The organism is Aliarcobacter faecis (assembly GCF_013201705.1).
Lineage (GTDB): Bacteria > Campylobacterota > Campylobacteria > Campylobacterales > Arcobacteraceae > Aliarcobacter > Aliarcobacter faecis.
In genome coordinates this window covers 1,960,833-2,018,503 of sequence record NZ_CP053837.1, presented here as the reverse complement: position 1 = coordinate 2,018,503, position 57,671 = coordinate 1,960,833, and the positions used below count along the sequence as shown (strand labels likewise).

Below are 57,671 nucleotides of genomic sequence, written 5' to 3'. Positions count from 1 at the left end.
TGCTGATAACTCATCTCTTATTTTATCTGCTTTTGTGAAATCTTTATTCTTTTTAGCTTCAGTTCGTTGTAAAATAAGCTCTTCAATTTTACTTTTACTTATTTCATCTATTCCAAACTGAAAATATGAGTAAGCATCACTTCCACCAAAACCTAGTGTTTTTTCAATAAATTCAATATTTGCAAATATCTCTTGTTTTTGAGCTTTATCTTTTGGATTTTTATCTAAAGCATCGTTTGAAATATTTATAAATTCATCAATAATAGATAGAGCTAAAGAGGTATTTAAATCATCATTTAAAGCTTCTAAAATAGAGTCTTCAAATTTTTTATTTACAAGTGAACTAGAACTTCCATAAACTCTTTTTTTAACTCTATAAAGCTTATCAAGCCTTTTTTTAGCTGATATCAAATCTTCTTCATTGAAGTTTATATTTGCTCTATATGAGGTACTTAAAAGATAGAATCTTACAACTTCTCCACTATAAGATTTTAAGACATCTTTTAAGAAAAAAGAGTTTCCTAAAGATTTACTCATCTTTTCACCATTTATATTTACAAAACCGTTGTGCATCCAGTATTTTGCTAGGTTTTGACCAGTAGAACATCTTGTTTGACTAGCTTCATTTTCGTGATGTGGAAATAATAAATCAGCTCCACCACAATGAATATCTATTTGATATGGTAAATTTGTATAGGCTAAATGTTTTTTAATCATTGCACTACATTCAATATGCCATCCTGGTCGTCCTCTTCCAAAACTAGTAATATATGATACATCATTTTCTTTCTCAAATTTCCAAAGAGCGAAATCTGAACTATTTCTTTTTTCTTTGTTTATTTCAACTCTTGCTATGGATTTTTCATCACTTGCTTGATTTGATAAAGAACCGTATAAATTATCTTTTGATACATCAAAATATACACTATCTTCTGTTTTATATGCAATATCTTTTTTTAGTAAATCCTCTATCATCTCTTGCATAGCTTCAAGATTAGCAGTTGCTTTTGGTTCAATACTATTTGGTAAAATATTTAGAGTTTCCATATCATTTTTATAAGTTTTTATATAAAAATTTGTAATCTCTTCTAAAGATTTATTCTCTTCTTTCATCTTTTTAATAATTTTATCATCAATATCAGTAAAATTTTTTGCAAAAATTACCTCATATCCATTTGCTTTTAAAACTCTATGTAATAAATCAAAAGCAATTGCACTTCTAGCATGTCCTAAATGAGAGTTGTCATAAACAGTTGGTCCACATACATAAATTTTTACTTTATTCTCAACTAAAGAGATAAACTCTACTTTAGATTTTTTTGATGAATCATAAAAATATATCTTTTTCATATTATTTAAATAGTGCCTCAAGAGTTGATGTATCCATTGTTTTTTCTTCATTTTCACTATTTTGTTTATCAAGTGTTGAGATACTTTGTGAAGATGTAGCAACTTCAATTAATTCAATTTCATATTTTGTAAGCATTGATGCTAATCTAATATTTAAACCATCTTTCCCTATTGCTTTTGATTTTTGATCACTATTTATTGTAACAATAGCTTTCCCTTTTTCCCCATTTTTTGGCTCAATATCTATTTTTACACTATTTACTAAAGCAGGACTTAATGCTCTTGCTACAAACATTTCAGGAATAGTTGAAAACTCAATACAATCTATGCTTTCTTTATTAAGTTGTGAAGAAACAGCATTTATTCTAACACCTTTTACTCCAACAATGGCTCCAATTGGATCTATTTGCTCATTTGTTGTTGATAATGCAATTTTAGATCTAGTACCTGGAATTCTAGCACTTGCTTCAATAGTTATTTTTCCATCTTTAAGCTCTGGAACTTCAAGTGCAAGTAAATTTTCTAAGAATTTTGGGCTTGTTCTTGATAATTCTACAATAAGCCCTAAATTTTTATCAATATTAACGCCTTTTACAACTGCTTTTAAAGTATCTCCAATTTTAAATTTCTCACCTTTAATTCTATTCTTTCGTAATAGAACTCCTTTAATTTCACCAATTTCAATAAAAGTGCTTTCATTTTTATCAACTCTTGAAACAACTCCAGATACAGTTTTCCCAATTTTCTCTTTATATTTTGAAAGAATATTCTCTTCCACAAATCTTTGAAGTCTAAATTCAAAATTACTTGAAAGAATAGTCGCTGCATTTCTTCCCATGTTTTCAAACTCTAATTCATAACTTAAAAAATCACCAATTTCTAAATCTTTGTTTATATCTTTTGCAGCATCTATACTAATATAATTTTCGCTATTTATTGTATTTCCATCTTCATCTTTAGAATCACCAAAAAGTCTTCTATCTTCATCTGCTATAACTTCTATTTTTTGAAGAAGAACTAATTTTTTATTTGTTCTATCAATTTTTGCATCAAAAATTAAAGTATGGTCTACCATCTTTTGTGCAGTTTTAATTAAAGCCTCTTTTAGTGCATTTTCAACATCATCAATTTTTAAACCTTTTTCATAGGCAATTGAATCTAAAATATCTATTATTTTATCCATAATTATCCTTAGTCTTTTGACATTGAAATGTAAAATTCTGATTTTCAATGTAAGTGTAGATAGGGATTTTATCTAAAGTTGCCTTTTATAGAAATTAAAGCAATTTTTAAATAAAATGTATGATTAATTATCAAAAAAAAGGTTTAATAAATGGAATTATTATTTGCAAGAAAAGAGTTAAATGAGAAGCCAAAAAAGGCTCAATTAGAGAAAATAAAAGAGGATTTAGTAAAAGATAAACAAAAAATATTCTATTTTGATAGAGATAACTCTCACAAAGATATGATGGCTTTAGTTGATACTTTAGAAAAAGATGGATTTAATGTCTATTTTAGAGAGATAAAATATGGTTTAGCTGATGATGAGTATATGTATGAGGTTCATGCACTTTAAAATTCAAGTGTTAGAAAGTTTATGAGTAAAAAATTATTTATACAAACATTAGGGTGTCAAATGAATGACACTGATAGTAAACATATTCAAGCAGAGCTAGAAAAACATAAAGGTTATACAGCTACACAAAACATTGAAGATGCAGATTTAATTATTATTAATACTTGTTCTGTTAGAGAGAAACCTGTACAAAAACTATTTTCTGAAATTGGACAATTTAATAAAAAGAAAAAAGATGGTGCAAAAATTGGAGTTTGTGGTTGTACAGCTTCTCATTTAGGAAAAGATATTATAAAAAGAGCACCATATGTAGATTTTGTTTTAGGAGCTAGAAATATCTCAAAAATTAAAGATGTTGTTGATGTAAAAGGTTCTGTTGAAGTGTCAATTTCAAATGATGATTCACAATATGAGTTTGCAATAGCAAAAAATAATAGTTTTAGAACAAGTGTTAATATCTCTGTTGGTTGTGATAAAGAGTGTACATATTGCATAGTTCCAAGTACAAGAGGGGAAGAGATTTCAATTCCACCAGAGATGATAGTTTCTCAAGTACAAAAAGCAGTTGATAATGGAGCAGTTGAAGTTGCACTTTTAGGACAAAATGTAAACTCTTATGGGAAAAGATTTAGTGATAAAAGAGAGAAATATAGTTTTACTAAACTTCTTCAAGATGTTTCAAAAATAGAAGGGCTTAAAAGAATAAGGTTTACTTCTCCTCATCCATTACATATGGATGATGAGTTTATAGAAGAGTTTGCAAGAAATCCTAAAATCTCAAAATGTATACATATGCCACTTCAAAGTGGATCAACAAAAATTTTAAAAGCTATGAAAAGAGGATATACAAAAGAGTGGTTTTTAAATAGAGCAACAAAAATGAGAGAGTTGATTCCAGATTTAAGAATTACAACAGATATTATTGTAGCTTTCCCTGGAGAAACTAATGAAGATTTTTTAGATACTTTAGATGTTGTAAATAAAGTAAAATTTGACCAGATTTTTAATTTTAAATACTCTGCTAGACCAGGAACTAAAGCTTTAGAGTTAAAAGATCAAGAGATAGATGATGAGATTGGAAGTGCAAGATTAACAGAACTTATAGAACTTCATAAAAAATATTTAGAGGATAGTATGCCATCAATGCTTGGAAAAACTGTAAATGTTTTAATAGAGAGTTTAAAACCAAATGGTGAAGTAAGTGGATATACAGATAACTATTTTCTAGTTTTTACAAAAGGGAGTGATGAACTTTTAGGAAAATTTGTTGATGTTAAAATTACAGAAGTTACAAGAACCTCTTTAAAAGGTGAAGTGGTAAATAGCTAATGTGGAAAAAATTTAAAAGAAATTTTGCACCATATTTTTTATACTTTGTTGTAAAATTTATATATATGACAAATAAAAAAGTTTATCATCACCCAAGAAATAATGACAAAGAGCCTTTTATAGTTTGTATGTGGCATGGAGATTTACTTTCTCAAATCTTTAATTATCATACTTTTAGAGATAGAGGTATTGTAAAAGCAATGGTTAGTGAAAATAGAGATGGTGAGACTATTACTAAATTAGCTTCTATGTTTAAAATTGGGGCAATTAGAGGCTCTAGTTCTAAAGGTGCTACAAAAGTTTTAATAAATGCTTTAAAAGAGCTAAAAACTGGAAATGATATTGCGATAACTCCAGATGGTCCAAGAGGTCCACGACATAGTATCGCAGATGGGATAGTTGTAATTGCACAAAAGAGTGGTAAAAATATTAGATGTTTTAATTCAGTTCCAACAAAATATTGGCAGTTTAAATCTTGGGATAAATTTATACTTCCAAAACCTTTTGGTAAAATAGATTTTTATATTAGTGAGCCATTTAGTGTTCAAGATATTGATTTGGAAGAGGCAAAAACTTTGATAAAAGATAAAATGTTAGTCCACACAATAAAGTAGGAAAAAATGTTTAAAAAAGAGTCTTTATATATAAATGTTTTGAAAAATGATAATCAACTAAAAATTGATCATAGAAAATTTAGTAATAATCTAATTTTAGAGACAAATAGCTCAAATTTTATTTGTGAAGATGATATTTTACCTGCAGATATTGCACAAAAATTAAATAGCTCTCAAGAAGATACAGATTTTACATATATTTCAACTTTACTTTTGAGTGATACAACATCTTTAGTTCCAAAAGAGTTATCAAGTAAAATAAAAGATTGTGAAATTGCAAAATTTAATCTTGAATATGATATTGCAGTTTTGAAAACAACACTTTTTGAGACAAAAAATTTCTTTGTAAAAACGGGAATAGACTTTATATATTCAGCTTTTCATATAATGAATTTATATGTTGAAAAGAATATTTGTAGAAATGAGTTTTTAGCTTTAATTTATAATGATAAAGCATATATTTTAATTTTAAATAGTGCTGGAATTATTATAGATAATAAAATTATGGATTTACCCACATATCAATCTGTAAAAGGTACACATTTTTATGAAGATGATTTAGAAGCACAAAAACTCTTTAATGAAATTTACTATTTTGAACTAAATACAATAATACAAAATTGCTTAAGTGATTTTTACTCTAATCATAAAAATACATTTGTAGAGAAAGTAACACTTTTATATAGCCTAAAACAGTTAGATAGTAGTGATATAGAAAAACTCTCAACAGAACTATTTTTAAAAGTTGATTATCTTCCAATAAATATTGATGAAGAGATTTTTGAATTAGCAAAAGATATAAGAAATCAAAAAAGTTTTATAAGTCCAAGAAAAAAACGAAAAAAACGAGATTTTAAATATCTATATTTCATAATTTTTTTAATAGTTTTAATTGCTGGTTTATATAAGTTTTATACACTTCTCGATATTGAAGTATTAAAAGAGAAATTTTCTACTAAACAAGAGGATTTTATAGCTACAAATAACTCTTTGTTACTTCCTGATCATGTTAATTTAAATGATAGAATAGAAAAAGAGATAAAAGCAATATTTAATACAATTGCAGATGGTATTTCAATAGATAGATTTAAATTAAATAAAAATAGCCTTGAAATGGAACTATTTTCAAAAGATGAAGAGAATTTGGCTTTAATGAGACCTTTATTAATATCAGTATTTGAAAATAGTAAAGTAGAAAGTGTAGAAAAAGGTAAAAAACAAGATTTTAAAGCCCTTGTTTTAGCAAAAGATTTTAAAAATTTTAATACAAATTATAGAAACTTTGATAAAGAGTATTTAAATGATGAGATGATGTCAAATGAGAGAGTTTTAGAACAACTTAAGATATTTTTACCAGAAAATGCAATTATTAGATATTTAGGTGAACAACAAAAGGATTTTTTACAATATAACTATATTGTCAATATTTTAGTAAAAGAGCCAAAAGAGTTTTTTACTTTAATTGAGAATTTAAATAGTGAGCTTTATTCAATAAACATAAATTATCCAATAAATATGATAAAAAAAGAGAATATTATTGAAATAGAGTTCAATTTAGATTTTAACCAAGAAAAACAAGAAAAATAGTTTATTTAGCTATTTTTCTTTTTAAAAAAACTATTTTTTCATCTCCTAAATAGTTTTCGTGAAGTATCTCAAAATCAATATCTAAACTATTTAAAGCATTTATTCCAGTTCTAATTTTTGGAGATATTATTAATATAAAAAAATCAATTTTATCTTTCAAGATATTAAGAAGATTATAAACTCCTTCAACCATTACAAATTTATAGTTTAAGATTTTAAAGAGATCATCACTTATAATAACTTTTCTATTTGGAACAGAAAATAGTGGTATATTTGGTGAGAAAACCTTACTTCTACTATATATAAAAATATCTGGTTCTTTCCCTTTTACATATCTAGTATTAAGTATTGGTTTATCTACTCTTACACTGTTTCCACCAATAATAAGTAAATCTATCTTATCTCTTAGTGTATGTACATAAAGTTTTGCTCTTTGACTACTTATTTTACCATCTATCGCCCCATTTATGGTTTGTGCCATTTTAAAAAATATACACGTTTTACTTTGCCAAGAGTTAAATGGAAGTAGAAGATTCTCACACTCTTTTTCTAAAACTTTTGTAACAACATTTATATTACTAGCTTGTAGAGTTTTTATTCCACCACTTGCAATTTTATTTGTATCAAATGAACCAATAATGACTCTTTTAGGTTTTAGAACTGATAAAAGTTTTGCACAAGATGGAGTTTTTCCTTCATGATTACAAGGTTCTAAAGTTGTATAAATATCACAATCGTTAAAAAAGTTATTATGATGTTTAGTTAAATATTCATGAATTTCATGACTACTATTTTTTACTTTTAAAAGAGAGTTTGAATCTTGAGTTAAAAAAGCTGTTTTAAGAGCGTTTATTTCAGCATGTGGAGTTCCTGCTTCTTTATGGGCTTCTATTGCTAGAAGTTTTCCATTTTTCACAATTACACATCCAACAGCAGGATTTGGATAAGTTAAAAGTTGATATTTCCAAGCCTCATCAATGGCTAATTTCATATAGAAATTATCATCAATTTTCATAAAAAGTTACTCTTTACCACTCAAAATATGTTGCAGCACTTAAAATATCATCATAAGTAATCTCTTCTTGACCAATCTCTGTCTTTATAGTGATTTTTTCATTATCTGCATCTAAAAGTTCACCTTTAAAGGATTTTGTTGCAAAATTTTTAACTTTTATAAGTTCTCCAATACTAGCAATAAAATGCTCTTTTTTCTTTAATTTTCTTTCTATTCCAGGAGAACTTACTTCAAGATTATAAACTCCATTCATAGGTTCATCAATATCTAATAGTGGAGATATAAGTCTTGAAATTTCTGCACACTTATCTAAATTTACCCCATCTTTTGATGTTACAACAACTCTAAAAATATTTCTATCATGCTCTTTTGTTGTAATAATATCATAAAGTTTAAGACCACTATTTTCAACTATTAGTTTAATTTGTTCTTCTAAATTCATTCTTTATCACTTTTCATTTTATCTTTTTTGATTTTTGCAAATAGATCTTCTATATGTTTAGATTTATCTAGTGAAGTATCAAGTTCAAACTTAAAGTTTGGGCATTTATACCAACCTGTACTTGCTAGAACATCACTTTTTATTCTTCCATTTGCTTTATTTAGTGTTGCTATTATGCTTTTAACTTCTTCTTTATTATAATCACTTCCATCAAAGTAAACAATAGCATCATATTTCCCATTTTTACAGTTTACACCTGTAATTGGTAAAGAGTTGATTCTAGTATCAGCAAGAGTTGATAGAGCCATTGGAATCAGCTCCATCAATAAAGATTCAGTTCTTTGTAGGTTTATACTTTTCATTAGTTATTAATAGTTACTTTCTCTTCAATTTGAATAAATGTTTCAATAAAATCTCCAACTTTTATATCATTGAATTTTTCAAAAATAATTCCACACTCATAACCATTTGCAACCTCTTTAACATCATCTTTAAATCGTTTTAATGATGATATTTTTCCTGTATATGTTACAACCCCATCTCTAATAATTCTTGCATGACCACCACGAATAACTTTTCCATCTGTTACTAGGCATCCTGCAACTGTTCCAACTTTTGGAACAACAAATGTATCTCTAACTTCTGCTTGACCAGTATTCTCTTCTCTAATAACAGCACTCATCATTCCTGAAAGAGCATCTCTTACATCATCAAGTAAATCATAAATAATAGAGTAAGTATTAATTTCAACACCATCAGCTTTTGCTTTTGCTTTTACAGTTCCTGTTGGTCTTACATTGAATCCTAAAATAATACAACCACTACTTGCACTTGCTAATACAATATCAGATTCAGTAATTCCACCAACTGCAGCATGAATAACTTTTACTTTTACTTCATCATTTGCAATTTTTTCTAATGAACCTTTAATAGCTTCTAATGAACCACCTACATCAGCTTTTATAATAACTGGTAATTGTTTCATTTTCCCTTCAGCAATTAATCCACTCATCTCTTCTAAAGATACTTTTGTAGATTTTGATAGTTCTTTTGCACGTGCGTGTTCAGCTCTAGTATTTGCAATTTCACGAACCTCTTTTTCACTATCCATTGAGATAAGACTTGAACCAGTACTAGGGACATCATTTAATCCTAAAACAGTTCCTGTTTCACTAAGCCCTAGCTCTTTTACAATTTGACCCATATCATTTGTAATAGCTTTTACTCTTCCAAAAGTTGTATCACAAACAATATTGTCTCCAACTTTTAAAGTTCCATTTTGAACTATTACATTTGCAACAGGACCTCTCCCTTTTTCTAGACTAGCCTCTATAACAGTAGCTTTTGCTTTTGCAGTTGGGTCAGCTTTTAACTCTAAAAGTTCAGCTTGGATTAGAATATTTTCAAGTAAATCTTCAACTCCATCACCAGTTCTAGCTGAAACCCCAATAAATTCAATATCTCCACCCCAATCAACAGGTGTTAGATTTTTTTCAGCCATTTGAGCTTTTACCATATCAGGATTTGCACTCTCTTTATCCATTTTATTCATAGCTACAATAATTGGACAACCACTTGCTTTAGCATGAGAGATTACCTCTTCTGTTTGAGCTTTTACTCCATCATCAGCAGCAACAACGATTATAATAATATCTGTAACATTTGCACCTCTTGTTCTCATGGCAGAAAATGCTTCATGTCCTGGAGTATCTACAAAAGTTATTTTTTGACCATTTTTTGTAACTGTATATGAAGAGATATGTTGTGTAATTCCACCAGCTTCACCTGAAGCTACTTTTGAACTTCTAATTTTATCAAGAAGTGAAGTTTTACCATGATCAACATGTCCCATAATTGTAACAACAGGAGGTCTTGTTACAAATGTGCTACTATCAACCTCTTCTCCTTCATAAGACTCAACATAGTTTACATCTTCTAAAGCATCTTTTACAGTTACTTCAATTCCAAACTCTTCACCTAATATTTCTAATTCGTCTTGTTTTAAGAAGTCATTTTTTGTAACCATCATTCCTAAACTAAATAGAACTTTTATAACTTCAGCTGGAGATTTTCCACAAGCTTCTGCAAATTCATAAACTCTAATATCCTCAGGAATAGTAACAGAGTTTATTTCTGCTTTTTCTTGAGCTCTTACAACTCTTTTCTTTCTTTTTCCTCTTTGAAGACCAATTGGTACATTACCAAATGCTGCTGGTTTTGAGCTTCTTGAATGATTTGCAGTATTTATTGGTTTTGGTTCATCAAAGATTTTAAAGTTATCTTGTAAATCCATATCAAGAAGAACTATCTCTTCTCCTAATAATGAATCATCACTACTCCTAAATTCATCATCTCTTTTTAGTACTTCAAGTTTTTTACCATGTTCTTGTGCTTTGATAGGAGTTTTCTTTTTCTCTTTTTTTACTTTTTGGGCAAAAATTTCACTTGCAGGTTTTGATTTTACTTGCTCTTTTATTGAATCATCTGGACCAAAAATATCGCTTAAAGATTTTGTAGGTTTTTTATCTTGTTGATTATCAAAACTATTTGTTGTAACACTCTCTTCTTTTGGAGTCTTCTTTTTAATGATAACTAAACCTTTTCTTTTAGGAATAATTTTATTACTATTATCCTCTTTTATTTCAGGTTTAGTCTCTTCAATATTTGAAACAGGAGATTTTTGTATAGGTTTTGAAATTACAACTTTTTTAACTTCAGGTTTTTTTGCTTCAATAGTAGGAATTTCCTCTTTTTCAACTGGTTTTTCTATCTCTTTTTCAATTTCTTGTGGTTTTACCACTTTTTTTGGTTTTGCAGTAGTAGGTTCTTTTATCCTTTTACTTTTTCCTGTAAGAATATAGTTTGTAATCTCTTCTGCATCTTCATATGAAACTGCTGTTTGTGCTGATTTTAAATCTATTCCTAAATCCTTCGCCTTTGTAATTACATCTTGGCTACTAGCACCTGCTTCTTCTGCAATTTCATAAACTCTTACTGTATCTGACATCTGTTAGAATCTCCTTAAGTTGTATAACGTATTTATCGCTATTTTTACACTCTTTACAGAGTGCTTTTTCATATTTTTTATAAGTTTTTTCATTTGTATTCTCGTTTAGTGTGGAAAGACATGAGTTACAAATATAAAAGCTTCTCCCAAAATTATCATAAATTGATAATTGTTTATCGAAACATTTTAATCTAAGTAGTACTTTTTGTTCATATTTCCCTCTACAAAAAATACAAGTTCTTAGGATTATTTTTAAACTAGGCAAACATTATACCTAAATTTTTCTTAATCACAAAGATTTTATCAAAGTTCAATTTTTACACCTTGATTATCAAAATCTATTGTAAATACTTTAAAGTGAGGAAATTTATTTTTTAAAGCTTGTTCAATTTTATTACTATCTTGATTATAAGCTATTGAAAATAGTGTTGAACCTGAACCTGATAGTGTACTCATTAAAGCACCACTTTTTAAAGCAGTTTTTTGTACATCAAAAAGTTCTGGCATATGTTTCATTCTATATTTTTGATGAACCATATCTTGTGAAGCATATTTTAGCATTTCCCAATTTTCACTCATAAATGCTGCTGTTAAAAGTGAGGAGTGCGAAATATTGAAAACTGTATCCTCTTTTGAGTATTTAAATGGCAAAGTTTTTCTTGAAAGAGCAGTCGAAATCGCTCTATTTGGTACAACAATTACTGCTTTTAAGCTTTTTGGCATAGGTTTATTTATATATTTTACTTCATTGTCTTGAACAGTTGCTGCATTAAAACCACCCATTACAGCAGGTGTAATATTATCTGGATGGCTTTCGTAAGCAAGAGCTAAATTTAAAAGTTTATCTCTTTCTAGCTCTATTCCTTCAATAGCATAAGCACTAGCAATTGCTGAGACAATAACTGCTGATGAACTTCCTAATCCTCTTGAAAGAGGAATTTCATTAAAAAACTCAAATCTAAAAAATCGTTTTTTATTTGATAAATTATGATAAAAATCATTAAAAATAGAGATAAACATATTATTATCTTTTAAAGCAGGATTATTTGAACCTTCTCCTTTTAATGATACACTATGAAATTTAGATGGTCTTATTATTACTTGATTTTTTAGTGCTACTGCTAAACCTAAACAATCAAATCCAGGACCTAAATTGGCACTTGTAGCTGGAACGCTTACTCTCAAATATTCTCCTTTTTATACTGCTGGTAAATTATATATTGGTAAAGTATCTTTTGAAAAATTTAGTTTTTCTATACTTTGTGGTAATTCAAAATCTTGGATTTTACAAAGATTTGGCAAAAAATCTACTTTAATAATTCCATTTTCATTTATAAAGTATTTTTTTCCTAAAGCTTTTATTGGTGAATTTTGATTAAAAGTGAAGCCATCTATAGCTAAAAACTCTATATTTTTTATTTGAGTAAGAGTTTTTAAAAAAATATATGCAATTTTTATAGACATAAAAGATCCTGGAGTATTTACATAAATAATAGTTTTTATCTCAAACTCTTTTAATAAATTTTCAAAAAGAAGTGGTAACTTATCAGATGTAAGTCCTTCTAATTGAATCTCTTTTAAAAGTTTTTTATTTTTGTAAATTCCAATTAAAAGAGGATTTGAAATTGTAATTACTAAAACTTCTATCACTATTTATTGCTCTGAATTTAGTTGTTTCGCAAAAGCAAATTCAAACATTTCAGCCTCATGTTTAGCCTCTTCTAAATCAATAATCTCATAATTCTCTTTATCTTCATAAAGTTTTTTTGTTAAAAGATGATTTAGATGATGACTTCCTGCAATGGCATCATATTCACCAATCATAGTATATTCTAAAAGTGCCATATCTCCAATTGCATCAAGGATTTTATGTCTAACAAATTCATCATCATATCTAAGCCCTTCTGGGTTTAAAATTTTTGTTTCATCTAAAACTATTGCATTTTCCATACTTCCACCAAGAGCAAGACCAATACTTCTTAGGTATTGAACTTCATGTAAAAAACCAAATGTTCTAGCTTTTGCAATACTCTCTTTATACTCTTCAATTGAATAATCAAAATGATATTTTTGGCTTCCAATTGCAGGATGATTAAACTTGATTTCAAAATCATAAATAATTCTATTTGAAGGTTTAAGAGCAACTTTTTTACCATCTTCTGTTGTTATTACAACCTCTTTTTTTATTTTTATTACCTTTTTACTCTCTTCTTGCTCTTTAATACCTGCTTCTTCAATTAGCATACAATATCCAGAAGCGCTTCCATCAAGTATTGGTATCTCATCATTGTCTAAAACAATTCTTAAATTATCAATTCCATAAGCATAAATTGCACTTAATAGATGTTCAATAGTTGAAACTATAACTCCATCTTTTCCTAAAACTGTTGCCATTTTTGTATCAACAACAAACTCTTTTTTTAAAGGAATTGTAACAGCTGCATCACTTCTATAAATAATGATTCCACTATTTTCTGGAAGTGGTTCTAATCTCATTTTTACAGGAACTCCTTTATGAAGTCCAACTCCTATAATTTCAACGCTCTTATTTAGTGTTCTTTGTTTCATTTTTATTTCCATCTATAATTTTTATTGCACTATTTATTGTATTTGTAAGATTTAGTTTTATCCAATTATAATCTAACCATTCATTTGGATTTGCTTCAATTCCTTGAATTAATATTCCAAAATGTAAGTGATCTCCAAATACTGCACCAGTTGATCCTGTGTTTGCTATATGTGTTCCAGCATTTACAAAATCTCCAACTTCAACATTTTGTGTACTTGTATGAGCATAAAGTGAAGCTACTCCAAAACCGTGATCAATTATTATACTATTACCGTAAATTCCTAAATAATCTTTAAATATAACTTTTCCTGCATTTGTTGTATATACATTTGCTTGTTTTGTACTTGCCCAATCCATTCCTAAGTGCCAAGCTTCATCAATTTTCTCTTCATTATAAAAATAGTGTCGTCTCTCTCCAAACATTGCAAAAGTTGCAGCATTTGTCATTCTTACAAAAGTTTTTAACTCAAAAGGAATTTCACTAGAGTTTACAAAGTTTTTTCTAGTAACATCTCGCATTGTTTTAAGGTTTTTTGCTCTTAAATCTCTATTTGCTTTTACGAAGGCTTCAACAATTGAATCAGGAACAGTTTCATTACTTAATTCCAAAACATTTTTACTAACACTATTTACGAACTCATCACTAATTTTTAAGTTGTCAATTTTTACTTTAAAGCTTTGGATATAAAAAGGAACTCTCATACTTGATTTATTTCCTGCACTATCTTTTGCAATGATATTTACACCTTTAAACTCATTTATATCAATAGGCCAAGTGATAATTGAGATAAAGAAGTTCTTTTTATGGAATGGAAACATTTCAAAAATTTCTTGATCATTAAAAGATACATAATAATCTTTTAGGTTCTCATCATTGATTTCTACAATTAAAACTCCACTTCCACCTTGTTTTATCATATATGAATTTGAAACTACATTTATAATAGGGCTTCTTTTATCAACAATTAAATTTGTAGTTTTTAAAGTTTTATTTCCTCTAAAAAAGTTCCATTTACTATTATCATAAACTTCAATACTTATTGTTCCAATTGTTGATTTTATCTGCTCAGCTATTTTAGGAGCTTTTAATTCAACACTATAAATACCTTTTTCTAAATCTTCAGGTTCTATTTTACTTTCAAGCTCTAAATTTGTAGTTCCATCATTAAAAACTGCTTTGAATGATTGAATTCCACTTTTCTCTGCAATTAATACTTTTATTGGAGTTTTGAAGTTCCAATAGATCTCTTTTCCTTCTATCTCATTTTCAAATTTTACAACTGGTGTATTTCTTTCAAAAGTTGGAGATAAAAATATAAAACCTACTACTATTAAAACTATTAATAAAGAGGCATAAATTGCCAACTGATTTAGACTAAATCTATTTAAATTAATTTTATTTGTAAATTTCAAGAATTTCCTTTAATATTAAATTTTTTGCTTCTAATACATCTTTTGTCTCTATTGTACAACCAGCAGCATTAAAATGTCCACCACCACCAAAAATAGAAGCTATTTTTGATACATTAACTTCATCTTTAGACCTTAAAGAGACTCTGCAAGTATCATTTATAAATCTTACAAAAAATGCAATTCTCACAATACTCATGCTCATAATCATATCTAGGGCATCTTCACAATCTCTAATATGTGCACCTGTACTTTTAAACCATTCAGGAAGGGCAATAATAGAAGCTAATTCACCCTCTTTATATAGTTCAAGGCTCTCTAAAACTTTCGGAATTATTCTATATTTTGCCAAAGAATCTCTTCTTAATAGCTTATTTGCTATAAAAGAGGGACTAGCTCCACACTCTACTAAAAAATTTACTTTTTTGAAAGTCTCTTCATCACATCTTCCTAAAGAAAATGCTAAAGTATCATCATAAATACCTGTATATAGAGCGCTTGCACTATTTTTTGTAATATATAGACCATTATGTTTAAAGAATTCAAATACTATTTCTGCTGTACTACTTTTATATGGATCAACTAAATTTATAGCTCCAAAATTTTCGTTTGAAGCATGATGGTCAAAGTTTATAAGAGGTATATCTTTAGGTACTTCAAAACCTAATCTTTTATAAGTTCCACAATCAACACTAATTGCTAAATCATAAAAGGGTGGTAAAACATCTGTTATTTTTTCAAATCTATTTAAAAAATTAAGATTTTGTGGTAAATCACTGCTTATATTAAAAACTTTATGTTTAATCTTATTTTCAAAAAATAGATTTGATAAAGCTAGTGCTGAACCAATAGAATCTGGATCAGGATTTACATGAGTTATTATTAAAATATACCTACTTTTTTCTATTAACTCTAAAGCTTTTGAGTATAAACTCATATCTATTTTATTATTTAAGATGAAATCTTTTTTCAAATTTAATCAACTCTCATAGAAAAATCAAGCCAAGTTGCTTGATGTATAATACTTCCACTACTAACAGCATCAACACCTGTAAGTGCATACTCTCTAATAGTTTTTAAACTAACATTTCCACTAGCTTCAAGCATAATATATGGATAGTTTTTATTTCTAAATTCTACAACTTCTTTAATTTGAGAAGGTGTCATATTATCACACATAATAATATCAGCTCCCGCATCCATAGCAACTTTTACTTGTTCAAATGTTTCACATTCTATTTCTATTTTTGTAACCCAAGAGATTCTTTTTCTAGCTTTTTTTACAAACTCTTTTAAATTATCTATTGTTCTTAAGTGAGTATCTTTTAACATCAAACAGTCATCAAGCCCAAGTCTATGATTTATTGCTCCACCAATTCTTGAAGCATATTTTTCAAAGTCTCTTAAATGAGGTCTTGTTTTTCTAGTATCAAGTAAAATCACATTTAAATCTTCAATTTGGCTTGAAAATTTATTTGCCATTGTTGCTATTCCACTAGCATGTTGAAGCATATTTAAAAAAGTTCTTTCTGTTGAAAGTAGTTTTGAAGCTCTTCCTTCAAGTTTTGCTAGAATATCTCCTGCTTTTATAACATCTCCATCTTTTTTTAAAAATTCAACATCTATTTTTTCTGTTCTTGCAAGAATTTCAGCATACATAACACCAGCAAGTATTCCATCACTTTTTGAAATAATTTTTGCTGTAAAATTTCCATCTGGAGCAATATCGTAAAATAGATCTCCCCTACCATTATCTTCTGTAATTGCCTGTTTTACAAATCTTTTTATATGTATCATATCTCAAACATCCTCTCTAGTGCTATTTTCGCCCAATATCTTGTTTTTTCATCTACTTTTATCTCTGTTAATTCACTAATTTTATTATCTTTTATAGATTTTAAAGTTAAATAAACATGTTCTAAAGTTGTTTCATTCATAGTTGGACACTCTGGTTTTGTTGAACTTAAGATATATGTATTTTTTTCTCGAAGTCTATTTACCATATTAAATTCTGTTCCAACAACAACTTTTTGATCTTCAGGAAGCTCTTTTATAAATTTTATTAGTTGTGAAGTTGAACCAACAAAATCAGCTTTATCACAAACTGCTGGGTCACACTCTGGATGAACAGCTACAATAATATTTGGATATTTTTCTCTATAAAAATCTATATCATCAATATTAAATTGTTGATGTACACTACAAAATCCATTGTAGCAAATAATGTCAGCCTCTTTTAAATCTGTTCCATCTCCAATAACTGCTGATTTTAGTCCTAAACTTTTTGCAAAGTTTTGTCCTAAACAGCGATCAGGAACGAAGAAGATTTTTTTACCACTTTCTAAACCTTTTTCAATTATTTTATAAGCATTTGAAGATGTACAAACTACTCCACCCATTTCTCCAACTCTTGCTTTTACACTGGCACTAGAGTTTATATAGGTAATTGGAAGAATATCATCATTTGAAATTCCAGCTTCATTCATCTTTTTTAAATTCTCTAAAAAATACCCTTCATCTATCATTCTAGCCATTGCACAACAAGCAATTCTTGGCATTAAAACTCTTTTTTGTGGATTTAAAATTTTTGCACTCTCTCCCATAAATCCAACTCCACAAAATACAACAAACTCTTTATCGCTTTGCATAACTTTTTTTGCTAATTCAAGACTATCCCCTGTTATATCAGCTAGTTCAAATACTTCATCTCTTTGGTAAAAGTGTGCTACTAAAACTACATCTAACTCTTTTTTTAGTTTTAAAATCTCTTCTTTATAATTCAAAATAAAACCTTTTCAAATTTTTATTAAGTGGGAATATAGCAAAATTTTGGTTATAATCCCATTTAATTTTAATAAATAACAAAGGTTATTGATGGATTTTTTTACAAATCAAAATATAATTTTTTATCTTTTAGCTTATTTGGTTGGGTCTATTCCTTTTGGACTTATTTTGGCAAAAACTTTTGCAGGAGTTAATATAAAAACTCAAGGAAGTAAAAGTATAGGTGCTACAAATGTTCTAAGAGTTGTGAAGCAAACAAATCCTACTTTAGCAAAAAAACTTGGTATAGCAACAGTTATTTTAGATGCTTTAAAAGGGACAATTCTTCTACTTATAGGACTTAGCCTTAATTTAAGTTATGAGACGCTTTGGGCAATGGCAGTTTTAAGTGTATTAGGACACTGTTACTCAATATATTTAGGACTTGAAGGTGGAAAAGGGGTAGCAACTGGACTTGGAGTTTATATAGTTTTAATTCCAATTTCAACACTAATTGGTGCTGTTGTTTGGCTTGTTTTTGCAAAAGTTTTAAAAATATCATCACTTTCTAGTCTTTTAGGGCTTGTTGCAGTTGTAATTAGTGCAATTTTTATAAATAATGGTTTAAATATTGGTTCAAATGCTCCTATGTATTTAATAGCCTTTATTATTTTATATAAACATATACCAAATATTATAAGACTTATAAAAGGTGAAGAGAAAAAAGTAATATGAGAGTACATATAGAGAATTTAACTTTTAAATGTATTATTGGAATTCTTGATTTTGAAAGAAAAAAGAGGCAAAGAGTTATTGTAAATATTAGCTTTGATTATGAGTTTAAAAATAAATCTTTTATTGATTATACAGAGGTTAGTAATCTTGTAAAAAGGACAATGAAAGAGAGGAAATTTGAGCTTTTAGAAGATGCTGTTGAAACTTTGGCAAGAATTATAAAACAAAATTATGAGATAGAAAATTTAAAACTAAAAATTTCTAAACCAGATATTTTAAAAGATTGTATAGTAAGCCTTAGTTTATAAAAATAATTTATAAAAAATTAGGAAAGAATTATGAAAGATATAGAAAAATTAGATAAAGAGTATGTACTTCATACATATGCTAGAAATTATATAAATTTTAAAAAAGGTTTGAATGCAACACTTTTTGATGATGAAAACAGAGATTATGTAGATTTTACTTCAGGAATTGGGGTAACAAGTGTAGGGCATGGTAATGCTAGAGTTGCTAAAAAGATATTTGAGCAAGCTTCAAATTTACTACATACTTCAAACCTTTATGTAATAGAACCACAAGCACTTTTAGCAAAAAAAATTAAAGAGTTAAGTGGTTATGATGTAAGAACATTTTTTGCAAATAGTGGAGCTGAAGCAAATGAAGGAGCTATAAAAATAGCAAGAACTTATGGTGAGATAAAGTTTGAGAAGAAAAGATATAAAATCATTACTTTAGAGAACTCTTTTCATGGAAGAACTATAACAACTGTAAAAGCGACAGGTCAGAGTTCATTTCATCAAAGTAAATTTGCTCCATATCCAGATGGTTTTTCATTTAATGCAATAGATGATGTTTATAATGCAATAGATGATGAAACAGTTGCAGTTATGATTGAACTAGTTCAAGGAGAGGGTGGAATTTTACCATTTCCTAAAGATAAAATTCAAGAGTTAGCAAAATTTTTAAAAGATAATAATATTTTATTAATAATTGATGAGGTTCAAACAGGAGTTTATAGAACTGGAGAGTTTTTAGCTTCAAATTTATATGAAATTGAACCAGATATTATAACTTTAGCAAAAGGTCTTGGTGGGGGAGTTCCTATTGGTGCAGTTATTACAAAACATAAAGATATTTGGGGTGCTGGAGATCATGGAAGCACTTTTGGTGGGAACTACCTTGTAACATCTACTGGTTTGGAAGTTTTAGATATATTAGAAGAGTTAAAAGATAGTGGAAAATTAGATGAAACTATTATCTACTTTACAAAAAAATTAGATGAACTTTATGAAAACAATAGAGATATTTTTATAACTCATGTTGGTTTAGGATTAATGAGAGGATTAAGAGTAAAAGATGGTGATACTTTAGCTCTTTTAATTAAAACTGCCTTTGAGTGTGGAGTTATGGTTTTAAAATCGGGAAATAATACTTTAAGATTTTTACCTGCTCTTACTATCTCAAAATTTGAAATTGATGAGGGATTTAAAAGACTTCAAGCTACTTTAAATAAAATAAAATAAATATAAGAGATAATTCTCTTATATTTCGAATTTAAAATTATTTGTCAAATGACAAATTGATTATATGAAAAAATAGTATCAATTTGGTATCAAAATCAAGAAAGATAAAATTTTATTCACCTACATTAATAGAAATACCATTTTTTATAAGTTCATCTTGTCTTACTCTTAAATAGTCTAAATAACTATTTGGGTATTCTACATAATGTTTTCCACTAACATATCTTAAAACTTCTTTGAAATGAAATGGAAAAAGTAAAGCATCTATTGTAGAGATTAATTTTTTATTATCAAAAAGTAGAACAGCTGGTCTATAATCTAAATTTAAATTATTTGCCCACTCTTTTGGAGTTGTTTTTACACCATCAGGAGTTATAATTTCACTATTACTATTTGCATCAACTCTAACAACTGTAAATTTACTAAACTCATCTTTAACATCTTTATTTGTAAGAATTTTATTATGGAAATGTTCACATTGAGTACAACTTCCATCTTCAAAGATAACAGCAAGAGGAGTAGAAATTTTTGATAAATCATTTAAATCTTTAAACATTTTATTTGTTTGAAGTTTATAAATCTCATTTTTTTCAACTTTATTTAAATATGTTGCTAAATTCATATTTTCATATTTTTTTGTTTGTACAAAATCTAAGATATATTGAAAATTAACACTATTTCTATAACCATTTACTCTAGCAACTATCTGTTTATTTGCTGAGAAAATAAGAATAGTTGGGCTATATTGAATTTTTAATTTTTCAGTTAGCTCTTTTTCTGTTACAATATCTCCATCAATCCAAGTTATCTCTTTACTACCTTTAACATTTAATTCGATTACATCAAAATTTGTTTTGATAAATTGGCTCGTTTTATTATCTTCTTCAAAGCTCTCTTTTAACATTTTAGAGCAATATGGACAACCTTCAAAGTCCAAAAATATCATAAAATGTTTATTTTTTTCAGATGCTTCTTCAATATCTTCAGAAATATCTAAAAAGCTATCTTTAAACCAACTAGGTATAGTGTGATTTGATGCACCAATTATTTTTGCCTCTTTTGCACTTAAATTTGTAATAAAAAGTATTGAAACAAAAAGTGCTACAAAACTTCTATATATGAATTTCATAAATCTCTCCCTTATTTAAAATAATTTTATTTTGTATAATAATAGAGTTAATTGTTATATAAAAAACTCAAATTTACAAAATCTAAAATAAATTTATCTCTTCTGGTTGAATAATAAATAATTTTAGTCTTTAAATGATATCATTTTTTAAGTAAATTAGAGAAGATAAACATTTAATTATAATTAAAACTTATGAATACTTATGCAAATAATAAGCTTTATTTATATAAAATTTTAAAAATGTCACAAAAGGTCACTTTATGAAAGAAAAAAATGAATATTTAGATAAGACACCTTATCGATATAGAAGATATGTAGGATATACTCTTGCTACAATTATCTCTTTAGCAATCCCATTTATTCAAATAAATGGTAACCAAATTTTCCTATTATCATTTGATAAAAAACAATTTCATTTAATGGGAACAGCATTTGATATGCAAGAGTTATATCTTATGCCATTCTTATTAATGCTTCTATTTTTAGGAATTTTTGCCCTTACTGCTATTGGAGGTCGTGCTTGGTGTGGTTGGAGTTGTCCACAAACAATTTTTAGGGTAATTTATAGAGATTTAATTGAATCAACACTTTTAAAACTTAGAAGAATAAAAAACAAACAAAAAGATATAGATTTAAGTAAAAATGAGAATAGGTTCAAAAAAGCAGTTGGTATTGCTTTATGGTCTATTTTATCTCTGATTGCAGCTTCAAATTTTATGTGGTTTTTTGTTCCTCCTGCTGATTTCTTTGCATACTTAAAAGAACCAACAGAACATCTATTTCTTATAGGAATGGTTTTATGTATAGCTGGATTTTTAATATATGATGTAATTATTTTAAAAGAGGATTTTTGTATTTATATCTGTCCTTATTCAAGAGTTCAATCTGTTTTATATGATAATAATACATATCAAGCGATTTACTCAACTTCAAGAGGTGGAAATATTTATAATGAGCAAAAAGAGAAGACAATCTTTAAAATAAAAGATTTTGTTGATCCTTCTAGCGAATGTACAGCCTGTGAAGCCTGTGTTAGTGTTTGTCCAACTCATATTGATATAAGAAAAGGGATGCAACTTGAGTGTATAAACTGTCTTGAATGTGTTGATGCCTGTACGACAGTTATGGGAAAATTAGGAAAACCATCTTTAGTTCAATGGTCAAGTACTAATAATATTGTATATAACGAACCAACTAAGGTACTTAGAAAAAATACAATTATGTATTTTGTAGCTTTAGCAATTACTATTAGTATATTATTCTTAATGAGTGGGGAAAAAGAGTATATGCTTTTAAATGTAAATAAGGATACAGAGCTATATAAAATAAAAGAGAATAATGTTGTATCAAATACATATTTATTACTTTTCCAAAATACTGAGTCAAAGCCTCTTACATATGAACTTGAAATTACAAATAATCCAGATATTAAAATTACGAGATTTGAACCATTTACATTAAGTCCAGGGAAAATGGCTAAAAAAGTTGTAATTTTAGAAACAGATAAACTTTTGGTAAACGATAGTTCTAAAGATACTCCTATTCCTATTACATTAAAAGCTTATGCAAAAGAGGACCCAGAGAAAGTTAAGGTAGTTAGAAATGCTACTTTCTTTTTCCCTAGAGCCGATAAACTTAAATAAATAATTTTTGGTAGAGTGTAAAAATAGTCTTACACTCTACCTCTTTAAATTGCTTATTATAAACTTTTAGATAAAATCACAGCTTATATATTTTACAAATTAAATAATTTTTATGGAGTATTTTAATGACAAAATTCATTTTTGTAACGGGTGGAGTTCTTAGTTCTTTAGGAAAAGGTATAACTTCTGCTTCAATTGCTGCAATATTAAAGCAATCAGGATTTAAAGTAAGTATGTTAAAAATTGACCCGTACTTAAATGTAGACCCAGGGACAATGAGTCCTCTTGAACATGGTGAAGTTTTTGTAACTGCTGATGGAGCTGAAACGGATTTAGATTTAGGAAATTATGAGAGATTTATAGATAAAACTTTATCAAAAATCAATAGTTTTACAACAGGACAAGTTTATCAAAGTGTAATCAAAAGAGAACGAGAGGGTGGTTATTTAGGAAAAACTATTCAAGTAATTCCTCATGTTGTTGATGAAATTAAAGAGAGAATTTTTGCTGCTGCTGAAGGAAATGAGTTTTTAATCATTGAAATTGGTGGAACTGTTGGAGATATTGAGAGTTTACCATTTTTGGAGGCAATTAGATCAATTAGGCATGAACTTCCAAAATCAAATACTATGAATATTCATGTAAGTTTGGTTCCTTTTATAAAAGCAGCAGGTGAACTTAAAACAAAACCAACTCAACACTCAGTTCAAGAGTTAAGAAGAATTGGAATTACTCCTCATATGCTTGTTTGTAGAACAGAAAAAGAGCTTCCAAAATCATTAAAAGATAAATTAGCTCTTTCTTGTGATATTGATAGAAATGCAGTTATTGAAGCTGGAGATGCTCAATCAATATATCAAGTTCCACTTCATTTTATAAAAGAGGGGATTTTAACTCCACTATCAGATCATTTTAATATCAAAATTAAACCAAATATGGAAAAATGGGATACTTTAGTTAAAAATATTTTAGTTCCACAAGATGAAGTTACTATTGCTTTTGTTGGTAAATATCTAGGACTTAAAGAGTCTTATAAATCTTTAATTGAAGCTTTAGTTCATGCAGGGGCTCACTTAAATACAAAAATTAATATTCATTGGTGTGATAGTGAGAGAATAGAAGATTTAGGAGCCTATGAAGTTATTGGTAATGTTGATGCTATCTTAGTTGCTGGTGGGTTTGGTTCAAGGGGAGTTGAAGGAAAACTTCAAGCGATTAAATATGCAAGAGAAAATAATATTACTTTCTTAGGAATTTGTCTTGGAATGCAACTATCAATAATTGAGTTTGCAAGAAATGTTTTAGGTTTAGAAGATGCTAACTCTATTGAGTTTGATGAAAATACAACAAATCCACTAATATATTTAATTGATGAATTTATGGATCAAAGTGGAAATAAACAATTAAGAACTCATGAATCTCCAATGGGAGGAACAATGAGATTAGGAGAGTATCCATTTGAACCATTAAAAGGTTCAAAACTTCAAAAAGCTTATGGATTGGAAAAAGAGTATTTTGAAAGACATAGACATAGATATGAAGCAAATCCAAAGTATAAAGAGGCTTTAGAAAATGCTGGAATGATTATTTGTGGAGAGTCAAATGGGCTTATTGAAGCAGTTGAATTAAAAGAGCATCCTTGGTTTGTAGGAGTTCAATTTCATCCAGAATTTACTTCACATTTAGAGACTCCAAATCCTATAATTTTAGAGTTTATAAAACAGGCAAATAGCCTTAAATAATGTCAAAAATCACAAAGCAAAGACTTTTTGAAATTCTAAAAGCAAGACATTTGAATAATCCATATTCAAAACTTGCTTCTATCCCATCACCTAACAGTTTTAAAGATATAGATATTGCAACAAAAAGAGTAAAAGAAGCTATTCAAAACAAAGAGAAGATAACTATTGTTGGAGATTATGATGTAGATGGTGTAGTTTCAACTACAATTATGCTTGAATTTTTTGAAGATTTGGGAGTAAAAGTAGATTATATTATTCCAAATAGATTTGAACATGGTTATGGATTATCTACTAAAATAGCAGATATGATAAGTGAAGGGCTTGTTATTACCGTTGATAATGGAATTAGTGCTTATGAGGCTTCACTTATTTTAAAAGAGAAAAATGTAGATTTAATTATAACAGATCATCATACAGTTGGAGAAAAAATACCTCTTGCTTTAGCAATAATAAATCCTAAGCAAAATGATTGTAATTTTGAGTTTAAAGAGATTTGTGGAGCTCAAGTTGCTTGGTATTTTTGTGCTGCAATTAAAAAAGAGTTAAATGCAAATATTGATTTAAGCTCTTATTTGGATCTATTAACTTTGGCAATTATTGCAGATATTATGCCAATGACAAGCCTTAATCACACAATGGTAAAACAAGGTTTAAAGAAGATAAAAAGTTCAAAAAGAGAAGCATTTAAACTATTAAATCAACATATTCAAAAAGAGTTTTTAGTCTCAGATGATATAGGTTTTACAATAGCTCCTAAAATAAATAGTGCTGGAAGAATGGAGGATGCTAGTTTAGCTTTAGAGTTTTTATTATCAAAATGTCAAAATAGTGCCTATGAGGCTTTATCTGTTTTAGATGAATTAAATAATTATAGAAAAACTTTGCAAGAGGATATCTCTTCTAAGGCTGAAAAACAGATAAAAATTTTGGATAAAGCTGTTGTTGTTTGGGGAGAGAATTGGCATGAAGGAGTTATTGGAATAGTTGCTTCAAAACTCTCAAATAAGTATAAAAAACCAGCTTTTATCTTTTCTATAAATAATGGAATAGCAAAAGGAAGTGCAAGAGCAAATTCACAAATTAGTTTATATGAGTTAATATCAAAAGCTTCACACTTACTTCTTGGTTTTGGTGGACATAAGAATGCTGCTGGCTTATCTTTAAACTCTTCAAATTTAGAGGCATTTAAAGAGATAATAAATAGTGAATTAAATCAAGTAAATGATAGTTTACATAATGAATATATAACTTTAGGTGAACTTGATGTTAGTAGTGTAGATTTAGAATTTATATCAATAATTGAAGAGTTTGAACCCTATGGACTTGAAAATGAAAGACCTATTTTTAATGTATCAAATGCAAAATTAATTAAGAGTGAATTAATAGGAAAAGATAAAAATCATCTAAAACTTACATTAAATAGTGATGGATTTATTTTTGAAGCTTTAAAATTTTATGATAATAATACAAGTTTAACAGATACTTTAAACTTAATACTGTCTATTTCAAAAAATGAGTTTAGAGGAGTTGTTACTCCATCTTTTTTAATTCAAGAGATTTTATAAAACTAAATGTGGTTTTAAAATAGGGGTTGTTTTTCTCTCTAAACTACCTTCAAGTCCTAAAATTTCATCATCTATATTTGTTCTTTCATAAGATGAAGCTAAAATATTCCCAGTTCTCACATCAATTAATTTTATGAAAACATTTAAAGTTTTACTTGTAATTGAGTAAGTTCCAACTGCTGCATATTTTGATTGAACTGTTTTTGATAAGATTTTTTCTTGTTCTCTTGTGAGAAGATTAAAGCCTGATTTTCCAAGTTCAAACTCTTTTCCTAACTCTATCTCTTTTACAACTATATTTAAAGATGAAAGTTTATCTTTTAGCATACTTGAAAGTAGAAATCCTAATTGAGATCTATTTTGTAGTTTGTCAAGATTTACAAAATCTGAAACTAAAACAACTTCTCCAGATCCAACATATCTTTTTATCTTTTGACCAGATTCATCAACCATAGTAGAGATTAGAGCATGAAAGTTATTTGAGCCATTTAATGGGTATTTGTATGCACAAGAGTTTAAAGTAAAAGATAAGAGTAGTAAAATAAGAATGTGTTTTACTACCCTTAGATAAGGTTTTTGCATTATTTCTCTTTAACTATATTTATAGTTCTTGCAGGTGCACAATCTTTGAAAAGTGTACAATCATTTGCTAAATTATGAAGATATGTAGCTCTGGCACTTGTTATTATTTTCCCACTAATATTATCAATAATTCTTGCATTTAATATAACTTTTCCAGCTTGTCTTGAGTAAGTACCAACAACTACATAAGTATTTGGAGTTGAACTTTTGATTTCATGAGGTTTTCTAGAGATGAAATATTCACCTTTATCGTTTATAGAAACAGCCATTTGCCCTCTATATTCAATTACATTAAAACCTCTATTTGATAACTCATTTATTAAGCTTTCACCTAAAACTCTTCCAAATTCTGAAGTCTCTTTTAGCTGGTCTAACCTTACAAAAGATGTAATAAGTACAGGTTTATCAGTATTAATCTTTTGATTTTGCATTAATTGAGTTGAAAGAGATGCAATTGTAGCTTCAAGAGTTGTTTGGCTTGTTACATATTTTTGCATATCCTCTGCAATATCTAAATGGTCTCTGGCATCTTTTACTTTGTTGTACTCTTTGTTTAAGTTGCTATTACTTGTCGCATCAGAAGTGTTTGCACTTCTATATTTATATGAACAACCTGAAAGAATTAAAACAACTAAAGATGTTAAAATAGCAGTTTTAGAAATATTTCTAAACATTGAAAAACCCCTTTTATAAATTGCTAAGATTTTATAAAAAACTTACTTACATATCCTTGAACTAACTTTAAACTTAATTTAATATAATCCATAAAACAGATAAAAAAGGAGATTTTATGACAAAAATTTTAGTTCCTATTGCAAATGGTTTTGAAGAGATAGAAGCAATTACAATAATAGATATTTGTAGACGAGCAGAAATAGAAGTAATAACTGCTGGAGTTGAAGATAAAATTTTAACGGGTGCTCATAATATTAAGATAGAAACAGATAAAAAAATAACTGAAATATCTAGTGCTGATTTTGATATGATAGTTCTTCCAGGAGGAGTTCCAAATGCTTTTACTTTGGCTGAAGATGAAAATGTTCAAAAACTTCTGAAAGAGTTTAAAGCTAAAAGTAAAAAAATAGCTGCTATTTGTGCCGCTCCTTATGCTTTATATAAAGCTGATGTTTTAAATAAAAATTATACTTGTTATCCTAGTTTTGAAGAAAAAATAAAAGATAGTAATTATCAAGTAGATAAAGATGTTGTTATTGATGAAAATGTAATAACTTCAAAAGGACCAGGAACTGCTATAAAATTTGTTTTAGAGATTGTAAAAACTCTAAAAGGTGAAGATGCTTACGCTTCAATAAAAAATCAACTTCTTGTATAAAAAAGACCAGTTTTTGGTCTTTTCTTTCTTAACTAGACTCAAATTAAACTTTAGATAAACTATAAAAAAACTAATAAAGATTTATATAATATGTCACAAATACCACAATTTACACATTTACATTTACATACTGAGTATTCACTTCTTGATGGTGCAAATAAGATAAAACCACTTGCGAAAAAACTAAAAGAGTTTGGAATGACAAGTGTTGCTATGACTGATCATGGAAATATGTTTGGAGCAATAGACTTTTACAATGCTATGAGAACTGAAGGTATAAAACCAATTATTGGAATGGAAGCATATATTCACAATAGTGAAGAGTTAGGCGATAAAACAAATAGACAAAGATACCATTTATGTCTATATGCAAAGGATGAAATAGGGTATAAAAACCTTATGTATCTTAGTTCACAAGCTTATATAAATGGATTTTATTATTATCCAAGAATAAATAAAAAACTTCTAAAAGAGCATAGTGCAGGGCTTGTTTGTAGTGCTGCTTGTTTACAAGGAGAGGTAAATTGGCATTTAAATACTCAAAATGAGAGAAATGTAAAAAATGGTGCAAAAGGTTATGAAGAAGCAAAGAGAATAGCTTTAGAGTATAAAGAGATTTTTGGAGATGATTTTTATTTAGAGATTATGCGTCATGGAATTGGTGACCAACACTTTGTTGATGATTTAATTTTAAAAATTTCAAATGAAACAGGAATAAAAGTAGTTGCTACAAATGATACACACTATTTAGAGCAAAAAGATGCTGATGCACACGAAGCTTTTATGTGTATTGCTATGAATAAACTTTATGATGACCCAAATAGATTAAGACATAGTGTTCACGAATTTTATTTAAAATCACAAGAGCAAATAAGCAAACTTTATGCAGATATTCCTGAAGCCATAGAAAATACTCAAGAAATAGCAGATAAATGTAATTTAACAATAAAATTAGGAAACCCCACTCCTCCAAACTTTAAATTTACAAGAGATAAGCTAAAAGAGAAAAATATAGATATTCCAGAGCCAGAGAATGAATATTCACTAGAAAATGATAAGGTTTTATTTGCATATGAGTGTAGAAATGGACTTGAAGATAGATTAAAACTTGTTCCTATAAGTAAACATGATGAGTATAGAGCTAGATTAGAGTTAGAAATAGAGATTATAAACAGTATGAAATTTCCAGGGTATATGTTGATAGTTTGGGATTTTGTGAAAGTTGCAAAAGATATGGGAATTCCAGTTGGTCCAGGACGAGGTTCAGCTGCTGGAAGTTTGGTTGCGTATAGTTTGAAAATTACAGATATTGACCCAATTCCTTATGGATTACTTTTTGAGAGATTTTTAAATCCTGAAAGGGTATCAATGCCCGATATTGATATGGACTTTTGCCAAAGTAGAAGAGGAGAGATAATTGACTATGTTGTAAATCAGTATGGAAGAGCCAATGTTGCTCAAATTATCACTTTTGGTAAGCTTCTAGCAAAAGGGGTTATTAGAGATGTTGCAAGAGTTCTTGATATGCCTTATGCAAAAGCTGATGCCATGGCAAAATTAATTCCTGATGAATTAGGAATTGATCTTAAAAAATCTTGGGAGAAAGAGCCAAAAATAAAAGAGCTTTGTGAAGCTGACCCATTAGCAGCTAGAGTTTGGGAATATGCACTTGCTCTTGAAGGATTAAATAGAAATGCAGGAACTCATGCTGCTGGAGTTGTTATCTCAAATGAACCATTGTGGAATAAAACACCACTTTTTAAACCAAGTGGGCTTGATACTCTAGCTACTCAATATAATGGGAAATACATTGAAGATGTAGATTTAATCAAGTTTGACTTTCTAGGATTAAAAACTCTTACAGTTATTGATGAAGCTATAAAATTAATCGAGCAAAGACATTGTAAAAGAATAGATTTTAAAACAATAGATGTAAATGATAAGGGTGTCTATGATTTAATTCAAACAGGAGATACTTTAGGTTTATTTCAAATAGAGTCTGATGGTATGCAAGATTTGTGTAAAAGATTAAAACCATCAAATTTTGAGGATATTGTAGCCGTACTTGCACTTTATAGACCAGGACCTATGGAATCAGGAATGCTTGATGATTTTATTGAAAGAAAGCATGGAAGAGCAAAGATCGATTATTTTCACGATGAACTTGAAGAGGTTTTAAAACCGATTTTAGAAAATACTTATGGAGTTATTGTTTATCAAGAGCAGGTTATGCAAATTGTTCAAAGTGTTGGTGGCTTCTCTTTGGGTGGGGCAGACTTAGTACGAAGAGCTATGGGTAAAAAGATTAAAGAGGAGATGGATAGATTAAAAGGGCAGTTTGCTGATGGTGCAGAGCAAAAAGGATTTACAAGAGCTTATGCTGAAGAACTTTTTGATTTGATTGTTAAATTTGCTGGATATGGATTTAATAAGTCTCACTCAGCAGCTTATGCTTTGGTTACTTTTTATACTTCTTATTTAAAATGTTACTATCCAGCTGAATTTATGGCGGCACTTTTAACTCTTGAAAAAGATAATACAGATAAGGTTGTAAGATATGTTGATGAGGTAAAAAGGCTAGGTTTAGAACTTTTCCCACCAGATATAAATAAATCGGATTTAGTTTTTTCAGCTACAAATATTAATGGCAAAGAGGTTGTTATGTTTGGAATGGGAGCAATTAAAGGTGCTGGAGATATAGCAATAAACTCTATATTAAGTGCGAGAGGAAAAGATAATTTTAAGGATTTATCAGATTTTATTTCAAGAATTGATGCAAGTAAGGTAAATAAAAGAGTTATTGAGTCATTGGGGAAAGCGGGAGTTTTTGATAGTTTTGGGTATTCAAGAAATGCACTTTTAAGCCAAATAGAAAAGATAATGGATAGTTCTTCAAAAGCTTCAAATGCTAAAAAAATGGCAACAGGTTCACTTTTTGGTGATAGTGATGAACTTACAAAAATTGAAATAGAGCTTGATAATTTACCTGAATACTCACAAAAAGAGCTACTTGAACTTGAAAAAGCTAGTTTAGGATTTTATGTTTCAGGACACCCTCTTGATGAGTATAAAGAGCAAATAGAGAAGATAAACTATACTTTAAGTTCGAGTATTGATGAACTTGCTGATGGAAGCCAGATTTTAATAGTTGGGAAAGTGGAAGAGATAGTTGAAAAAATTTCTAAAAAAGGTTCAAAATTTGGTATTGTTTCAATTTTAGATTATCATGGAACTATAGAGTTTATGTTATTTGAAGATAAATTAAAAGAGCTTCAAGAGAGTTTTAATTTAGATGAACCAATAGCAATTAAAGTTAGAATCTCAAAAAACGACCAATTTACAAGAATGAGTGTTTTAAAGATAGAGACTATTTTTGATGCACAAAAAGAGAAAGTAAAAATAAAACAAAAAGAGATAGTTGAACCACCACTTATTATAGCACTTCCTTTTAGTGAAGATGAGCTTATAATTCACGATTTATTTGATTTAGTAGTAAATAATCAAGGAAAAAGAGAGTTGAAAGTTTTAATAAAATCAAAATTAGCAGATTTAGAACTTGATAGTGCAATAAAAGTAAATAGTGATATTGAAAAATTAATACATAATATAAAAGGAGCATATATAGTAGATGTTGAAAATTCTTCTAACAAATGATGATGGATATGATGCAGTTGGATTAAAAGCTTTAATAAAAGTTCTTAGTCCAATAGCAAAAATTATGGTAGTAGCCCCAGCGAAAAATAAATCAGCTTGTGGGCATTCACTAACTTTAGATAGACCTTTAAGGCTTATTAGTATAGACGATGATTTTTATAAGATAGATGATGCAACACCAACAGATTGTATATATCTATCATTAGGAAATCTATTTAAAAATGGTTATAGACCAGATTTAGTAATAAGTGGAATAAATATTGGTGCAAATATGGGAGAAGATATTACATATAGTGGAACTTGCAGTGCTGCTATGGAGGCAATTTTACATAAAATTCCTGCAATTGCTATTTCTCAAGTTTGTAAAGATATGTGCCGACACATTGCATATAATTGGGATTTTGAATTAGCTTGTAAAGCTATTGTTACACTAGTAGAGAAGATTTTTCAAGGGGAATTTCCATTAGATGAAAGAAAGTTTTTAAATGTTAATATTCCACCAATTAGTGCAAAAGAGTGTAAGGGATTTAAGATTACAAAAGCTGGATATAGAGAGTATGGAAATGATGCTTCAAGACATACAAATCCAAGAGGAGAAGAGTACTATTGGATAGGGCTTCACCCTCTTAGCTGGAGAAGTAGTGTGGATGGATCTTGCGATTTTGAAGCAGTAAAAGATGGATATGTTTCTATAACTCCTGTTCATCTTGATATGACATCTTATGATGATATAACAAAACTAGAAAATTGGTTAAATAAATAAAAATAAAAAGGAAATTCCATATTATGAATTTTGAGAATTCAATTAAAAAACATATAGTAAAACTTGTAGGATTTTTAAAATCTGAAGATGAACTTCAAGAGATTTTAAAAAGAAAATTTACAAAAAAAGAGTATAAAACTTTTATAGCTTTTGAAGAAGGAAAAACTCTTGACGAGATAAAAGTTCTTTTAAAAGAAGATGAAGAAAAAATAGAGAAAACTTACCAAACTGCAATTAAGAAATTAAATCAAGAGATATTTAAAAGAGAATTAGTAGAACTATAAAGTTCTACTTTTATTCATCTATAACTGTTATTTTCTGTTTTTTCTCTTGTTTTGTTTTTTCTCTATTCTCTTTAAAGTTTAGATAAAACTCTATTTCACTAGGAGTTAAAATTTTTATAGTATTTGTACTTCCAGGGATTCCAACAGGATAACCAACTGTACAAATGTATAGTCCATTTTTATTTAATAACTCTCTTTTTTCTAAACTTCTTAACATTTTTTGAATCATTTTAGATGCTTGAGCTTCTTTTACTGTTGTTATTGGTTGAACTCCCCAAAGAGCTGTTAAACTTGTAAGAGTCTCTTTTTCATGTGCAAAAGTAAATAGAGGAGTTTTTGGTCTATATCTTGACATTTTTCTAGCAGAATTTCCACTACTTGTAAGTGATAAAATACCATCTGCATTTAAGTCATCAGCTAGTTTTGTAACTGTTGCTTGAATTACATCAAACTCATCTAAATATGTAAAATTATATCTTTTATCATGATTATAGATTTTTTCTGTTTGGCTTATGATATTGTTCATTGTTTCAACAACATTTGTAGGGTTTTCACCAACTGCACTCTCCTCTGAAAGCATTACAATATCTGTTCCATCTAAAACAGCATTTGCAACATCTGAAATTTCAGCTCTTGTTGCTCTTTCATTTTGTGTCATAGATAAAAGCATTTGAGTTGCAGTAATTACTGGGATTCCTTTTGCATTTGATTTTTTAATTAGCATTTTTTGAATAGTTGGAACATCATAATATGGAACTTCTATTCCTAAATCTCCCCTTGCAACCATTATTCCATCACTTGTTTCTATTATTTCATCAATATTTGAAACAGCATCAAATTTCTCTATTTTTGCTATTAATTTACCTTTGTAATCTCCTAAAAGGCTTCTTGCTTTTCTCATATCTTTAGCACTTTGAACAAATGATATAGCAAAATAATCAACTCTATTTTTTACTCCCCAAGCAATATCAGCTTCATCTTTTTTTGTAATAACTTCAATATCTATAACTGTATTTGGAAAATTCACCCCTTTTCTACTTGATAGTATTCCATTATTTTCGATTTGGGCTTTTACTTTTGGAGTTGTTTCTATTACTCTTGCTCTTATAATTCCATCATATAAATAGATATACTCATCAACTTTTATTTTTTCTAAAATATCTGGATAATTTATTGATACTACATACTCTTTAGGAGCTTTTTTGTATCCAATAATCTCCTCTTTTTCAAAAGTTATAGTATCTCCACTTTCAAGTAAAAAAGGCTCTTTTAACTCACCAACTCTTATTTTTGGTCCAGATATATCTTGTAAAATTCCTACAATTGTTTTCTTATTTTCCATAGCTTGTCGAATATTGTTTAAAGTCTCTTGATGATACTCGTGGCTTCCATGTGAAAAGTTTAATCTAAACATATTTGCACCAGCATCAATTAATCTTTCTATCATTTCTAAACTATTACTAGCTGGTCCTAGTGTTGCTAAAATTTTTGTTTTTTTATTCATAAAATATCTCCTATTTTTTAAAATGGGTAATTATAACCTATAATAGTTTCTATTTAGTTACAATAAAATATTTATAAAATGGTAAATTATATAAATTTCTAATCAAATCTTTTAAAATTATCATCTTCACTTCCATCTTTTTTTCTATTTTTAAATTTCCACATAGTAATAAAATATTTCACACTAGCAAAGCTTAAAAATAAAGATATTGAAAAAAGAATAACATATATTAATATCATAGCTATTTCCATAATTCTTCCTTTTATTTTGGATAATCTATTTTATATAAATTTTTGTTCATTATTATTTAAGATTTTATTATCTATTATTCATCTTTTATTTTTATTGCATGTAGATTGGTAGCTAAATTCTAAATATAACAAATATTATATTGGAAAAATATTTGTAACTTATACTTTAAAAATCACTAATATGAAATTCTAGAACTTAGAAAAAAGTTTAAGAAGAGATTACGTTATTATATAAAATTTAATCAAGCTTGGAGGAGTAGATTTAACTTTTTTAAACCAAAATCCTATTTTAGAACAAAGTCGAAAACCAAAATATATTTGTACAGATAATGAAAAATGTTTTAACTCTAACCTTTTTAAAGAATAACTTTATTTGGACATGATAACGATTATTCCACTATTGTTATGTTAAAATCATAAAAATAACAAAAAGGTTTATTATGAAAATTTTAAATTTTAAAACTATTATATCTAGTCTTGCTGTTGTAGCACTTCTTTCAGGTTGTGCATCTACAATGAATACAGGAAATGAAACATTTGATAATAATCAAAATGCAATTATTGGAACAACTGTTGGAGCAATTGCAGGAGTTGTTTTAGGAAATAATATTGGTGGTGGAAGTAAAAGTAGAAATAAAGTAATTGGTACTGTTGCAGGTGCAGCAATTGGAGGGGCTATTGGATATAGTTTAGATAAACAAGCAAAAGAAGTAGCACAAAGTTTAAATACAAATGTAAATAATAATCCAAATGCACAAATGGATCCAAATCAAGATTTAATTGTTTCAAATACAGATAAGTATGTAAAAATAATGTTTAGAGACGATATGATGTTTGAAGTAAATTCAGCAACTCCAACATATAGTGCAAGTCAAAAAATCTCAAAAATAAATGGTGTATTAAAAAATTATCCAAATACTTTGGTTCAAGTTGTAGGGCATACAGATAATTCAGGAAAACATGCATATAATCAAACTTTATCAGAAAAAAGAGCTAGTAATGTGGGAAATATAATCTACTCAAATGGTGCGACTAATCAGATATTTTCAAGAGGATGCTCTTTTGATAAACCAATAGTTGCAAATAGTTCAAAAGAGAATATGGCACTAAATAGAAGAGTGGAAGTATATTTATATCCAAATCAAGAGTCTGTTATTGATGTTTGTAAATAAGTGGGCTTATTTGCTAAAATTTCAAAATGATAAGATTTAGCGAATATTTTAACTCTTGGCTATATGAAAAAGATGGCTATTATACAAATTATAAAAATATAGGTAAAGAAGGAGATTTCTTTACCTCTGTTAGTGTATCTTCATTTTTTGGTGGAGCAATAGCAAAAAAAATAGTTTTAGCTATTGAAAATGGTTTTTTAAATAAAAACTCTACAATTTTAGAAATAGGTGCTGAAAAAGGTTATTTACTAGCAGATATTATTCAATTTATATATACTTTAAAACCAGAATTACTTCAAACTTTAAATTTTGCAATTTTAGAAAAATATGAAAGCTTAAGAGATATTCAAAAAAAATATCTTTTTGACTCTTTTGGAAATGCTATAAAATTTAGACACTTTAGTACTTTAGAGGATATAAAATTAGATAGTGCTTTTGTTATTTCAAATGAACTTTTTGATTCATTTGCTTGTGATTTGGTATTTACAAAAGATAATATTCTAAATCAAGCCTTTGTTCAAAATCATCAAATAGAGTTTTTACCTTGTAAAAATGAGAATATTTTAAAACATTGTAAAAAATATGGTATAAAAAAAGGTGAAATATCTTTAAGTTATTTAGAGTTTGTAACAAAACTTTGTAAAAATATAAAAAGCTTTGAGTTTGTAGCTTTTGATTATGGAGAAAAAAGCATAAGAGATGATTTTAGTATTCGAATTTATAAAGAGCATAGAGTTTATCCTTTTTTTGAAGAGAATTTGGACTTAAAAGAGTTATATAAAAAATCAGATATTACTTATGATGTACATTTTGATTATTTAATTGATTGTTTTAAAGAGAATAAAATAGAAGATATAGAACTAAAAACTCAATTAAAAGCACTTATTGATTTTGGGATTTTAGATTTATTAGAGATTTTAAAATTAAAAGTAGATGAAAGAATTTACCAAAAAGAGCTACAAAAAGTAAAAATTTTGTTACAACCAAGTCAATTAGCTGAAAGATTTAAGTGCTTAAGCATAAGAAAATAGCTCAAAAAGTATAATCCTCAAATAATCAAAGTTGAAAAATTAAAGGATATTTGTGAAAATTATTGTAAATGGTAAAAATTTAGAGTTTAAAGATAATTTAACACTTTTAGAGATTATAAAAGAGTTAAAAATTGAAGATAAAGTAATGGCTGCTGCTGTGAATATGGATATTATAAAAAAAGATATTTGGAGTAGTTATAAACCAAAAGAGAATGATATTTTAGAACTTTTAAATTTTGTTGGTGGTGGATAAATATGAGTAGAGAAAAAGGAAATTTTGCTGAAAAAAGAGCAATTTCCTTTTTAGAAGATTGTAATTTTACTATTATTGAGACAAATTTTTATGCAAAAAAACTTGGAGAAATAGATATAATCGCAAAAAAAGATGGGATTTATCACTTTTGTGAAGTTAAATCTGGTTTAGATTATGAAGTTGCAATTTCAAATTTAACAGCTCAAAAGCTATCAAAAATAAAAAGAAGCGTTGATTATTATCTACAAATTAAAAAAATAGATACGGCTTTTTGTATAGATGCTATTATTATAAGTGATGATAATATTGAATTAATAGAAAATATTACTATATAAAAAAAACTAAGGGTGAAGGTCGCAAAAACACCCTTAGTGACATTTTGTATACTTAATTTTGTAGTACAAAAGAATTATAATTTATATTAATAGCAAAAAACTAGCATTATATTAAAATTTTATATTTATTTTATTTAACCTACTTAATATCACTTTTTTGCTATCATTTTTAATAATTTATGGAGAAATATTTGTACGAAAAAGAGTTAGAGAGTATAAGAAAAGCAAATCGTTTTAGAAATAGAGAGGTTTTTTCTAAAGATTTGTTTGATCTTGCTTCAAATGATTATTTAGGCCTGGCACAAAATAGAAGTCTTTTAAAAAAAGCCTATAAAAGAGTTTTAAAAAATCACTACTTCTCTCCAAAAGCTTCTATGTTAGTAAATGGTTATTCAAAAATTCACCAAAAGTTTGAAAAGTTACTTTGTAAAGTAAATGGCTTTGAAAATGGAATAATTGTTGGGAGTGGATTTTTAGCAAATATCTCTTTGATTGAAGCAATGGTTCGAAAAGGAGATACTCTTTTTATAGATGAAGAGTATCATGCAAGTGGGATTTTAGCTTCAAAATTGCTAGAATCTAAACAAGTTATAACTTTTAATCATAATGATGAAAAAGATTTGGAAGAGAAGTTAAAAAGTTGTTTTTCTAAAGGAAGAAAAATCATAGCAATAGAGGGTGTTTATTCTATGAGTGGGAATTTAGCAAAAAAAGAAATTTTTGATTTAGCTAAAAAATACGATGCTATTTTAATTGTTGATGAAGCACATAGTTCAGGTGTTATTGGAGAAAATCTTTTAGGAGTTTTTGATTATTATAATATCAAAATAGAAAAAAATCATATAAAAATGGGGACTTTAGGAAAAGCTTATGGCTCTTATGGGGCTTATATATTAGCAAATAAAAATATTATAGAGTTCTTACAAAATAGGGCTAAACCAATTATTTACTCAACTGCTCCATCACTTTTTGATACAGCTTTAGGATATGAGAGCTTAAAATATATTATAAATAACAAAAAAGTATTAAGGCAAAAAATTAAAGAAAATTTAAATATAATCCAAAGCTATTTAGGAATAAACTCAAGATCACTTATTATTCCAATAATAGTAGATGATAATAAAAAAGTCTTAAAGATACAAAAAATCTTAAAAGAAAATGGCTTCTTAGTTGGTGCTATACGGCAACCAACAGTTAAAAAAGCGATTATTCGGCTTATTGCTAAAGTTGATATTAAGGCAAATGAGTTAAAAAAAGCTTGTAATTTAATAAAGGATTTAAATGCAAATAAATGATTTAATAAAAGGTAACAAAAAATTTAGAGAAGCTAGATTTTCAAAGTATGAGACAGATTTAAAACAACTATCACAAGAGGGACAAAATCCAGATATCCTCTTTATTGGTTGTAGTGATAGTAGAGTTACTCCTGAACTTGTACTTGATACAAAACCAGGAGATATGTTTACACTTAGAAATGTTGGGAATTTTGTACCTCCATATAATCCAGATAACGATTATCATGGAAGTAGTGCGGTTATAGAGTATGCTGTAAATGTTTTAAATGTAAAACATATTATTGTCTGTGGTCATTCTCATTGTGGAGCTTGTAAGAGTCTTTATAAAGATTTAGGGGATTCTCCAGAACTTATAAATATCAAAAAATGGTTAGAACTTGGTAAAAAGGCAAAAGAGTATACACTTTTAGCAACATTAAACAAAGAAGATAAAGAGCAAATTTATAGAACTACTGAAAAGGTGTCAATTGTATATCAAATGGAGAATCTTTTAACTTTTCCTTATATTGTACAAAGAATTAAAGAAGGTGCATTGGAAATTCATGGCTGGTACTATAAAATAGAAGATGGAAGTATAGAGTTTTATGATGGAAGCGATTGTACTTTTAAGCCATTAGAAGAGTTTAGAAATGACATATGAAAAAAGAGAACTTCCTAGAAAAACTATAATAATTATTTTTATAATTTGTATAGTTGCTCTATGTGGCTTCTTATTTTTACAGTTTTTAAAAGAGCAAAAAATTGTTGAAATTTTATCAACTTTAGGGTATAAAAATGTATCAAAAGTAAAAGTTGTAAATAAATTAAATGTTGAAGATATGCAAACAAAGATGAAAAGTAGTGTCTTTAAAGTAGCTTTTTATGATGAAGATTTAAAACAGACTTGTATGGGATTTTTACACCATGAAAGAGATAATAGTTACACAAAAGATTTAGATTGTAAATAAGAGGATATGATGACTTTAATTGAAAAATTGGAAAACAATATAAGATTAGATTATGAAGATGGAGTTAAACTTTTTGATTTAGATGTTATAACTTTAGGATATTATGCAAATAAAATAAGAGAAAAAAAACATCAAAAAAAGACATATTTCAATATAAATAGACATATAAATCCTACAAATATATGTAAGGATGTTTGCCAATTCTGTGCATATAGTGCAAGTAGAAAAAATCCAAATCAATATACTTTAAGCCATGATGAGATTTTACAAACAGTTAAAAACTCTTCAAAAAATGGAATAAAAGAGGTACATATAGTTTCAGCACATAATCCTACTACAGGAATAGAATGGTATATGGATATTTTTAAAAAAATAAAAAAAGAGTTTCCAAATATTCATATAAAAGCATTAACAGCTGCTGAAATTCACTTTTTAAGTACACAATATAATTTAAGTTATGAAGATATTATAAATACTATGATTGAAAGTGGTGTTGATTCAATGCCAGGTGGTGGAGCTGAAATTTTTGATGAAAAGGTACGAAAAAGAATTTGCGGGGGAAAAGTAACTTCTTCTCAATGGCTGGAAATTCATAAACTTTGGCATGAAAAAGGAAGAAAAAGTAATGCTACTATGCTTTTTGGGCATATTGAAACAAGAGAACATAGAGTGGATCATATTTTAAGGCTTAGAAATTTGCAAGATATTACAGGTGGATTTAATGCTTTTATTCCTTTAGTTTTTCAAACAGAGAATAACTATTTAAAAGTAAAAGAGCCTGTAACGGCAAATGAGATTTTAAAAACATATGCAGTTGCTAGAATTTTACTTGATAATATTCCAAATATTAAAGCTTATTGGGCAACTTCTACTGTAAAATTGGCTTTAATCGCTCAAGAATTTGGAGCAAACGATGTAGATGGAACTATTGAAAAAGAGTCTATTCAAAGTGCTGCAGGGGCAAAAAGTAAAAATGGAATTATGCAAAATGAGTTTGTAGAACTAATAAGAAATTCTGGATTTATTCCTGTAGAAAGAGACAGTATTTATAATGAACTAAAAGTTTGGTAAATTTTACCAAACTAGTTTTTTAGAAATCTTTTCATTTTTCTAAGATTTTGTAACTCATCTTTTGTATACTCTTTATGAGCTTTTAAAAAATCTAGATTTTTATAAAAAAGTTCTTCTAATCTTTTTAAATCTTCTAATTCTAAATCAAAATCTTCAATTTTTGAAGTTATTAAATAGTCTTGGCACCAAATAACTAAAGCATCTGCTTTTTCAAAAGAGTCAAGTGAATCAATATAGTTTAATTCACTTAAAGCTTTTATAGACCTGTTTCTTCTTTCCATGCGTCTATTAATCCTTGAGTAACTTTCATAACTTGATTAACTGCATTGATATTATCATCAATCCCAGCAGCAAATAGAGTCTCTATTTGGTATAGATACAAACCATCTAAATAGTATGCAACTTCTCCTCCATCAAAATCAAGAACATTTCTTAATTCATCAAAAATAGCAATAGATTTATTTATATATGTGAATTTTTGCTCAACATTATTATCATCAATAGCATTTTTTACAAAAGATAGATATTTAATAACACCTTCATATAGTTTTAAAACTAAAATATAAGGGTCATCAGAAATTGCTATTTGCTGATTGTATGCTTCAATACTCATAAATTCTCCTAAGAATAATTTGTGGAGTTAGTATATAATAATTTCCTTAAATAGGAAGTGAAATTAATCATTTCCTATTAACTACTTGCAGTTGATTGCTGAATTAACATTTTTAAACCAGAAAAAGATAGTTCCATCTGATTTATTATAGCTCCATAAGAGGCAAATTGTAAAGACATCTGCTCATATTTTGCATCAAGAGCTTTTTCTGCTGTTTCTTTATCTTTTTTTAATTTCTCTTCTCTTGAAAGCATATTTACATCATAATCAAGAAGATTCTTTTTTACTCCAGAAATAGATATAGCTTCATCTAAAAGTGTTGCAATCCCTGGTTTTTCAGGAACCCCAGTAAATAAATTTTGTAAACCTTGTTTATCTTCTTTTAAAGCTTTTTCAAACTCTTGAGAATTAAATTTTAAATCCCCATTAGTTTCATTGAAAGAGAAACCATAACTAAAAATTGATTTATCACTATTCCCTGTACTAAAAAGGTTATTTTTTAGTTTTGACATAATATCTTTTAAAGCACTTTTATCTGTAACACTTGAATCTGTGCTATAAAGCTCACTATCAATAAGTGCATTTAATTCATTATATGCTTTTGCAAAATTTTGCATTTGAGTTACTAATTGTGAATTATCTTCTTCTATATTAATAGTAGAAGTTCCAACTTTTGTTGCAGAAATTTTTAAACCATCTATTGTCATACTATTTGATGAACTTTGATAATCTACACCATCAAGTTTCATTTTCATATCTTGAGCTTTTAAAACATTATCAAAACCTAAAGAGCTATCACCTGATATAGTTATTTTATTTGCTTCACCAGTACTATCACTTTTAATTGATAATCTAAATCCAGTAGTTCCAATATTAGCTAAAGATGCAGTAACACCTGGTACTTCTTTATTTATCTCTTTTACTAATTCCTCATAAGTAAAATTTGCAGTATCAAATTCTTTACCATTTATAGTTAAAATACCTTGATTTATTTTTTGATTTTTTAAAGAGTTATCTATTGGGTCTCCACTTGTTTGCCAAACATCTTTTTGTGCTAATTGAGTAATTTCAACTGTTGTAAACCCTGTTTTTAAAGCATTTACATCCTCTGCATCAAATAGAACAGCATCACCTGAAGTTGTTGCTGATTTACTATTAAAAGCATTTGTTCCTGTTGTTTGGTTTAAACTGAAAACTTTTACAGCAGCTAAAAGTTCATCAACTTTTGTTGAGATATTACTCATAACTTCTCTTTCAGAAGTAAAATTTTCTAGTTTTGTTTCTAATGGTTCTACTGTTGATTTTCTTTCTGCTGTTTTTAATTTATCAATTAAGTCACTGTTTAGTGTAGATGCTTGTCCTGAACCTAATCCTAATATTCCAGTTGCCATTTTGTTCTCCTTATATTAAATTATCTTCTCATTCCAAGAATTGTTTGAATCATTTCGTTTATTGCTGTTATTACTTGAGCATTAGCATTAAAAGCAGCTTGAAATTTCATAAGATTTAACATCTCATCATTTGAATCAACTTTTACTAAATTATTATAAGAACTTTCAAGTGATGTATATATAGCTTCTTGAGTCTCTTTTAAAAAGTCATTACTCTCTTTATCAGCTGAAACAGCAATTTTTAAATCTTTATAGTAATCAGTTAAAGATGCCTCATTTGAACTTGGTGTTCCTTGACCTTTCCCATCAAAATTTAAATCTCTTTTCCATTGAATAGTTGCTAAATAATCAAGTTGTTCTTGCTTTAAATCATTTACTACTTTATCATTAAATTCTAAACTTTTTACACTAGCTCCTGTAAATAAACCAATAGTAGTTATATTTCCTAAATTTTCATCACTAGCAGCTTCTCCATAGATATATTTATCTTGATCTACTTTTATATATTTATCAGTAATATCGGCAAAAGTCATAGCAAAATTATCTAATTTATCTAAATATTGTTTATATTTATTGTTTGGTGAACTACTGCTTAAATTTTCAATTTGAGCTTTTAAAATACCATTATTTATATTAATTTCTCGTTCGTATATTGCAATACCTGTATCTGATTTAGCTTCTTTACTTTCAGTCTCATTTTTATAAATAGATTCTCTTTTTTCTACAATAGTTGGATCTGTATTATCAATTTTCTCAATACTAAATCTAGCTTCAAAACTATTCTCAACTCCAGTTAAATTTGATTCAAGTCTAAGATAATTATCCTGAGAATTATTTGTTATTTTATTTCCATTTGCATCAATTGTATAATCACCATTATATGCTGTAACTACACCTTTTAAATTTGCATCAGAATTTATTAGATATGCCATAACTCTTGTTAAATTATTTTCATCTACTGTAACATTTTGAATACCAGCTCCATCACCTAAATCTGCTTGAACAGTACTTCCTATTGTTACAGAAACTGAATATTGATTATTTAATTTAAAAGTTACAATATCATTAGCATCAATATTCTTTGATGAATAATCAGCATTATATTTTAATGAATCATAGGTAGTAAATGTATTGTCACCATTAGGTTTTACATAATTATATTTATCAATTTGATTTGTTTTTATATCAAGAGCATTTATCTTTTGAACATTTGTATTATTGCTAATAACAGTTTGATCACCAATTTTTAACTCATAAAAATCACTATCTCTTGTTACTTTAATATCTACATATTGTGATAGTTCAAGCTCAAGAAGGTCTCTTTTATCTAATAAATCATTTGTTGCTGTATCAACTTTTTGTATTTTTTCATTTACTTTTGCAATATCACTCAAAATATTATTAATTTTGTCAATATTTGTATTAAACTCTGTTTTTTCATATTTTTGTTGGTCTTCAATTGTAGTATATAGATTTTTTAAAGAATCAACAACAATTTGACCATTTCTTTTTAATTCACTTTTATAAATTTCAGATGATGGATTTGTTCTTAAATTTTCTAATGATTGATAGTATCTATTTAAATCAGCAGAAAAACCAGCATCTTTTGTTTCGACAAAAACTGCTTCAACACTACCAATAAGATTTGACATTTTTGTAAAATAGGTATTTTTTGAATTTTCACTAATCAATTTATCATACATATATTGAGATGTAACTCTATATACACCATCAAGATATACACCACGACCAGTCATAATCCCATTTACTTGACCTATTTCACTAAGTCCAACAACTCTTTTTTTATAACCAGAAGTGTTCGCATTTGCTTGGTTATTCCCAACAGTATCAATAGCATATCTTGCAGCATTAAGACCAGTATGTGAAACACTTAATGTACCTAGCATCTCTACTCCTTTTTATATCTTATAAAAGTATATAACTACATTTCTTAATATTAGTTTAAAATGGCCATATGCTTCTAAGTAATCTTGTTCCCCAAGGTGTATCTAAAATATCAGCCTCAGCACCATCTTTTTCATATAAAATCTTTAAATCAGCCATTTGTGAAGAGTTTATAGAATTATCAGATGTTATATCATAAGGTCTTATTATTCCACTTATAATAATCGTTTGTTTTTGTTCATCTAATAAAACCTCTTTTTTCCCTTTGATAAAGTAGTTTCCATTTTGATAAGTCTCTTCTATAATTGCAGAAATTGTAGTTTGAAATTTTTCTGAAACTTGAGTTTTTACTTTTCCTTTATCAGAAGTCGAACTTTTTGTATTAAAATTCATTCCAAGATTTCTATTGACTGAATTAGTTGCACTACCTACAACTCCTCCAATTTCTCCACCATCTATAGCAGCAAACACTCCACCACCTAAATTATTATTTCTATCACTTGTTAATTCTCTTTTACTATCTGTTTTTGATGTTAAATCTTCATTTATTACAATTTGAATAATATCTCCCATTTGTAAATCTTTTTTATCTGCAAATAAAGAAGTTCCTTGAACGGAATATAAAGAACCTTTATTCTTTCTAGGTTCTGGTTGTTTTTTTGGAGTTTGAATTTCAGGTTTCTCAAATTCTAAAGTAGGTTTAGATAGAGAACTACAAGATACAAAAATAAATGTTAAAAGAGTTAAAAATATACTATTTTTCATATAATCTACTTTTTAAAATAAAATTAATATCAACAGCAATTACAGTTTCATTTAAAGTCTTTTTTATCATTGCCATTGCACCATATCTTACAAATAGGGCTTCAAGATTTGAGTTTGGTTCACAAACAATTACTATTTTGTTATCAATGATTTTTATAGTTCGAATATGTTCTTGTCCCACAAGTTCAACAGCTTTTTCTACTTCAGATAAAATAGCTTTTTCAATATCAAGTTTATCTTGGTCTTTTTTATTCGCTTCTATTTTAATAACTTCTTGCTCTTCGTTAGCTAATTTTATCTCTTCTTGATTTATTTTGTAGTTACTGTATATAAAAAATAGTAGTATTGCCATAAAAATAGAAAAAATAACTATTTTTATGGCTTTTAAGTTTTTATTTCTTTTAACAGCTACTATCATTATTTAATTACAAATGTTGTAAATAAAATTGTTTTAACACTGTCTTTTGCAAATTTCTTTTCAGCAGGAACTTTGTTTAAAACACCATTTATATCATTTACAAGTTCATCTTTTAGAAGATTTTTTCCTCCAAGAGTTAATAACTCTTCAGAACTTCTAGCACCAATTTGAGATATTACAACATCTATGATCTCAGCTTTATACTCTTCTACAATAGCAGCAATTGTTGGTTCGCTACTTTTTATAGAAAAAGATAGTTTCATCAGTTTCTCTTTACCTCTTGAATCTGTAAGATTTAAAACAAGATCATTTATATCTGCTTTAAAATTTCCAGAATCATTTGTAGGTGCTGCTACTTGTTCTGTTTGAGCTGGATTTTGATTATTATTTAGGTTTGAAGTTTGAGTATATAAGAAGTAAAACCCTCCTGCAACTGCAATAATTAATATAAAAATTAATGCAATTAGAACTATCATTAATCCTTTGCCACTACCTTGGTTTTTTACTTCTGCATTATCATCTGCCATGTCTATCCTTTTTACTTATTTTTATAATCTTCTAGTAAGTGAGTAATAATAGAAGAGTGAGAAATATCCATAAATTTCAATATTTGTGTTACATTATTCTCTTTTAATCTTAAGATTATAGCAAAAACATCATCAATTTTACCCTCACTAATCATATTATCAAAAATCTCTGCAGCATTTTTTGCTTTCATTGCATTATAAATTTTTGCTATTTTAGTATCAATTTCGAGTTTTATCTCTTTTAAAATTTGTTCATTTCTATCATGAAGAGCTTTTATCTCTTTTTTCTCTTTTTCAATTTGAGTTAAAATATCTTCTAACTCTTTTTTATTTTCTTGATACTCTTTCTCTTTTTCTTCGTAAAAGGTATTTAACTCTTTTTTTAGTTCCATAACTTCAAGTTTTTGTCTAGTTAATGAACTGCTCGTCTCTTGAGCATTTAGAAAAATAACAAAAAAAACATTAAAAATAATTATTATTCTAGCCACAACTTTTCCTTATCTTCTTATATATTTACTTTGAATAAACTCTTCAGTTGTCTCTTGTTCTATTTTTAAAGCTAAAGCTCTTGCCTCAATTTTTTGCTCTTCAAGTATATATTTAAATTGTTCGGCTTGTTTTTGAAGCTGAATTATCTCTTCTACTATCTTTTTAAGCTCTTCTTCTAATTTTATTTTCTCTTTTTCTAACTTTTTTATATGCAATTTCATTGTATCTTTATGCATAGTTAATATTACAAAATCTGCAATTGCTCCATTTTTTTGAACAGTTGCACTTGTAATACTATTTTTTGTAAGTAAAATTTCTGTATTAATTTGATCTATTTTTGAATCGATTTGTGATTTTAAAATTAACATCTGATCTGTTTGATTTTTTTTAAGATTATATAATTTATTTATCAAAATTATTCACCAAAAGTTAAAATATTATTCCATAATTCTGTTGTGTAAGTACCTATATGTTCACCTACCCAAGGAAGAGTAATTAAAATAAAGATAGATACAAATATCATTTTTGGAACGAAACTTAAAGAGGCATCATTTACTTGAGTTACTGCTGAAAATATAGATATTACAAGTCCTATAATCATACTTACAATAAGAGAAGGTAAACCTAAAATTAAAATTAGTTTTACAGTACTTTGTGCAATTCCTATTAAATCCATATTAATCTTTTATTTTTATTGTAATTTCTAAAGTTTTATTATTCAGAATTTTAGAGAAAAGTTTTGCTAAATCATCAATATTTGAACTATTAATATTTATAATCTCATTACTATTTGTGTTATTTATAACTTCAACACTACTTTTAGTTTGATTAGTAAAAGAGTTTTGTTCTTTTGTTTGTTCTAAATTTAAGGCTTCTAACAAGTCTTTTTCATCTATTAAATCAAGTTCAGAAAAATCATTATTTGCCATTTGTACTCCTTTTATAGGTTCTTCTTTAATTATTATTTTATCTTCTTTTATAGGCTTAGTTTCTAGCTGTTTTGTCTCTTCAATCTTACTTAAAAGAAGATTTAATTCTAGCTCTTTTTCTATATCAACTTTTTCATTATTATTCTCTTTTTTTAATGATTCTTCTTCCTCTGTTTTTAAAAGAGTATCTATAAAATCTAGATTTTCAGAAGATTTTTCTATATCATTTTCAAAACTATCTTCTAAATCTTCATTAGGACCACTCATTAAACTTTTGAGAAGTTCTTCATCATCTAATGAGATATTTGAATCATTTATAATAGTGCTATCATCATAATCAAATGATATATTATTTAATCCAAAATTGTCATTAAAATCAACAACATTTGTATCATAAACACTACCTATTTTATCATCATCAACAAAGAGATTTTCAAGTTCAGCAATACTACTATCTAAATCTTCATTTAAAGTATCTTCTGAATTCTTTATTAGAAGTTCTGATAGTTCATCATCAAGAGGTTCCTCTTCTTTTTGACTTATCTCTTCAACTGTATTTAGAAAAAAGTTATCATCATCTAAGATTATTTCTTGTTTTATTATAGGAGTTTCAAACTCTTGAGCTTCTTTTTCTTGTATCTCATTTATTGCTTTTTCTTGCTCATATTTTTTTAAGATATATTTAGGAATTTCTTCCAGAGAATCAACAGATAAATCAGCAATTCCACTATTTAATAAAAACTCCTCTTCTATTGCATCTTTTGGAGTGAGAAATTTAACTTTTTTTGCAAATGAATTTTTTTTGATTATTTTTGAATCATCTATTAAGAAAATCTCTTTTGGATTTTGAGCTATTATCTCTTTTAATGCACTAAGGCTTTCAACCTCTTTTATTAGGTTATTTACACCTAATTTGAGTTTAATATTTGAATCTATTAAGGTTTTATGAATCTCTTTCTTAAAACTAGGTGTTCCATATATATAAATATTCAATATTCTTGCCCTACAAATATAGTTTAATAGCATAGATTATACCTTTTTTTATTAAATTTTTGATAAAATGAAAATTATTCTATTTTGGAGATAAATATTGAGATATTTTTTTATAGTTATATTTTTTATTTCAAGCCTTTTTTCTCAAACTATCAAAGATATTTCAAATGTTATAGGGATACGAGATAATCAGCTAATAGGTTATGGACTTATAGTTGGTCTTGCAGGAACAGGTGATAAATCTAAGTTTACAATGCAAAGTTTACAAAATCTTTTAAGAAACTCATATATAAAAATTCCAGCAGGTTCAATAAATTCAAAAAATATTGCAGCTGTAATGGTAACTGCTGATTTACCAGCCTTTTCAAGACAAGGTGATAAGATAAAAGTAAAAGTTTCAACTATTGGAGATGCAAAATCTATTGATAATGGAGAACTTTTAATAACTCAATTAAAAGGTGTAGATGGAAATGTATATGCTCTTGCACAAGGAACAATAGTAGCAAATGAAGCAAATAAAACAACAGGTTTTATTTATGATGGAGCAACTGTTGAAAATGAGATAGAGTATGATTTCCAAAACGAAAAATCGATTCAATTAAGTTTGTTAAAAAGTTCTGCTACAAATGCGGATTTAATAGAGACAAAAATAAATGAAAAATTTGGAAAAAAACTTGCAACTGCTGTAGATACAAGAACCATTGAAGTTGAAAAACCAGCAAATATAAATATTGTAAAATTTATTGCAATGGTTCAAAATATTGAACTTGATTCAACATTTAAGAAAAAACTTATTATTGATATAAATAGAGAATCAGTTATTACAGGTGGAGATGTTGTAATAGATCCAGTTACAATAGCAAGAGGAAGTTTTACAATAAGAATTAGTAAAACTCCTCTTAAACCTGAAGAGTGGGATGATATGAGAAAAAATCCTGGAATGAATATAGGAGACGATGTTAAAATAGCTGATAAGGCAATTGTAAATATTGATAATGCGATGATAAATACAAAAAGCAATCCTACGGTCTCTGATTTAGTACGATCTATGAAGGTTATGAAACTTCCAATGAGTGAGATTATTGATACTTTGAAGCTTTTAAAAGAGATGGGTGCAATTGATGTTGAAATAGAAGTAAGAGGGTAAAATGGCTGAATTCTTAAGTCAAGATGAGATAGATGCTCTTTTAGATATAGCAGAGCAGGGTGAAGATTTTGATGGCTCAAGCCCTTTAGATAAGGTTGTATCAAAAGAGAAAAATTACTCTATTTATGATTTTAAAAAACCAAATAGAATTACTCCTGAACAATTAAAAGCATTTTCTACTATGCATGATAAAATGCTAAGAGATTTTATAAATGAGCTATCTTCTATGCTTAGAAAACTTGTTGATGTAAAGCTTACTTCAATAGAGCAGATGACTTATGGAGAGTTTTTATTATCTATTCCACAAGTTACATCACTAAATACATTATCATTTAAACCACTTGATGGAAGATTGGTTGTAGAGTGTAATCCAGGAATTTCACATAAAATAATTGCTGATTTACTTGGAAGTGGAGCTGTAAATACTTCTGATAATATAGATAGGGAATTAACAGAGATAGAAGTTGAGATTTTAGAGCATTTTTATAAAATGTTTATTAGGATTATGCATAAAACATGGGGAGAAGTTACAAGTTTAAATTTTAAAATTGAGTCGAAAGATACAAATGCAAATGCTATTCAAATAGTTTCAGATCATGAAGTTGTTTTACTTGTAGTTTTGGAGATAACTATAGATGAAGATTCTGGATTTTTTTCTATTTGTTATCCTGTTTCATATTTTGAATCTTTGCTAGATAAAGTTGTTGAAAAAGTATTTACAGAGAATAGTAGTAGGAAATCTAGTAGAAAAAGAGATATAAAAACTTTAATTGCTGGAGCAAAAATGGAAGTTGAAGCTATTATGGCTGAAACAGAGCTTAGCGCAAGAGAGATTTTAAATCTAAAAGAGAATGATGTAATAGTTTTTTCAAAAAATGCAACATCATCATCATCTACAATATATATAAATAAGAAAGAGAAATTTTCTGCTATTTGTGGACTTTCGAATAATAGAAAAGCTATTCAAATAAGAGCGAATTTAGATAAAGAGAAACAAGAAACTCTTGATAATTTACGAGCTATGAGAGAAGAAAGAGAAGCAAAAGCAAAAGAACAAGCTGAAAATATTAGAAGACTTTTAGCTAAAAAAGTTTAATTAAATCTCTGGAAGTGGACTTTAGTCCCATCAATAAAAAGAAAGTAAAGGCTAAAGTCCTTGTTCAGAAAATAAATTATAAATCTTTATAATCAATAATATTTGTAATATTTGATTATAGAAGCTGTTTATCTGATGTTACTAAAATTGTATTATTCTCTAAAGCACTAGCAATTATTAAGCTATCAGGTAGTTTAAAGTTGAACTCTTTTCTAATATTTATAGTTTTTTCTTTTATATTTTGTGAGATATTTATTATTTCAAATTTTTAAAATAGCTTTTTTAAATTTTGTTCATCATTTTTTAGTAATTTACTATATGATAATAACTCTATTTCTGTGATAATAGATATTAAATATCTTGTTGCCATTCTAAAGGATTTTTTATCTCTTTAAAAGAGTTTATATCAAATTCTGAAAAATTAAAATTATCATTTATATTATGTTTAGTCTTATCTTCTATAATTTCAATTTTTTTCTTATCTAAACTTTTTAATAAAAATATTATATGGTTATAAATATCATCATGAACTTTTAGCTTAATTGTATGCATAATTATCCTTTATAAAGTTTATTTTTTGATTATAACATAAATTATGGAAAAAAAGGGGATATCAAAAACTGAATACTTTGCTTAAATAATAGTAAAAAAAAAGGTTGAGCGAAAGCCCAACCTTTTGAAAGAAAGTTTTTATATTCTAAAAAAATTAGAATGTATAAGCAACTTGAACTCTTCCTCTATCTTGGCTAATAGTTTTATCACCAGTTGAATATTCTTTTTCTTCAACATTACCATATCTTAAATATGTAGTGAAGTTTTTAGACATTTTATATGTTAATTGTCCATAAACTTCTTGTTGTTTTATATTATCATAGTTTTCTTTAGATTTTAAATTACCATAGTTAACTGTAAAGTTTAAGTTATCTAAAATATCTGCACCTAAAGCTGCTTGCCAATATTTAGCTTTATCAACATTATTAGAAGATAATGCCCATCCTAAAGATGTATTTTTCGCATCTTGATCAACTGCAGTTAAACCACCATGTTTTCCTGTTTGAGTATATGCAAGTCTAGCATTAACGATAGAGAATTTACCATCTGCCGCAAGTCTAAACATATCATTTTTTCTATCATCAGAACTTGCTCCAGGAACAAATTTGCTATCTAATTTTAAATTTACATATCTAGCTTCTAAACCGATTTTTGCATCTTGTGCTAAATCAATATTTCCAGTAGCTGCTAAAGTGTAAGAGTTAAATGTATCTTCTAAACCTAAGTACCAAGCTTCTAATTTAACGAAATCTAAATTACCTTGAACAGTAGCCACATAAAGATTTTCATTTCCAGTTAATCCTAAAGTAGAACCCTTATCTCCATTAAAAGCATTTATATCATTAGTTTTATCTAAATTAGTTTGGTTAAATGCCCCAGCACCTAAAGTTACTACATCAACAGTTGTAAGAGCTAAAACCCCAGTACCATTTTGTTCATTTCCATTGATATCAACTGCAACTGTATATGGAGTAGCTAAACCTTGTTTACCAACATTTACAACAGTATTTGGAATAGCTGTTAAACCAAAGTATGCGTTTGATAATGTAGTTTCAACATTTGAATCTGAATCAGTTTTAGCATCTAATCCAGCAAAACCTGAATCAGCTCCCGCTACTAAAAATCTTGAGTTAAATTTAACATAATCATTTACTTTTGAAGATAGGTTTAATCCAACTTTATAGTTATTTTTCCCAGAATCTGTATTTCCAGTTTGACTATATTTGTTATCATTGTGGAAATTGTCATATCTGTAAACTACTGATCCAGATACTTCTACGTTTTTGATTGCTTCTTCTAATGGTTGAGCATTAGCTGTACTAAATCCAGCAACTGCAACAGCTGCTACTAAACTAAGTTTTGAGATTTTTCTCATGGGTTTTCTCCTAAAATTTCGAAATTTTAATCGATTAACCAAAATGTATAATTATTTGGTCCACCGTTGCAGGCATTTTATATGAGAAGAAATTAAAGTTTTCTTAAAATCAATTATTTTCGGTTAATTTTCGGTTAATTTAAGCCTACTTTCAAATATTAGCTCAAGAAAGTTTTTTTATTAATATTATGAAGATGAAAGATTAGTAGTTAAAACTGGGTTAAAACCCAGTTTCTAAAATAACTTTTTCATAGTATTTATTTAAATCTAAAATACCATATTCTAGAGGATTTGATTCTTGAAACTCTTTATTAAAGTAGTCAAAGGCTTGCCAAAAGTTTGGATTTGCACGATTTATAGTATATTTTAAAAATTTTTTATTATATATTGGTGTATTTTCATAGTTTTGTATCAAATCAAAAAAGTCATTTAAATCATCTTGATTTACATATACAAAGATATTTGGATATGAGCCAATAAACCCTTCTATAAAATCTATATCATCTTTTGTTGGGTCAAGTCTTGATTTTTCATCAAACATCAAAGCTATATTTTTATGCCATCTATTTACCACAAGTGTATAGTTTAGATTCTCTTTATTATTTAAAAGAATTCTAATATTTGCAGTATTTGCTCCAGCTCCTATAAAATGTTGTATTACTTTTGAGACATTTGGAGTTGAGAGAGATTTCAAAGCTTCTTGAATCTCTTCTTTTGTATTATAATAAGGTTTTAGAGGAATTGGTTCATAATCTTTTTCTACAAAGTTTATTTCATCTTTTTTTGTATTTGTATAGGCTAAAAGATTTTTTACAAATTCAAATTTATAATCTTTTGTTTCAAATTTAATACCTGTTTCATTTTCGCTTGGCGTGTAAACTGTTAAATATTTTGCTAACCAACCAATATACCATGAATTAAAGTAGTCAATTCTACTTTTTTGAGGAAGAAACTCTAAAAAATTACTTTCTCCTTCTACTCTTAATCTATCCATATGAGTTCGTACTAATAGTTGATGAGCTGTATTTCCAAATACATCAAATCCAGCAACAAGTGAGTAGTAAATTCTCTCTAAAAGAGGAAAATCTATAACCCAAAGAGTTTTTGGAATATTTCCTAAAGCTCCTTTATGAAGTGATGCAGAATCAAAATGTCTATAAACTGTAAGAATAGAGTCATTGTTTGGGCTATTTCGTAAATAGTTTAGTTTTAGACCATCTTTATAATGCTTTTTATATAGGGCTGCTCTATTTGTTTGATAATCTTTTGTCTCTTTCTCTTTTCCTAAATTTTTAAATGTTTGAAAAAGGCTAGGGTCTTCACCTAGTTGATTTGGAATTTTTAAGTTTTCAAAGTTGTTTTTTAAAAAGTTTTTATCAATTACACTTAAATCATATTTTGGATCCATAAATGCTACCCAAAAGTGGTCTTGGATTACATTCAATGCAATTTGACCTTTGCAAACAGGACCTTTTATAAAAGTATTTATTATAAAATAGATATCTTTTAACATAAATTCATAACGACTAAGTGCTGGAATTTGTTTAAAAACTTCGAGTGCATTTGGGCTTTCTTGTTCATTATAGCTAGGAAGATAAGGTTCTTCTTCCCATTCGGGTTTTATAAATATATCATTATAAAATTTTAGTTTTTCATCATCTATTTTATAAACCATATGAGTTTTATGAACTATTGTAGAGTTTACTTTTTGTAGTCTATAATAAAAAGGTTCTTTTACTTCATCATAAGGAAATCTTGTTGCTATTATTTGTGGTTTTTCTCCACTTGGAGTAGTTGAACGAATTAGTTCATAAAAATTACCACTTGTTTCAAAAAAATATATATGAGCTAAAAATAGGTGCTCGTAAATATATCTTGCTGTTACTTTATGTTTTATATCTGGATTATTTAAAAAATCTTCAAACTTTTTTATCTCTTTTTCTTCAAAATTTGGGATTTTTGACTCTTTTGTATCATTTAAAGAGCCATTATCTAACCAAGTCATAATAGTGTTATATTCTTCTTTAGTAAGTCCTGGAAAACCATATGGCATTGCTTTGTGTGGATTTTCATTTAGATAATTTTCAAGCTCATCTCTATTTTTTACACAAGTTAATTTATCAGTTTCAGGAGAGTAGTTTCCTTTTAATTGTGGATTTAACTCTTTTTGAAATAAAAATTGCATCATTATTGATTCATTTGAGTCTAAATCTTTATCTAAAACAGAAGAGAAGTTTTTTGCTCTCCAATCATTTGTAGATAAAGCATCTATAAAAAGTCTTGTTGGTTGCGCTGCATTTAGTCTTGTTGCATAAACTTCATCCTTTGAACTACCACGTTCCAATCCTTCATAAGAGTCTAATTTTAATTGACAAGGTGAGTTATAGCAAGAGTGACAAGAGACACAACGATTATCAAGAATTGGTTTTATATCTTTTTCATATGAGATATTTTTTTGTACTTTTTCAAACTCTACTTCATCTAATTCTTTGTTTGAACAAGCTGTAAATAAAAGAGTGAATAGTAAAATTATTAAAATTTGTAGCTTCATAAAATCCCCTAAATAAAAATTTTGTACAGATTATATAAAAACTTTATTTTTAAAGTGCTTTTTGCTAAAATCCAAAACTAAAATAAAAGGAAAAAAATGCAACATTTAATACGAACTTCTGATTTTACAAAAGAGGAAATTTTAGATATTTTTAATGATGCTAGAGGTTTTTTGGATTTTAAACCTTGTGATATTTTAAAAGGTAAAATTATTGTAACTTTATTTTTTGAAAACTCTACAAGAACTAGAAGCTCATTTGAAATTGCTGCAAAAAGGCTAGGAGCTGAGGTTGTAAATCTTGATGTTGGAACATCTTCTACAAAAAAAGGTGAGACAATGTATGATACAGTTGCAAATATAAATGCTATGAAACCAGATGCTATTATTATAAGACATAGTGAGTGTGGATTACCTGAGAGTTTAATAGGATATGTTGATTGCCCTATTATAAATGCAGGAGATGGAAGACACTCTCATCCTACACAAGCTTTTTTAGACCTATTTACAATTTATGAATATTTTGGTGGAAAAACAGAAGGTAAAAAAATAGCTATTGTTGGAGATGTTAAAAATTCAAGAGTAGCAGGAAGTAATAGAAGATTACTTCCAAGATTTGGAATTGATGTAAATCTTGTAGCACCAGACTGTTTTAAATATGAAGGAGATGAATTTAAACAGTTTAGTACAATTGCTGAAGTTATTGATGATATGGATATAGTTATGAGTTTAAGAAGTCAGTTAGAAAGACATAATATTACATATTTTGAATCACTACAAGAGTATGCTAGAGATTTTTGTATAACTTCTGAATTAATGGAAGGTAGAGATTTCTTACTTCTTCATCCAGGTCCAGTAAATAGAAATATTGATATAAGTGATGATGTTTTAAAACATCCTAGATGCAAAGTGCTTGAACAAGTTACAAATGGTGTTGCTATTAGAGCTGCTATTTTAAAGAAGTTGATACTTGGATAAATTGGACAATATAAAAAACTTATTAAATAAATATGGCTCTTCAAAAGAGCCTTTTTTATTTCTGCTATCTTATGACCTACAAAAAATTTATATAGAGAAATCAAGAAATCTTACAAAAAATATAAAATATGAGTTAAATAGCTTTGGAAATAGTTTACTTAAAGAGTATTTTTTTAAAAAATTTCCACTATCTTTTTTGGAGTATAAAGAAAAATTTGAAAAGGTAAAAGAGCAAATAAGAGCTGGAAATAGTTATTTGCTTAACCTTACATCACAAACAAGAATAGAGACAAATCTTAGTTTAGATGATATATATATAGCTTCAAATAGTCTATTAAAGTTAAGAGTTAAGATTGATGATTTAGATTTTGTATGTTTTAGTCCTGAAAAATTTGTAGAGATTATAGATAATAAAATCTATACTTATCCTATGAAAGGAACTATTGATTCAAATATAGAAAATGCAAAAGAGGTTTTACTAAATTGTCCAAAAGAGAAAGCTGAACATACTATGATTGTGGATTTACTAAGAAATGATTTAGGAAGAGTATCAAAAAATATAAAAGTAGAAGAGTTTAGAACTTTTAGTAAAATAGTTACAAAAGATAAAAATCTTTTACAAACTAGTTCAAAAATTAGTGGAGAGTTAAAAGATGTAGAATTTTTTAATAAAATAGGCTTAACTCACAATTTACTAAATAAAGATTGGCGAGATAATTTAGGAGATATTATGTTAAACCTTCTTCCTGCGGGATCAATTACTGGAACACCTAAAAAATCAACAATAGATATTTTAAAAGATATTGAAAATTATGATAGAGGATTTTATACAGGAGTTTTTGGAATTTTTGATGGGAAAAATCTCCAAAGTTTTGTACTAATAAGATTTATTGAAAAAATAGAAGATGAGCTTTTTTATAAAAGTGGTGGTGGAATTACTATTGATAGTGATGTAAAACTTGAATATGAAGAGCTTATAAATAAAGTTTATTTTCCATTTTAAAGGATTTTTATGTATTTTGAAACAATAAAGTGTGAAGATTTTGAAGTTTTTAATTTGGATTATCATAATAAAAGAGTTATAAGAACTATTGGAAAAAATTTAAATTTACAAGAGTATATAAATCCACCTACAGGTGAGCTTTTAAGATGTAAATTAATATATGATGAAAATGAGATTTTAAGTGTAGATTATTTTCCTTATAAAAAAAGAGAGATTAAAAGTTTTAAAATAGTTTTTGATGATAATATTAATTACTCTAAGAAATATCTAAATAGAGAGAAACTTGATGAGTTATTTATAAAAAGAGATAGTTATGATGAGATTATTATTGTCAAAAAAGGTATTATAACTGATACAACTATTGCAAATATTGCCATACTAAAAGATGGACTTTGGATAAGTTCTAAAAACTGTTTATTAGAAGGAACTACAAGAGCAAAACTTATTGAAGAGAAGAAAATTATT

General features: G+C 27.5%; 60 protein-coding genes (2 of these 60 cut by a window edge). 27 read left to right on the top strand and 33 right to left on the bottom strand.

The window, feature by feature from the left end:
- Positions 1-1,350: the 5' portion of a cysteine--tRNA ligase gene (gene cysS / locus AFAEC_RS10130; RefSeq protein WP_026805045.1), read on the bottom strand. 54 nt of this gene lie to the left of the window's left edge; 1,350 of the gene's 1,404 nt are visible here — the first part of the coding sequence; it begins with the start codon at positions 1,348-1,350; the stop codon falls past the left edge of the window.
- A 1-nt stretch (position 1,351) separates the two neighbouring features.
- On the bottom strand, positions 1,352-2,533 hold the full coding sequence (nusA, locus tag AFAEC_RS10125; protein WP_026805046.1) for a transcription termination factor NusA: 1,182 nt from the start codon (positions 2,531-2,533) through the stop codon (positions 1,352-1,354).
- A 150-nt stretch (positions 2,534-2,683) separates the two neighbouring features.
- Between nusA and AFAEC_RS10120 the strand changes: the two genes are divergently transcribed.
- Genes AFAEC_RS10120 through AFAEC_RS10105 form a run of 4 tightly spaced genes read left to right on the top strand, consistent with a single transcriptional unit; the run spans position 2,684 to position 6,456 of the window.
- Positions 2,684-2,926, top strand: coding sequence for an HP0268 family nuclease (locus AFAEC_RS10120; RefSeq protein ID WP_026805047.1), 243 nt, complete (start codon positions 2,684-2,686; stop codon positions 2,924-2,926).
- Positions 2,927-2,947: 21 nt separating this feature from the next.
- Positions 2,948-4,255 (top strand): tRNA (N6-isopentenyl adenosine(37)-C2)-methylthiotransferase MiaB, encoded by a 1,308-nt coding sequence (gene miaB, locus AFAEC_RS10115; protein ID WP_026805048.1) that lies wholly within the window; start codon positions 2,948-2,950, stop codon positions 4,253-4,255.
- Entirely contained in the window at positions 4,255-4,869 is a 615-nt protein-coding gene (locus AFAEC_RS10110; RefSeq protein ID WP_026805049.1) for a lysophospholipid acyltransferase family protein, read from the top strand. Before miaB ends, AFAEC_RS10110 begins: the two co-directional genes overlap by 1 nt.
- A 6-nt stretch (positions 4,870-4,875) precedes the next feature.
- Entirely contained in the window at positions 4,876-6,456 is a 1,581-nt protein-coding gene (locus AFAEC_RS10105) for a hypothetical protein (protein ID WP_026805050.1), read from the top strand.
- 1 nt (position 6,457) lies between these two features.
- Here AFAEC_RS10105 and ribD read toward each other — a convergent pair whose 3' ends face one another.
- The 11 genes from ribD to nadA form a co-directional block, all read right to left on the bottom strand.
- Complete coding sequence (ribD, locus tag AFAEC_RS10100; RefSeq protein WP_026805051.1) at positions 6,458-7,471, bottom strand: bifunctional diaminohydroxyphosphoribosylaminopyrimidine deaminase/5-amino-6-(5-phosphoribosylamino)uracil reductase RibD; 1,014 nt, start codon at positions 7,469-7,471, stop codon at positions 6,458-6,460.
- A gap of 13 nt (positions 7,472-7,484) precedes the next feature.
- Complete coding sequence (rimP, locus tag AFAEC_RS10095) at positions 7,485-7,913, bottom strand: ribosome maturation factor RimP (protein WP_026805052.1); 429 nt, start codon at positions 7,911-7,913, stop codon at positions 7,485-7,487.
- Positions 7,910-8,275, bottom strand: coding sequence for a 30S ribosome-binding factor RbfA (rbfA, locus tag AFAEC_RS10090; protein WP_026805053.1), 366 nt, complete (start codon positions 8,273-8,275; stop codon positions 7,910-7,912). The genes rimP and rbfA overlap by 4 nt, the downstream gene beginning before the upstream one ends.
- Positions 8,275-10,920 carry a translation initiation factor IF-2 gene (gene infB, locus AFAEC_RS10085; RefSeq protein WP_026805054.1) on the bottom strand — a complete coding sequence of 882 codons (2,646 nt, stop codon included), beginning with the start codon at positions 10,918-10,920 and terminating at the stop codon, positions 8,275-8,277. The genes rbfA and infB overlap by 1 nt, the downstream gene beginning before the upstream one ends.
- A gap of 303 nt (positions 10,921-11,223) precedes the next feature.
- Positions 11,224-12,105 carry a homoserine kinase gene (thrB, locus tag AFAEC_RS10075; RefSeq protein ID WP_026805056.1) on the bottom strand — a complete coding sequence of 294 codons (882 nt, stop codon included), beginning with the start codon at positions 12,103-12,105 and terminating at the stop codon, positions 11,224-11,226.
- A 12-nt stretch (positions 12,106-12,117) separates the two neighbouring features.
- Positions 12,118-12,570, bottom strand: coding sequence for a hypothetical protein (locus AFAEC_RS10070; protein ID WP_026805057.1), 453 nt, complete (start codon positions 12,568-12,570; stop codon positions 12,118-12,120).
- A 3-nt stretch (positions 12,571-12,573) separates the two neighbouring features.
- The gene (lpxC, locus tag AFAEC_RS10065) at positions 12,574-13,488 is read right to left on the bottom strand and encodes a UDP-3-O-acyl-N-acetylglucosamine deacetylase (protein WP_026805058.1); all 915 of its coding nucleotides are present in this window, start codon (positions 13,486-13,488) and stop codon (positions 12,574-12,576) included.
- The gene (locus tag AFAEC_RS10060; RefSeq protein WP_081754488.1) at positions 13,466-14,902 is read right to left on the bottom strand and encodes a M23 family metallopeptidase; all 1,437 of its coding nucleotides are present in this window, start codon (positions 14,900-14,902) and stop codon (positions 13,466-13,468) included. The genes lpxC and AFAEC_RS10060 overlap by 23 nt, the downstream gene beginning before the upstream one ends.
- Complete coding sequence (locus AFAEC_RS10055; RefSeq protein WP_026805060.1) at positions 14,886-15,872, bottom strand: DHH family phosphoesterase; 987 nt, start codon at positions 15,870-15,872, stop codon at positions 14,886-14,888. The genes AFAEC_RS10060 and AFAEC_RS10055 overlap by 17 nt, the downstream gene beginning before the upstream one ends.
- Before the next feature lie 2 nt (positions 15,873-15,874).
- The gene (gene nadC / locus AFAEC_RS10050; protein WP_026805061.1) at positions 15,875-16,696 is read right to left on the bottom strand and encodes a carboxylating nicotinate-nucleotide diphosphorylase; all 822 of its coding nucleotides are present in this window, start codon (positions 16,694-16,696) and stop codon (positions 15,875-15,877) included.
- Complete coding sequence (gene nadA, locus AFAEC_RS10045; protein WP_026805062.1) at positions 16,693-17,682, bottom strand: quinolinate synthase NadA; 990 nt, start codon at positions 17,680-17,682, stop codon at positions 16,693-16,695. The genes nadC and nadA overlap by 4 nt, the downstream gene beginning before the upstream one ends.
- A 91-nt stretch (positions 17,683-17,773) precedes the next feature.
- Here nadA and plsY point away from each other — a divergent pair, with 91 nt between their 5' ends.
- The 3 genes from plsY to AFAEC_RS10030 are packed head-to-tail and all read left to right on the top strand — an operon-like array spanning position 17,774 to position 19,923.
- Positions 17,774-18,397, top strand: a complete 624-nt coding sequence (gene plsY, locus AFAEC_RS10040) for a glycerol-3-phosphate 1-O-acyltransferase PlsY (protein WP_026805063.1) — start codon at positions 17,774-17,776, stop codon at positions 18,395-18,397.
- On the top strand, positions 18,394-18,705 hold the full coding sequence (locus AFAEC_RS10035) for a dihydroneopterin aldolase (RefSeq protein WP_026805064.1): 312 nt from the start codon (positions 18,394-18,396) through the stop codon (positions 18,703-18,705). Before plsY ends, AFAEC_RS10035 begins: the two co-directional genes overlap by 4 nt.
- A 30-nt stretch (positions 18,706-18,735) precedes the next feature.
- Positions 18,736-19,923, top strand: a complete 1,188-nt coding sequence (locus AFAEC_RS10030; RefSeq protein WP_026805065.1) for an aspartate aminotransferase family protein — start codon at positions 18,736-18,738, stop codon at positions 19,921-19,923.
- Between the two features lie 112 nt (positions 19,924-20,035).
- Here the strand turns inward: AFAEC_RS10030 and AFAEC_RS10025 are convergent, their stop codons facing one another.
- Entirely contained in the window at positions 20,036-21,052 is a 1,017-nt protein-coding gene (locus AFAEC_RS10025; protein WP_026805066.1) for a thioredoxin family protein, read from the bottom strand.
- A 260-nt stretch (positions 21,053-21,312) separates the two neighbouring features.
- Here AFAEC_RS10025 and ccoG point away from each other — a divergent pair, with 260 nt between their 5' ends.
- The 3 genes from ccoG (at position 21,313) to recJ (ending at position 26,002) form a co-directional block, all read left to right on the top strand.
- Entirely contained in the window at positions 21,313-22,695 is a 1,383-nt protein-coding gene (ccoG, locus tag AFAEC_RS10020; RefSeq protein WP_026805067.1) for a cytochrome c oxidase accessory protein CcoG, read from the top strand.
- 125 nt (positions 22,696-22,820) lie between these two features.
- A complete protein-coding gene (locus AFAEC_RS10015; RefSeq protein WP_026805068.1) occupies positions 22,821-24,437 on the top strand; it encodes a CTP synthase in 1,617 nt (538 codons plus the stop codon).
- Positions 24,437-26,002 carry a single-stranded-DNA-specific exonuclease RecJ gene (gene recJ / locus AFAEC_RS10010; RefSeq protein WP_026805069.1) on the top strand — a complete coding sequence of 522 codons (1,566 nt, stop codon included), beginning with the start codon at positions 24,437-24,439 and terminating at the stop codon, positions 26,000-26,002. Before AFAEC_RS10015 ends, recJ begins: the two co-directional genes overlap by 1 nt.
- Here recJ and AFAEC_RS10005 read toward each other — a convergent pair.
- The gene (locus AFAEC_RS10005) at positions 25,997-26,584 is read right to left on the bottom strand and encodes a FlgO family outer membrane protein (RefSeq protein ID WP_026805070.1); all 588 of its coding nucleotides are present in this window, start codon (positions 26,582-26,584) and stop codon (positions 25,997-25,999) included. The genes recJ and AFAEC_RS10005 overlap by 6 nt on opposite strands.
- Positions 26,584-27,258 (bottom strand): FlgO family outer membrane protein, encoded by a 675-nt coding sequence (locus tag AFAEC_RS10000; RefSeq protein ID WP_026805071.1) that lies wholly within the window; start codon positions 27,256-27,258, stop codon positions 26,584-26,586. Before AFAEC_RS10000 ends, AFAEC_RS10005 begins: the two co-directional genes overlap by 1 nt.
- A 116-nt stretch (positions 27,259-27,374) precedes the next feature.
- On the opposite strand from AFAEC_RS10000, the gene AFAEC_RS09995 reads away from it, so the two are divergent.
- The 4 genes from AFAEC_RS09995 (at position 27,375) to AFAEC_RS09980 (ending at position 32,618) form a co-directional block, all read left to right on the top strand.
- Entirely contained in the window at positions 27,375-27,917 is a 543-nt protein-coding gene (locus AFAEC_RS09995) for a DJ-1 family glyoxalase III (protein ID WP_026805072.1), read from the top strand.
- A 90-nt stretch (positions 27,918-28,007) separates the two neighbouring features.
- On the top strand, positions 28,008-31,571 hold the full coding sequence (dnaE, locus tag AFAEC_RS09990; RefSeq protein ID WP_026805073.1) for a DNA polymerase III subunit alpha: 3,564 nt from the start codon (positions 28,008-28,010) through the stop codon (positions 31,569-31,571).
- Complete coding sequence (gene surE, locus AFAEC_RS09985; protein WP_026805074.1) at positions 31,546-32,334, top strand: 5'/3'-nucleotidase SurE; 789 nt, start codon at positions 31,546-31,548, stop codon at positions 32,332-32,334. The genes dnaE and surE overlap by 26 nt, the downstream gene beginning before the upstream one ends.
- Before the next feature lie 23 nt (positions 32,335-32,357).
- Positions 32,358-32,618 carry a hypothetical protein gene (locus tag AFAEC_RS09980; protein WP_026805075.1) on the top strand — a complete coding sequence of 87 codons (261 nt, stop codon included), beginning with the start codon at positions 32,358-32,360 and terminating at the stop codon, positions 32,616-32,618.
- A gap of 10 nt (positions 32,619-32,628) precedes the next feature.
- Here the strand turns inward: AFAEC_RS09980 and pyk are convergent, their stop codons facing one another.
- Both pyk and AFAEC_RS09970 read right to left on the bottom strand, forming a co-directional pair.
- Positions 32,629-34,122, bottom strand: coding sequence for a pyruvate kinase (pyk, locus tag AFAEC_RS09975; protein WP_026805076.1), 1,494 nt, complete (start codon positions 34,120-34,122; stop codon positions 32,629-32,631).
- Positions 34,123-34,220: 98 nt separating this feature from the next.
- The gene (locus tag AFAEC_RS09970) at positions 34,221-34,373 is read right to left on the bottom strand and encodes a hypothetical protein (RefSeq protein WP_164467001.1); all 153 of its coding nucleotides are present in this window, start codon (positions 34,371-34,373) and stop codon (positions 34,221-34,223) included.
- Positions 34,374-34,813: 440 nt separating this feature from the next.
- Between AFAEC_RS09970 and AFAEC_RS09965 the strand changes: the two genes are divergently transcribed.
- From AFAEC_RS09965 to mqnE, 8 genes are all read left to right on the top strand, one after another.
- Entirely contained in the window at positions 34,814-35,545 is a 732-nt protein-coding gene (locus AFAEC_RS09965; RefSeq protein ID WP_026805077.1) for an OmpA family protein, read from the top strand.
- 26 nt (positions 35,546-35,571) lie between these two features.
- A complete protein-coding gene (locus AFAEC_RS09960; protein ID WP_051487441.1) occupies positions 35,572-36,576 on the top strand; it encodes an SAM-dependent methyltransferase in 1,005 nt (334 codons plus the stop codon).
- Between the two features lie 52 nt (positions 36,577-36,628).
- Positions 36,629-36,829 carry a sulfur carrier protein ThiS gene (thiS, locus tag AFAEC_RS09955; protein ID WP_026805079.1) on the top strand — a complete coding sequence of 67 codons (201 nt, stop codon included), beginning with the start codon at positions 36,629-36,631 and terminating at the stop codon, positions 36,827-36,829.
- 2 nt (positions 36,830-36,831) lie between these two features.
- Positions 36,832-37,164, top strand: a complete 333-nt coding sequence (locus AFAEC_RS09950) for a YraN family protein (RefSeq protein ID WP_026805080.1) — start codon at positions 36,832-36,834, stop codon at positions 37,162-37,164.
- A gap of 191 nt (positions 37,165-37,355) precedes the next feature.
- On the top strand, positions 37,356-38,459 hold the full coding sequence (locus AFAEC_RS09945; RefSeq protein WP_034216040.1) for an aminotransferase class I/II-fold pyridoxal phosphate-dependent enzyme: 1,104 nt from the start codon (positions 37,356-37,358) through the stop codon (positions 38,457-38,459).
- On the top strand, positions 38,446-39,099 hold the full coding sequence (locus tag AFAEC_RS09940; protein ID WP_026805082.1) for a carbonic anhydrase: 654 nt from the start codon (positions 38,446-38,448) through the stop codon (positions 39,097-39,099). Before AFAEC_RS09945 ends, AFAEC_RS09940 begins: the two co-directional genes overlap by 14 nt.
- Positions 39,089-39,406, top strand: a complete 318-nt coding sequence (locus AFAEC_RS09935) for a hypothetical protein (protein ID WP_026805083.1) — start codon at positions 39,089-39,091, stop codon at positions 39,404-39,406. Before AFAEC_RS09940 ends, AFAEC_RS09935 begins: the two co-directional genes overlap by 11 nt.
- Positions 39,407-39,415: 9 nt before the next feature.
- The gene (mqnE, locus tag AFAEC_RS09930) at positions 39,416-40,477 is read left to right on the top strand and encodes an aminofutalosine synthase MqnE (protein ID WP_026805084.1); all 1,062 of its coding nucleotides are present in this window, start codon (positions 39,416-39,418) and stop codon (positions 40,475-40,477) included.
- Between the two features lie 11 nt (positions 40,478-40,488).
- On the opposite strand, the gene AFAEC_RS09925 is transcribed toward mqnE, so the two are convergent.
- The 11 genes from AFAEC_RS09925 to AFAEC_RS09875 all read right to left on the bottom strand — a co-directional run bounded on the left by AFAEC_RS09925 (position 40,489) and on the right by AFAEC_RS09875 (position 48,540).
- Positions 40,489-40,758, bottom strand: a complete 270-nt coding sequence (locus AFAEC_RS09925) for a hypothetical protein (RefSeq protein ID WP_026805085.1) — start codon at positions 40,756-40,758, stop codon at positions 40,489-40,491.
- Positions 40,734-41,090, bottom strand: a complete 357-nt coding sequence (gene fliS / locus AFAEC_RS09920; RefSeq protein ID WP_026805086.1) for a flagellar export chaperone FliS — start codon at positions 41,088-41,090, stop codon at positions 40,734-40,736. Before fliS ends, AFAEC_RS09925 begins: the two co-directional genes overlap by 25 nt.
- 77 nt (positions 41,091-41,167) lie before the next feature.
- Positions 41,168-42,481: a flagellar filament capping protein FliD gene (gene fliD / locus AFAEC_RS09915; RefSeq protein WP_026805087.1), complete on the bottom strand. Its 1,314-nt coding sequence runs from the start codon at positions 42,479-42,481 to the stop codon at positions 41,168-41,170.
- Positions 42,482-42,501: 20 nt separating this feature from the next.
- A complete protein-coding gene (locus AFAEC_RS09910; RefSeq protein ID WP_026805088.1) occupies positions 42,502-44,388 on the bottom strand; it encodes a flagellar hook-associated protein FlgK in 1,887 nt (628 codons plus the stop codon).
- Between the two features lie 55 nt (positions 44,389-44,443).
- Positions 44,444-45,151, bottom strand: coding sequence for a flagellar basal body L-ring protein FlgH (locus AFAEC_RS09905; RefSeq protein WP_026805089.1), 708 nt, complete (start codon positions 45,149-45,151; stop codon positions 44,444-44,446).
- On the bottom strand, positions 45,141-45,569 hold the full coding sequence (locus tag AFAEC_RS09900) for a hypothetical protein (RefSeq protein WP_026805090.1): 429 nt from the start codon (positions 45,567-45,569) through the stop codon (positions 45,141-45,143). The genes AFAEC_RS09905 and AFAEC_RS09900 overlap by 11 nt, the downstream gene beginning before the upstream one ends.
- The gene (locus AFAEC_RS09895) at positions 45,569-46,096 is read right to left on the bottom strand and encodes a flagellar basal body-associated FliL family protein (RefSeq protein ID WP_026805091.1); all 528 of its coding nucleotides are present in this window, start codon (positions 46,094-46,096) and stop codon (positions 45,569-45,571) included. Before AFAEC_RS09895 ends, AFAEC_RS09900 begins: the two co-directional genes overlap by 1 nt.
- Positions 46,097-46,107: 11 nt before the next feature.
- Positions 46,108-46,584, bottom strand: a complete 477-nt coding sequence (locus tag AFAEC_RS09890; RefSeq protein ID WP_034216042.1) for a MotE family protein — start codon at positions 46,582-46,584, stop codon at positions 46,108-46,110.
- A gap of 9 nt (positions 46,585-46,593) precedes the next feature.
- Positions 46,594-46,998 carry a hypothetical protein gene (locus tag AFAEC_RS09885; RefSeq protein ID WP_026805093.1) on the bottom strand — a complete coding sequence of 135 codons (405 nt, stop codon included), beginning with the start codon at positions 46,996-46,998 and terminating at the stop codon, positions 46,594-46,596.
- Positions 46,999-47,000: 2 nt separating this feature from the next.
- Positions 47,001-47,261, bottom strand: coding sequence for a flagellar biosynthetic protein FliQ (locus AFAEC_RS09880; RefSeq protein WP_026805094.1), 261 nt, complete (start codon positions 47,259-47,261; stop codon positions 47,001-47,003).
- Between the two features lies 1 nt (position 47,262).
- Complete coding sequence (locus AFAEC_RS09875) at positions 47,263-48,540, bottom strand: hypothetical protein (RefSeq protein ID WP_026805095.1); 1,278 nt, start codon at positions 48,538-48,540, stop codon at positions 47,263-47,265.
- 64 nt (positions 48,541-48,604) lie between these two features.
- Here AFAEC_RS09875 and AFAEC_RS09870 point away from each other — a divergent pair, with 64 nt between their 5' ends.
- Both AFAEC_RS09870 and fliM read left to right on the top strand, forming a co-directional pair.
- On the top strand, positions 48,605-49,654 hold the full coding sequence (locus AFAEC_RS09870) for a flagellar basal body P-ring protein FlgI (protein ID WP_026805096.1): 1,050 nt from the start codon (positions 48,605-48,607) through the stop codon (positions 49,652-49,654).
- Between the two features lies 1 nt (position 49,655).
- Positions 49,656-50,750: a flagellar motor switch protein FliM gene (gene fliM / locus AFAEC_RS09865; RefSeq protein WP_026805097.1), complete on the top strand. Its 1,095-nt coding sequence runs from the start codon at positions 49,656-49,658 to the stop codon at positions 50,748-50,750.
- A gap of 115 nt (positions 50,751-50,865) precedes the next feature.
- Here the strand turns inward: fliM and AFAEC_RS12460 are convergent, their stop codons facing one another.
- The 4 genes from AFAEC_RS12460 to AFAEC_RS09845 all read right to left on the bottom strand — a co-directional run bounded on the left by AFAEC_RS12460 (position 50,866) and on the right by AFAEC_RS09845 (position 55,228).
- Entirely contained in the window at positions 50,866-51,006 is a 141-nt protein-coding gene (locus AFAEC_RS12460) for a PIN domain-containing protein (RefSeq protein WP_407649296.1), read from the bottom strand.
- A 95-nt stretch (positions 51,007-51,101) separates the two neighbouring features.
- A complete protein-coding gene (locus AFAEC_RS09855; protein ID WP_026805098.1) occupies positions 51,102-51,302 on the bottom strand; it encodes a hypothetical protein in 201 nt (66 codons plus the stop codon).
- A 154-nt stretch (positions 51,303-51,456) separates the two neighbouring features.
- Positions 51,457-52,677 carry a major outer membrane protein gene (locus AFAEC_RS09850; protein ID WP_026805099.1) on the bottom strand — a complete coding sequence of 407 codons (1,221 nt, stop codon included), beginning with the start codon at positions 52,675-52,677 and terminating at the stop codon, positions 51,457-51,459.
- A 220-nt stretch (positions 52,678-52,897) separates the two neighbouring features.
- A complete protein-coding gene (locus AFAEC_RS09845) occupies positions 52,898-55,228 on the bottom strand; it encodes a fatty acid cis/trans isomerase (RefSeq protein ID WP_026805100.1) in 2,331 nt (776 codons plus the stop codon).
- Positions 55,229-55,324: 96 nt separating this feature from the next.
- On the opposite strand from AFAEC_RS09845, the gene AFAEC_RS09840 reads away from it, so the two are divergent.
- The 3 genes in view from AFAEC_RS09840 to AFAEC_RS09830 are tightly spaced (at most 9 nt apart) and all read left to right on the top strand, a layout consistent with a single transcriptional unit that may run on beyond the window.
- Positions 55,325-56,203, top strand: coding sequence for an aspartate carbamoyltransferase catalytic subunit (locus AFAEC_RS09840; protein ID WP_026805101.1), 879 nt, complete (start codon positions 55,325-55,327; stop codon positions 56,201-56,203).
- Position 56,204: 1 nt separating this feature from the next.
- Positions 56,205-57,206 carry an aminodeoxychorismate synthase component I gene (locus AFAEC_RS09835; RefSeq protein ID WP_371317633.1) on the top strand — a complete coding sequence of 334 codons (1,002 nt, stop codon included), beginning with the start codon at positions 56,205-56,207 and terminating at the stop codon, positions 57,204-57,206.
- Between the two features lie 9 nt (positions 57,207-57,215).
- Positions 57,216-57,671, top strand: the 5' portion of a protein-coding gene (locus AFAEC_RS09830) for an aminotransferase class IV family protein (protein WP_034216045.1). Its footprint extends 105 nt past the window's final position; 456 of the gene's 561 nt are visible here — the first part of the coding sequence; the start codon lies at positions 57,216-57,218; its stop codon lies beyond the right edge, outside the window.

What these genes read in the sequence shown, in the direction of transcription:
- AFAEC_RS10030 (WP_026805065.1), top strand. Translation starts at nt 18,736, where the DNA reads ATGAAAGATATAGAAAAATTAGATAAAGAGTATGTACTTCATACATAT.
- nusA (WP_026805046.1), bottom strand. Translation starts at nt 2,533, where the DNA reads ATGGATAAAATAATAGATATTTTAGATTCAATTGCCTATGAAAAAGGT.
- AFAEC_RS09960 (WP_051487441.1), top strand. Translation starts at nt 35,572, where the DNA reads ATGATAAGATTTAGCGAATATTTTAACTCTTGGCTATATGAAAAAGAT.
- AFAEC_RS09875 (WP_026805095.1), bottom strand. Translation starts at nt 48,540, where the DNA reads ATGCTATTAAACTATATTTGTAGGGCAAGAATATTGAATATTTATATA.
- AFAEC_RS09980 (WP_026805075.1), top strand. Translation starts at nt 32,358, where the DNA reads ATGAATTTTGAGAATTCAATTAAAAAACATATAGTAAAACTTGTAGGA.
- dnaE (WP_026805073.1), top strand. Translation starts at nt 28,008, where the DNA reads ATGTCACAAATACCACAATTTACACATTTACATTTACATACTGAGTAT.
- AFAEC_RS09965 (WP_026805077.1), top strand. Translation starts at nt 34,814, where the DNA reads ATGAAAATTTTAAATTTTAAAACTATTATATCTAGTCTTGCTGTTGTA.
- AFAEC_RS09840 (WP_026805101.1), top strand. Translation starts at nt 55,325, where the DNA reads ATGCAACATTTAATACGAACTTCTGATTTTACAAAAGAGGAAATTTTA.
- ribD (WP_026805051.1), bottom strand. Translation starts at nt 7,471, where the DNA reads ATGAAAATTGATGATAATTTCTATATGAAATTAGCCATTGATGAGGCT.
- AFAEC_RS09900 (WP_026805090.1), bottom strand. Translation starts at nt 45,569, where the DNA reads ATGATAGTAGCTGTTAAAAGAAATAAAAACTTAAAAGCCATAAAAATA.
- miaB (WP_026805048.1), top strand. Translation starts at nt 2,948, where the DNA reads ATGAGTAAAAAATTATTTATACAAACATTAGGGTGTCAAATGAATGAC.
- AFAEC_RS09910 (WP_026805088.1), bottom strand. Translation starts at nt 44,388, where the DNA reads ATGCTAGGTACATTAAGTGTTTCACATACTGGTCTTAATGCTGCAAGA.
- rimP (WP_026805052.1), bottom strand. Translation starts at nt 7,913, where the DNA reads ATGAATTTAGAAGAACAAATTAAACTAATAGTTGAAAATAGTGGTCTT.
- AFAEC_RS10105 (WP_026805050.1), top strand. Translation starts at nt 4,876, where the DNA reads ATGTTTAAAAAAGAGTCTTTATATATAAATGTTTTGAAAAATGATAAT.
- AFAEC_RS10005 (WP_026805070.1), bottom strand. Translation starts at nt 26,584, where the DNA reads ATGCAAAAACCTTATCTAAGGGTAGTAAAACACATTCTTATTTTACTA.
- rbfA (WP_026805053.1), bottom strand. Translation starts at nt 8,275, where the DNA reads ATGAAAAGTATAAACCTACAAAGAACTGAATCTTTATTGATGGAGCTG.
- AFAEC_RS09845 (WP_026805100.1), bottom strand. Translation starts at nt 55,228, where the DNA reads ATGAAGCTACAAATTTTAATAATTTTACTATTCACTCTTTTATTTACA.
- infB (WP_026805054.1), bottom strand. Translation starts at nt 10,920, where the DNA reads ATGTCAGATACAGTAAGAGTTTATGAAATTGCAGAAGAAGCAGGTGCT.
- pyk (WP_026805076.1), bottom strand. Translation starts at nt 34,122, where the DNA reads ATGAATAAAAAAACAAAAATTTTAGCAACACTAGGACCAGCTAGTAAT.
- AFAEC_RS10025 (WP_026805066.1), bottom strand. Translation starts at nt 21,052, where the DNA reads ATGAAATTCATATATAGAAGTTTTGTAGCACTTTTTGTTTCAATACTT.
- ccoG (WP_026805067.1), top strand. Translation starts at nt 21,313, where the DNA reads ATGAAAGAAAAAAATGAATATTTAGATAAGACACCTTATCGATATAGA.
- AFAEC_RS09970 (WP_164467001.1), bottom strand. Translation starts at nt 34,373, where the DNA reads ATGGAAATAGCTATGATATTAATATATGTTATTCTTTTTTCAATATCT.
- AFAEC_RS09995 (WP_026805072.1), top strand. Translation starts at nt 27,375, where the DNA reads ATGACAAAAATTTTAGTTCCTATTGCAAATGGTTTTGAAGAGATAGAA.
- AFAEC_RS09850 (WP_026805099.1), bottom strand. Translation starts at nt 52,677, where the DNA reads ATGAGAAAAATCTCAAAACTTAGTTTAGTAGCAGCTGTTGCAGTTGCT.
- lpxC (WP_026805058.1), bottom strand. Translation starts at nt 13,488, where the DNA reads ATGAAACAAAGAACACTAAATAAGAGCGTTGAAATTATAGGAGTTGGA.
- AFAEC_RS10035 (WP_026805064.1), top strand. Translation starts at nt 18,394, where the DNA reads ATGAGAGTACATATAGAGAATTTAACTTTTAAATGTATTATTGGAATT.
- fliD (WP_026805087.1), bottom strand. Translation starts at nt 42,481, where the DNA reads ATGGCAACTGGAATATTAGGATTAGGTTCAGGACAAGCATCTACACTA.
- AFAEC_RS09925 (WP_026805085.1), bottom strand. Translation starts at nt 40,758, where the DNA reads ATGGAAAGAAGAAACAGGTCTATAAAAGCTTTAAGTGAATTAAACTAT.
- nadC (WP_026805061.1), bottom strand. Translation starts at nt 16,696, where the DNA reads ATGATACATATAAAAAGATTTGTAAAACAGGCAATTACAGAAGATAAT.
- AFAEC_RS09855 (WP_026805098.1), bottom strand. Translation starts at nt 51,302, where the DNA reads ATGCATACAATTAAGCTAAAAGTTCATGATGATATTTATAACCATATA.
- AFAEC_RS09935 (WP_026805083.1), top strand. Translation starts at nt 39,089, where the DNA reads ATGACATATGAAAAAAGAGAACTTCCTAGAAAAACTATAATAATTATT.
- fliS (WP_026805086.1), bottom strand. Translation starts at nt 41,090, where the DNA reads ATGAGTATTGAAGCATACAATCAGCAAATAGCAATTTCTGATGACCCT.
- AFAEC_RS09950 (WP_026805080.1), top strand. Translation starts at nt 36,832, where the DNA reads ATGAGTAGAGAAAAAGGAAATTTTGCTGAAAAAAGAGCAATTTCCTTT.
- recJ (WP_026805069.1), top strand. Translation starts at nt 24,437, where the DNA reads ATGTCAAAAATCACAAAGCAAAGACTTTTTGAAATTCTAAAAGCAAGA.
- AFAEC_RS09880 (WP_026805094.1), bottom strand. Translation starts at nt 47,261, where the DNA reads ATGGATTTAATAGGAATTGCACAAAGTACTGTAAAACTAATTTTAATT.
- AFAEC_RS09895 (WP_026805091.1), bottom strand. Translation starts at nt 46,096, where the DNA reads ATGGCAGATGATAATGCAGAAGTAAAAAACCAAGGTAGTGGCAAAGGA.
- AFAEC_RS09905 (WP_026805089.1), bottom strand. Translation starts at nt 45,151, where the DNA reads ATGAAAAATAGTATATTTTTAACTCTTTTAACATTTATTTTTGTATCT.
- AFAEC_RS10120 (WP_026805047.1), top strand. Translation starts at nt 2,684, where the DNA reads ATGGAATTATTATTTGCAAGAAAAGAGTTAAATGAGAAGCCAAAAAAG.
- AFAEC_RS10110 (WP_026805049.1), top strand. Translation starts at nt 4,255, where the DNA reads ATGTGGAAAAAATTTAAAAGAAATTTTGCACCATATTTTTTATACTTT.
- AFAEC_RS10000 (WP_026805071.1), bottom strand. Translation starts at nt 27,258, where the DNA reads ATGTTTAGAAATATTTCTAAAACTGCTATTTTAACATCTTTAGTTGTT.
- mqnE (WP_026805084.1), top strand. Translation starts at nt 39,416, where the DNA reads ATGACTTTAATTGAAAAATTGGAAAACAATATAAGATTAGATTATGAA.
- AFAEC_RS09940 (WP_026805082.1), top strand. Translation starts at nt 38,446, where the DNA reads ATGCAAATAAATGATTTAATAAAAGGTAACAAAAAATTTAGAGAAGCT.
- AFAEC_RS10015 (WP_026805068.1), top strand. Translation starts at nt 22,821, where the DNA reads ATGACAAAATTCATTTTTGTAACGGGTGGAGTTCTTAGTTCTTTAGGA.
- plsY (WP_026805063.1), top strand. Translation starts at nt 17,774, where the DNA reads ATGGATTTTTTTACAAATCAAAATATAATTTTTTATCTTTTAGCTTAT.
- surE (WP_026805074.1), top strand. Translation starts at nt 31,546, where the DNA reads ATGTTGAAAATTCTTCTAACAAATGATGATGGATATGATGCAGTTGGA.
- fliM (WP_026805097.1), top strand. Translation starts at nt 49,656, where the DNA reads ATGGCTGAATTCTTAAGTCAAGATGAGATAGATGCTCTTTTAGATATA.